Raw genomic sequence first — 57,671 nt, forward strand, 5'->3', positions numbered from 1 at the left:
CTTCAATTTAAAGTTTGATGCTCAATAACTGTCTCTGACATAATTCAAATGAATCTTCAGTGTCACTTATCAAGACTTAATTTTTTGAGTCCGTAGACTTTTAATTTTTCGTCTCGCAAGTGCCCACACAGATTGTCTGTTTCTTCTTTTTAAAGAGCTGACAGCTTTAAGTTAACTTCACAATTTCTTGCTTCAGTTTGCTGTCTCAAAGGCTGCGTATACTACGCTACACCTTTTTATTCGTCAAGATCTTTTTTTAAAAAATTTGATCTTGTTCACCAACTTCATTATCGCCTGCTTTCGCTGACGCCGTGTCAGTGGATGCGCATTATAGGCACTTCTTTTTTTTTGGCAAGTGAAAAATCACACTTAGAATTCCGTTTGTTTTTTATTTGTTCAGCGGCAATATTGATATACTCTAGATAAAGCAAAAATTGTTACTATAAAAATTCGAAAAATCAAAACGTTGCTTCAATATACATATTGTTATATGTTTTGAACCATAAAAACACATAATTTCTATCAAGTATTCGTTTAACTATCATAAATATTAACGATTACCACCAATCAAATATTTTGCTTTATCTTTGAATACTAATTTAATGGTATACGCAACAAGAACACTTATAGTTAATGTACATATTAAAAAGCTAATAGCACCAAGTGATGCTAATTCACCATTATCTGTTTTGATAATGTATCCAAAAGGTGAGTTCAGTAATTGTGCCTCTAAAAGGATTACGATAATTTCATGAACAAAATAGATGGGAAAACTAACATTTGCCATAAAAGAAAAAAACTTAAATGTTTTACTTTCATTATTTTTATGGTTCAAGCTATCCAAAAAATAAAGTGCTAAAATAAATAAAATAATCTTTTGTAATGTATCGTAATAAAGTTTTTCAACACAAAGATGATCAACATAGCGATAAGCAAATGGAATAAAAAAGCATAAACCAAAAAAGAAAATCACCAAAACTAAATTATCTTTAACTAGTTTCATAATTTTTTCATAATTTTGCTTTATCATCATTCCCGTCAAATAAACAGGTCCATAATGCAATAAATTTAGCAATGGCTGAGTATAATCAGGCTTCGTGAACATAACTACCCAGAACATCGAAACTAACCCTACGATAATCAAACTTTTTTTTGACCATTTATATAATAAAGGGCTAATTGCGAAAATAATGATAATCATCGGCATAAACCATAATGGTAAAAGCTGGGTTCCGGTCAACATCATTTTAATGATTGAAGTACTCGAACTTGGTTCCGTTAGCGAAAATATAGGTAAACTGGATAGATATTGGTAATGAAAATATAGGAAACAAAATATCGATACAGAAATATATGGGCAAACTACTGTTTTAAACTTAGATAAATAATACGCTTTTACATTATATTTATAAGTTAAATGCTGAAATAAAAACCCCGCAATTAATACAAAAAATGTTGTGAAATTAAAAGCAAATAAATTTAAAAAAGAAAATAAATAACTATTAGCAATTAAATGGCTATTTTTAAATACACCTAAACAATGGCTAAAAACAATCATAATGATGGCTACGCCACGCAATACATGAATAGAATGAATTTTTTGGGGTTTGACTATTGTCATTTCAGTTATCAAAACATAACAAAGAAAATTTGCTATACATTAGCACAAAATTTCAAGATAAAAACTAGTATTATTTTAGAAAATGCACAAAATATTTCTTGACAAATTTCTGAAAAAATTACAAATATTTATCAAATATAAACACAATTAGTTGTCTAGCTTACTCGCAGCAAAAGAACATAAAGGTATGATTTCACGTTTTTCTTGCTTTAATGTTTTTATCACAAGCTCAAGTAACTTATCTGCTATTCCTTGTCCACGATAATTAGGATCTGTATAAGTATGATTGATGGTTGCTTTATCTTGCCCAATTCGAGTAAACGTCATTTCTGCTATTTCTTGATTATTGTCATTACACACATAGAAACGATCGTTATCTTGCTTATATTGTAATGTCATAAAATTCCTCAATTAGTATGATTTTCATCGAAATTAATTAAATAAGAAAAGAAAAATTTGTTGGAATTTATTAAAAAAATAGTTTTAAACTTATAAAGTGAATAATTGATAAACCAAAATCAAACCATAGTATATCAATTATCCACATCTTATTAGATTATCAATGGAGCAATATTTAGAATAAACGTTTCGCTGTATTGTAAAGATCCATATCAAATGGTCTTTTCATATTATTGATAGCATCAATGATATCATGATGAACCAATTTACCATTTTGAATTCCGACGCAACGTCCAGCATGACCATCAATGAGTAATTCAACCGCATAAGCCCCCATACGTGAACCTAAAATTCGATCATAAGGTACAGGTGAACCACCGCGTTGTACATGGCCTAGGATAGTTGCTCGCGTTTCATGATGTACTGCTGCTTCAATATCTTTTGCTAATTGGTTTACATCACACATATGTTCAGTAACAGTGACAATTGCATGTTTTTTACCTTTAGCAAAACCTAATTTTATCTCTTCAATTAAGTCTTCTTTAGTATAAGAAACTTCAGGAATGATCATAAATTCACAACCGCCAGCTACTGAAGCACTTAATGTCAAATCACCACAATCTCGCCCCATAACCTCAATTACAGAAATTCGGTGATGTGAAGAACAAGTGTCTCTCAATCTATCTATAGATTCAACAACTGTACTTAATGCAGTAAAATAACCAATCGTGTAATCAGTTCCTCGGATATCATTATCAATGGTGCCAGGTAAACCAATACATGGAAAACCTTCTTCAGTTAATCGCATCGCACCCATATATGAACCATCACCACCGATAACCACTAAAGCATCAATTTGATGTTTCTTTAAATTAGCAATCCCTTTTTTTCTAATTTCTTGATCTTTAAATTCAGGAAATCGAGCTGATCCTAAAAATGTTCCACCTCGGGTAATGATATCTGAAACACTAGAACGATCTAACTTGACAATGCGATCTTCACAAAGACCCAAGTAACCATCATAGATACCGAAAACCTCTAAGCCTTCAGTTAACGCAGTTCTCACAACTCCACGAATAGCTGCATTCATCCCTGGCGCATCACCACCACTGGTTAAAATACCTATTTTTTTTATCATAAAAAATAACTCCAATTTATAAACCTTTGGCTATTATAAAGTCATAATAAATAACTAACAATATAAAGTTTAGAAGCTATTTTGAATAGTTTTTCAGCTGATTTGTTTCAAGAGGAACAACAGAAATCGGATCTTGATGGATAATCACTGTTGCTGGAGCAAATTCTTTAGAGATATGTTTTTCGATTGTATCAGCAACTGCATGAGCTTTTATTAATGGCATATCATCATCTAATTCAAGATGTAGTTGTATAAACTTCACCGGGCCTGCTTGCCTAGTTTTCAAATCATGAAAACCACGCACATTTGAATAAGAAGAGACAATTTCACTAATTCTTTGGTTATCACTTTCAGGTAAAGCCTTATCTAATAAGTCTTGAATTGCACTATAGGCTATTTTACAAGCATTATAAAAAATATATAACGCAATAAAGAATGCAAAACAGGCATCAGCATACGTAATACCATACCAGCTTAAAAATAGTGCAATAATAACTGCGATATTCATAAACAAATCTGATGAGTAATGCAACATATCTGCTTGAATCGCTTTACTATTTGTCTGTTTTATCACATGCTTTTGATATAAAACTAATGTGGCAGTCACAACAACCGAAATCATAGATACGATAATACCGAATAAAGGGAACTCTATTGCAGTTGGATGAATAATAGATTTAATACTTGATAATAATAAAATGGTCGCCGAACCAATAATAAAAGCACTTTGTGCTAATGCGGCTAATGATTCAGCTTTTCCATGACCGAAAGTATGATCATCATCAGCAGGTTTTAATGCATAACCGACTAAGAAAAAGTTAAGCCCAGATGCAAGCAAATCAATACTTGAATCCAACAGTGATGCAAATAAACTCATTGAGCCAGTGAACCAGCACGTAATTAATTTAATAATGATAAGGAAAATAGAAATTAAAACTGCACTCAATGTCGCCTTTTTAATTAATTTTTCATACAAATGTGATTTTGACATTTGTTACCTATTTATTGGTAGGATTCTATCCCTTGTGGAAGCACCAATTGCGCAGCTACTTCGGCTGCAATCTTTTTGTCTAATAAAACTTCAATAATTTTTAAAGCAAAATCAATTGAAGTTGCAGGGCCTTGACTAGTAATAACTCTATTTTGAACATCAAAATAAACTCGATCCGATTTCCAGTTTTTAATAGCATCTTTGGTTGATGGATAACCAGTCATATATGCATTCGGGAATAAATTATGATGTTGAAGAACCATCGCTGGGGTTGCACAAATAGCTGCAATAACAACCCCGGCTTGATGAGATTGCTTTAATTTTTCAATTAATTGTTGAGAGTCTCGAAAGTTTTCAGCTCCAACTAATCCACCAGGTAAAATAATCGCATCAAAATGAATATCGCTAACTTCAGAAAACGTTTTTTGAGTTAGGATAGTGACACCGCGAGAACATTGAACTATTTTATCTTCAGTGATACTTGCATAGGTAACTTTAATTCCAGCTCGTGTCAACAAATCAATTGTTGTCACGGCTTCAGTTTCCTCACAGCCATTTGATAAAAAAACTAATGCTTGCTTTGTCATATTACACCCCTTCCTATCAACTAACTGTCTTCACAAAATGTTAAAAATAGAACTATTTAACACGTTCAATGTTAGCGCCTAATTTTCTCAGCTTATTTTCAATATTATCATAACCACGATCGATATGGTAAATACGATCAACAATTGTTGAACCTTCAGCTATACATCCAGCCAAAACTAGACTCGCAGAAGCACGTAAATCAGTTGCCATTACTTGAGTTCCACTAAGTTTCTCAACACCATGAGTAATCAGAGTATTACCTTCGATTTCGCCATGAGCTCCCATACGAATAAGTTCTGGTACATGCATAAAACGATTTTCAAAAATTGTTTCTTTGATAATTCCAGTGCCTTCTGCCACCATGTTTAATAATGAAAATTGGGCTTGCATATCAGTTGGAAAACCTGGGTGAGGTGCAGTATGAATATTAACGGCTTTTGCTCGTTTACCTTGCATATCTAAACAAATCCAATCTTCGCCAGTTTCAATATTGGCTCCCGCTTCCTTCAATTTTGATAATACAGCATCAAGTAAGCTTGGATCAGTTTTACGACAAGTTATTTTGCCGCGTGAAATAGCTGCAGCAACTAAAAATGTTCCAGTTTCAATACGATCAGAAACGACTGAGTGTACACCACCACCAAGACTAGCAACACCTTCAATTTCAATGCGCATAGTACCGGCACCAGTGATTTTAGCGCCTAACATATTTAAAAATTTTGCGGTATCAACTATTTCTGGCTCACACGCAGCATTTTCAATTATCGTTTTACCTTCAGCTAGAGTTGCTGCACACATAATAGTAACTGTCGCACCAACACTAACCTTATCCATTACAATATGAGCGCCTTTTAAACGACCATCAACTGTAGCTTTAACATACCCCTCATCTAAAGTAATTGTCGCACCTAATTGTTGTAGTCCAGTAATATGTAGGTCTACTGGCCTTGCACCTATTGCACATCCACCTGGTAATGAAACTTGCCCTTGACCAAATCGAGCAACAAGAGGACCTAGAGCCCAAATTGAAGCTCGCATCGTTTTTACAAGTTCATAAGGCGCACAATAGTTATCAATCTGACCTGCATCAAGATGAATAGAACCATTCCGTTGATATTTCACGCCTAATTGCTCAAGAAGTTCCAGTGTAGTATCAATATCTTTTAACTTGGGAACATTTTGTAATTCAACTGGTTTTTCAGCCAAAATTGCAGCAAATAAAATAGGTAGCGCCGCATTTTTAGCGCCAGAAATGACAACTTCTCCATTTAAAGAAGTTGGGCCTGTAACGTGAAACTTTTCCATTGTTAACTCTTATTCATTTTAAATGGCGATTATTATAAAAGTTATTCACTAATAGATAAATGAATTTTATCAAAATATGGTGACTATATTTGTCATCACCAATCCATAACAAAATAATTTCAATTATTTATTATCAATAAATAATTTGTTATCCCATACAAAATCAGATAAATATTAAATAAAAAATTCTTAATTTTGTTTTTAAATCAACTAGTAAGAAGTATAAATAGGTTTCAAAAACCCCGTTCCTCAACTTTTTTTACTAAAATTGATTAATTTCCTTATTTTCCTATTCACTACAATTTTATCGAAGTATGGTAAAATAGATAATATTCAATCTTATAAATCAAACAATACAATAATATGGATTACGATATTGCTATCATTGGACTTGGACCTGCAGGTAGTACCCTCGCACGTCTACTTAACCCATCTTTTAAAATTATTGCATTAGATAAAAAGCATCAAGCTGGTAATGAGGGTTTTCATAAACCTTGTGGTGGATTATTAGCAGATGACGCTCAAAAAGCATTTGTGCGACAAAAGTTAAATTTACCTACTGATATATTGACTGATCCACAAATTTTTAGCGTTAAAACGATCGATCTTCAATCCAAACTTATTCGTAATTATCAACGTAGTTATGTTAGTTTTGACCGACATAAATTTGACCTATGGTTAAAATCATTAATTCCCAACACTGTTAATGTTTTACATAACACACTATGTAAAGAAATCAGAAGAGTAATCGATGGATATCAAGTTACTTACATCGATGAAAATAAAATCGAACACAAAATTACGGCTAAATATGTAGTTGGTGCAGATGGCGCTAACTCGATTGTTAGACGAATGCGTTATCCTCATCATTCCATCAGACAATATGTTGCTATTCAACAATGGTTTACTGAAAAACATCAACGTCCTTTTAATACATGTATTTTTGATAATCAATCAACAAATTGTTATGCGTGGAGTATTTCTAAAGATGGATATTTCATTTTTGGTGGTGCTTTCCCCAAAAAAACCGCGAATCAACACTTTGAATCGTTGAAAGAAAAGCTAACAAAGCAAGGGTTTATTTTTGGAGAACCGTTAAAAACTGAAAAATGTCTTGTGGTTTATCCAAATCGCTTCCAAGATTTTTATACAGGCAATGAAAATATCTTTTTAATCGGTGAAGCAGCAGGTTTCATCAGCGCAAGCTCATTAGAAGGTATTAGTTATGCGCTTGATAGCGCAGAGATTTTAAGCAAGATATTAAATAGTGGTATAGCAAAACCAAATAAGCGTTATTATCAAAAAACAATTCCATTACGCTTAAAGCTTTATAGCAAAATTATCAAGGCTAAAATACTGACTACACCATTGTGGCGTAAATTAATTATGAAAAGTAAAATTCAACATATCAAAACAATTTAATTTATAAAAAATGAAATATAACAAGGAAAAGGCATTATGTTTGATGTCAACGATCTAATTCGCTTTAATCATGAATGGTCAGAAAAGATAGCACAGGAAGATCCTGAATTCTTTAAACAGCTCGCGGTTGCGCAAAATCCTAAATTTTTGTGGATCGGTTGTTCCGATAGTCGCGTTCCAGCAGAAAAGCTTATCAAACTAAAACCGGGTGAAATGTTTGTTCATCGGAACGTTGGCAACCAAGTGATTCATACGGATCTAAATTGCCTTTCAGTTGTCCAATACGCAGTTGATGTACTTAAAATCGAAGATATTATTGTTTGTGGTCATTTAGATTGTGGTGGTATCCGTGCCGCAGTTGAAAATCCCGATTTGGGCCTAGTTAATAATTGGCTACTTCATATCCGTGATTTATGGTTTCGCAACAGTTCTTTACTTGGTAAGTTTCCTGCTGATATTAGAATGGATATTTTATGTGAACTCAATGTAATTGAACAAATCTATAATTTAGGGCATTCGACCATTATTCAAGCAGCATGGCAACGTGGTCAAAAGGTTAATTTACATGGTTGGGTTTATGGAATCGATAATGGAAAAATTACAGATTTGCATATTACATCATCAAGTAGTGAAAATCTCGAAATCAACTATCGTGAAGCGATTTCTTATCTGTTAAATCTGCATAAATTACAATAAATTTATTTGAATCGATGGATAATTTGATTACTGCTACCTCGCCATAATAGTTTAGGATCAGCGAGATCTTGTACAAATTTTCCATCAATCAAGACATCAATATATGGCACTACAGATTGCTGTTCATCGGTTAATTCATTAAGTTTATAACCTGTCCATAACCAAATATCTTTATTATCACATTCGGCTTTTACTCGTTTAACTAATTTCAAAATGGTTGGCACATTTTTAGGGTGTAAAGGATCACCACCAGAAAGTGATAATCCTTGGCGTTTTATTTCGGTATCTTGTAAATCTTTAATGATTTGATCTTCAAGTGATTGTGTAAATGGCTTACCAGAGTTTATTCCCCATGTGCTTTTGTTATAGCAGCCAGGACATTGATGTACACAACCTGCTACAAAAAGTGTACAACGAGTCCCTTCGCCATTAACAACATCAACAGGATAATAACGATGATAATTCATAATAACAAAATTAATTTTTTAGCCTATTTGGCCATTATCCAAATGTTTAACTCGACGTTTTACTTCTTCTTGCTTACCGGCATTAAATGGACGAGCATCAGGACTTCCTAAATAACCACAAACACGGCGAGTCACAGAAACTTTTGACGAATCATGGTTACCACAACTAGGGCAAACAAATCCTTTGCTAGTACATGAAAACTCACCGGTATAACCGCATTCATAACATTCGTCAATCGGGGTATTAGTGCCATAATAAGGTACACGAGTGTAGCTGTAATCCCAGACATCCTCTAATGCTTTAACATTATTAATCATGTTAGGATACTCGCCATAACAAATAAATCCGCCACTAGCTACTGCTGGATAAGGTTTTTCAAACTCGATTTTTTCATATGGGTTAACCTTTTTCTCAACATCGAGGTGGAAACTATTCGTATAATAACCTTTATCTGTTACTCCAGGAATAATACCAAATTGAGCTGTATCTAAACGGCAGAATCGGTCACATAAATTTTCACTTGGTGTACTATATAAGCTAAATCCATAGCCTGTTTCTTTCTTCCATTGGTCAACAGCTTTAGCTAAGTGTTCAACTATTGCTATACCTTTTTTGCGTAAAGTTTCACTGTCAAATGGATGGGTTTGGTTTCCGTATAGTGCATTTAGTGTTTCATGTAGACCAATATAACCTAATGAAATTGACGCACGGCCATTTTTAAAGATTTCAGAAACACTATCATCTTCTTTCAATCGAACGCCACACGCCCCTTCCATATATAAAATCGGAGCAACACGTGCTTTTACTCCATCAAGGCGAGCAATACGCGTCATCAATGCTTTTTTACAAAGGTTTAAACGTTTATCTAAAATTTCCCAAAAACGAGCTTCATCACCTTTTGCTTCAATTGCAATACGAGGTAAATTAAGGCTAATTACACCTAAATTGTTACGGCCGTCATGAATTTGTTGTCCGTCTTCTTCATAAACACCTAAAAAGCTTCGGCATCCCATTGGTGTTTTGAATGATCCAGTTACTTCAACAACTTTATCGTAATTTAAAATATCTGGATACATACGTTTGCTAGCACACTCTAATGCCAATTGTTTAATATCATAATTAGCATCACCTTGTTTATGGTTAATACCATCTTTAATAGCAAAAACAAGTTTTGGAAATACTGCTGTTTTATGATTTTTTCCTAACCCTTTTATACGCACTTTTAAAATTGATTCTTGGATAAGTCGTGATTCCCAACTGGTTCCTAAACCAAAACCAAAAGTAACAAAAGGCGTTTGTCCATTTGCAGTATGAAGTGTATTAACTTCATACTCTAAAGATTGAAATGCATCATAACACTCTTTTTGCGTACGGCTTTCTGCATACGCTTCAGGATTTGGAATATCCCACTCTTCTGCAACTTTTTTATGCTTTTGATAACTGATAGTCACAAATTTTGCTAGAATTTCATCAATTCGATTAATGGTTGTACCACCATAAATATGACTAGCGACTTGTGCGATGATTTGAGCGGTTACCGCAGTTGCAGTTGCAATAGATTTAGGTGGCTCAATTTCAGCATTACCCATCTTAAAACCGTTTGTTAACATCCCGTCTAAATCAATTAACATACAGTTGAACATTGGGAAAAATGGCGCATAATCGAGATCATGATAATGAATTTCACCACAATCATGTGCACGAGAAATATCTTTAGGTAACAAATATTGTTTAGCATAATGTCTTGCAACAATACCCGCTAATAGATCTCGTTGAGTTGGAATAACTTTACTATCTTTATTCGCATTTTCGTTCAAAATAGCAACGTTACTTTGTTCTATTAAGCCACGAATATCTTGATTCAAACGGCTACGTTCTTCACGCGCGCGATCACGATCATGTCGGTATTCAATATAAGTTCTTGCCAATTTTTTATAAGGCCCTGACATAAGTTGATTTTCAACGACATTTTGAATTTCATTGATATCAACACTTTCACGATCCATCATTTGATTGGTCACAACGCGAGCAACGGAGGCACAATAGTCTGGGTCATTAACATTGGCCGCAACAGCTGCTCTTATAATAGCGTCTTTAATACGAACCTCATTAAATGCAGTTTGACAGCCATCACGTTTGATTACTACGGGCATATATACTCCTCAATATTCATTAATAGTTAGCGCTTGGCATGAGTTTTATATCAACCTTAATAGTTGTTGTGGCTATTCAAAACTATTGATTTTTTATTAAAATATGGGCCTTTTGATATAAACTCGGATTTTCACATCGCTTTAGAAAACACTATATGTAGTAAATATTAGTAAATTATACACCATATATTGTGTTTTTCTAGTTTATTTAAAAAATAAATTTGCTTGACAAGGCCAACGCTAATAATTGCAAGTCTTTCGATGATTAATTTGAGAAAAATTTGGGTAGATTGGATATAAAAGATGGATAAATTTTGTATGAGTGCAACTGATTTTGCACTCATACATCGAATACAACAACAGATCTTAATCAGAATTAAGATTCAATATTTAACCAATCAGTATGGAACACACCTTCTTTATCGATACGTTTATAGGTATGAGCACCAAAATAGTCTCTCTGAGCCTGAATTAAATTAGCAGGTAGCACAGCTGAACGATAGCTATCATAATATGCTATTGCTGCCGACAAAGTAGGAACAGGAATACCTTGCGAAACCGCTAGACAAATAACATCACGTAATGATTGTTGATAAGCCTCAACCGTTTTACGAAAATATGGTGCTAACAGTAAGTTATCAATATTGTTATTTTCAGTATAAGCATCAGTAATTTTTTGTAAAAATTGCGCTCTAATAATACATCCTGCTCTAAAAATCTTTGCAATTTCACCATAATTTAATTGCCAATTATAATGTTCTGATGCAGCTTTTAACTGTGCAAATCCTTGCGCATAAGAGATAATTTTACCCATATAAAGTGCTTTACGTACTTTTTCAATTAAAGTTTGTTTATCCCCTGTAAAAGCTACTTTTTCCGGCCCTTTAAGCACTTTTGATGCAGCTACTCGCTGATCTTTAATCGCTGAAATATAGCGAGCGAATACAGATTCAGTTATCAAAGATAAAGGCTCACCTAAATCTAATGCACTTTGGCTTGTCCATTTTCCGGTACCCTTATTACCAGCAGCATCAAGGATCATATCGACCAAATAATCGCCATTTTCATCTTTATATTTAAAAATGTCCGCTGTTATCTCAGTTAAATAGCTGTCTAATTCGCCTTTATTCCAATCAGCAAACACATCGGCAAGCTCATCATTTGTTAAACCAACAACATGTTTTAGTACACTATAGCTCTCTGCAATTAATTGCATGTCACCATATTCAATTCCATTGTGCGCCATTTTAACGTAATGTCCTGCTCCATCAGGACCGATATAAGCCACACATGGTTCACCATTCGCTTTAGCCGCTATTTTTTCTAAAATCGGAGCAACTAACTCATACGCCTCTTTTTGACCACCAGGCATAATTGAAGGTCCTTTTAATGCACCTTCTTCACCGCCAGAAACACCTGCTCCTATAAAATTAAAGCCTTCATCGGATAACATTTTATTACGACGAATAGTATCTTCAAAGAAAGCATTACCACCATCAATAATGATATCCCCTTTATCTAATAAAGGTCTCAGCTCATCAATTACGGCATCTGTTCCTTTACCTGCTTGCACCATAATTAATATACGCCGTGGTTTTTCTAATGAGTTAACAAAATCTTCAATACTATAATAAGGAACCAATCGTTTATCAGAATGTTCAGCCATTACTTGTTCTGTCTTATCTTTAGAACGATTATAAATTGATACTGAAAATCCTCGACTTTCGATATTAAGTGCAAGGTTTCGCCCCATAACGGCCATTCCAATAACACCGATTTGCTGTTTAGACATAATTTGGCTCCTTTATTTAATCTCTATAACCTTAACGAGGTTTGGTACTGTTACCTTAACGCTGATTAACAATATAAGTTATATATTGCCATAAAAAAACCGTATCAATACATAATACGGCTTTTTTTCATTATTTTAATTAAAATGCTTTGGAATTAAGCGAATTATGAACGCTTCATCATTTCAAAAAACTCATCATTAGTTTTTGTCATGGCAAGTTTATCAATTAAGAATTCCATTGCATCAATTTCACCCATTGGGTTGAGGATTTTACGCAAAATCCACATTTTTTGTAGTTCATCAGGTGAAGTCATTAGATCTTCTTTACGCGTACCTGAACGATTAAAGTCAATAGCAGGGAATACACGTCGCTCAGCAATTTTACGTGATAAGTGAACTTCCATATTACCGGTACCTTTGAACTCTTCGTAAATGACTTCATCCATTTTAGAACCAGTATCAATTAAAGCAGTAGCAATAATTGTTAAACTACCGCCCTCTTCTACATTACGTGCCGCACCAAAAAAACGTTTAGGGCGATGTAACGCGTTAGCATCAACACCACCAGTCAATACTTTACCTGATGATGGAATAACGGTATTGTACGCACGAGCTAAACGAGTGATTGAGTCTAATAAAATAATGACATCTTTTTTATGTTCAACTAAACGTTTTGCACGCTCAATTACCATTTCAGCGACTTGAACATGTCTTGCTGCTGGTTCGTCAAACGTAGAAGCTACAACTTCGCCTTTAACTAAACGTTGCATTTCAGTAACTTCTTCTGGTCGTTCATCAATCATCAATACGACTAATTCACATTCTGGATGATTTACCGCTAAGCTTTGTGCAATGTTTTGTAATAACATTGTTTTACCCGCTTTTGGCGGAGCAACAATTAAACCACGTTGACCTTTACCAATTGGTGAAGCTAAATCAAGTACTCTTGCGGTAATATCTTCTGTAGAACCATTACCTCGCTCCATACGTAAGCGAGAATTAGGATGTAAAGGAGTTAAATTTTCAAAAAGGATTTTATTGCGAGCGTCTTCAGGTTTATCGTGATTAACTTCATTTACTTTTAATAAAGCAAAATATCTCTCACCTTCTTTCGGCGGTCTAATTTTGCCGGCAATGGTATCACCAGTTCTTAAATTGAATCGTCTAATTTGACTAGGTGAGACATATATATCGTCAGGTCCAGCCAAATAAGAACTATCTGCAGAACGCAAAAATCCAAAACCGTCTTGCAAAATTTCAAGTACACCATCGCCAAAAATATCTTCACCACTTTTAGCGTGTTGTTTTAATATTGCAAAAATAATATCTTGTTTTCTAAGGCGGGCAAGATTCTCAAGCCCCATTTTTTTCTCACCCAGCGCTACAAGCTCGGAAACAGAAGTGTTTTTTAATTCAGTTAAATTCATAGTTTATAAATTCTTGAGGATAAAATTGATATGTTTACAATTACTGCTATTTTTGTATATTTCTTTCATTTACTTATAAAAAATTTTCTTTCTAGCAATATATAAAATTAATTTATTAATCAGCTTTTTCGATGATAATTATGTATTTGGGCATTGAATTTTAACCACTTTATCAAGAAAAACAATGGATTGCTGAAAGGGGTTTATGTAAGAAATTAGCAATTTACACTAAAATTATAGGTATGTCTATACTTAATTGCGATTTTTGGGAATAAAAAATAATAAGCGTAATAAAACGCTTATTATTTATATTTTTTCAATTGATTAAAGCTGTGGATCAATAAATGCTTTAAGTTGTGCTTTTGATAACGCACCTACTTGAGTGGCAACAACTTGACCATTTTTAAAAATTAATAGGGTTGGAATACCTCTAATCCCAAATTTTGGGGCAATATTCGGATTTTGTTCAACATTTAATTTGGCGATAATAATTTTATCAGCATATTCTGGAGCTATTTCTTCCAAAATCGGGGCAACCATTTTACAAGGTCCACACCACTCAGCCCAAAAGTCAACCAATACTGGTTTAGTTGATTCGCTGATTACTTTATCAAATGTAGCTTCAGAAAGTGCAACAATGTTATCACTCATTTAATTATCTCCTAGAAAATTTGTCTAAAAATATATTAGGATATTTTCATACCTACCGCTAGTAATTATTCTAATAGGACATAATTATTAGTGAAGTTGTTGTATTTAGTATGCTACAATTACCGAATTCTGATAATTATATTCTAAACAATAATGATTCAATCATATCTTACAAAAACAACTTTCAATCAATTTCCCTTACACCCATTAGTCATAAAAGCGTTGGAGAAAAAAGGTTTCGTTTACTGTACCCCAATTCAAGAACAAACATTGCCATTTACAACAAAAGGAATTGACATTGCAGGGCAAGGACAAACTGGAACGGGTAAAACGATTGCGTTTTTGGCATCAACATTTAATCATTTATTGAATAATGCTCCATTACCCGATCATAAATCTAATCAACCAAGAGCAGTCATTATTGCTCCAACACGTGAGTTGGTTGTACAAATATATAATGATGCTCAAACTCTCTCAGAAGAAACAGGTATTAAATTAGGACTAGCTTATGGCGGTGATGGTTATGATAAGCAACTAAAGATGCTTTCTGCTGGTGTTGATGTATTAATTGCAACAACAGGAAGACTCATCGATTATGCAAAACAAGATTATATTAATTTAGGTGCAATCCAAGTTGCAGTTCTAGATGAAGCGGATCGTATGTTTGATTTAGGTTTCATCCGTGATATCCGATGGATATTTAGACATATGACATCGCCACAAAATCGTCTTACCATGTTATTTTCAGCGACGTTAACTCATAATGTTCGTGAATTAGCTTTTGAATACATGAACGAACCACAATATGTTGAAGTTGAGCCTGAACAAAAAATTGGTCACAGAATAAAAGAAGAGCTGTTTTTTCCGTCAAACGAAGATAAGTTAGCTCTATTACAAACGCTTATTGAAGAAGAGTGGCCTGACCGTAGCATTGTATTTGCTAATACTAAAGTTGCCTGCGAAAAAATCTGGCGTCATTTAGTTGCAGATGGGCATCGAGTAGGACTACTTACTGGTGATATCGCACAAAAAAAACGTTTATCCATTCTTGATAAATTTACCCAAGGTGATCTTGATATTTTAGTAGCAACAGATGTTGCTGCCCGTGGCTTACATATCCCAAATGTAACCCATGTTTTTAATTATGATCTTCCTGATGATTGTGATGATTATAGACATCGAATAGGTCGTACAGGACGCGCCGGTGCCGAAGGTTATTCAATTTCATTAGCTTGTGAACGTTATTCACAAAACTTACCTGCTATTGAAAAAGCCATTGATCACACTATTCCTGTTAGTCAATATGATCCTCAGGCGTTATTAACTAATTTACCAACACCTAAACCATTCAAAAGACCAACTCGTAGAAAACCATCATAATAAAGATTGTTGGTTAATCCCTAATTAGCATCGAATTTAATACCATCATTAAAAACTAAGTTTAATGATGGTATTTTCCTTATTAAAAGTAATTGATTAAATCAAATCTTGTTTTGTATTCAAGAAATTTTGATAAGCTAATTCAATTTCTTCTTTAGTTTCGGATGATAATGTTCCTACATGTCGATCATGTAGGGCTCCATATAAACCAAACAGAACATTAATTGACAGTTTTGGATTTTTACTTTTTATTCGATAAAAAGTTTCCAAATAACCGACTTCTTTAAATGTTTCTATATCGGTAATATCAGAACTTACCATCAATTTTTCCAAAGAAACCGTCATGTTGGGTAAAGATTTTAAACGACTTTGGTATCTAGCTACTTTTTCGTCTAGATCTTGTTTTGCATGTTCAATGACCATTTTCACTATATCATGCAATTTTTTTCGATCTTGGCGTAACGCATCACTTGCTTTATAGTAATCAAGCAATTTATGTGATCCATCAAATACCAGATCAAGTGGTTGCATACCGAGTTCAACAAACATTGAACGATATTTATCATGGGCTCTCAGATAAACATCATTTTGATCGACCCAAGCAAACATAACTGATTCACTATTAAGACTAAATCCTCCAAAAAATGACCTTAATGAAATGTCTTCAATGCAAGAAAACTCCTGTTTAATATTCACTGCTAATGTTTTAAGCATATAAATTCCCTTTCACTTACCTTTATAAATAACTTTAACTAATATGTTTATGCTAAACTATATTAATTTTATTAATATTAAAACAACTAATTAACATTAATTAATAAATATGGGATCTGTCTTCCATAAATGAATATTTGTTTGATTTGTACTTGATTAATTAAATTTTTTTTGCTCTAAAAAAATTTAAGGTTTTTTTTTGCGGTTAAATATTTGTCAAATCTTAATATTTCTTAAAAAAGAAAAAATGCATTAACATTGTTATTCTGCTGTAATAATTATACAATCATCAATAATTAACTAAATGGTATCTATTATTGTCAACTTCAATCAACATGCTCAAAAACGTTATAATCCCGCTTTTTATGTTTTGTTCATTTGCCGTATCAGCAGATAAATTACCGCTGATTGAAGAATTGACATCCTGTAATCCTGACTTTTTTAATCATGTCTATGAGCATAGAGAAGAGTTAAAAAATCATACTAATGTTGAAATTTTTAATCATAATCAGGCTTATATTCCAGTCGAAAACCGCACAGACACGAATAAAAACTTCATTTATTTCAAAACGCCTATTCAATATAAAAACTTAAAACTCATCGGTTATTATGATAGTGCGATGGATTTGAAAAAAATGGGAAAATATTATTTCTGGGGATTTATCATTGATAATAATATGAATGAGATACGTGAAAGTTTGGACTTTTTAGAGTGGAAAAATATGGAAGATGATCTTCTGTATATTGCCAATCCAAGAATTCGAAATATTACTGATGATATCCAGGTTTGGCATAAAAATACAGGAACAGTAGTTGGTGTAAAAACAATACCTGCTCCAAATACTACCGAAAAGTTATTATTGCTTGAAAAAGGTGATAATATGCAACTCCTTATTTGTTCGATTCAGGGCGTTGTCACCAATAATCTACTTCGGCAAGAACGTCCCGATATTCAAATCGATAAAGTTAAATAGCTGACTCATCCATTTCACCAGTACGTATACGTATTACTTGCTCAACGTTATAAACAAATATTTTTCCATCACCAATTTTACCTGTTTGAGCGGTTTTCATGATAGTCTCAATACATGTTTCTAAAATATCGTCAGCGACAACAAGTTCTATTTTTACTTTTGGTAAAAAATCAACCATATATTCAGCACCACGATAAAGCTCAGTATGCCCTTTTTGGCGACCAAAACCTTTCACTTCAGTAACGGTCATCCCCGTAATTCCTTGATCAGCAAGAGCTTCTCGAATATCATCTAGTTTAAAAGGTTTAATAATTGCTTCAATTTTTTTCATATCTCTTTGCCCTTAATTCGAGATTACCAATTCTTAAATCCAAAAGCAGAAGTAATTGGATATCGTCTACCTTTACCAAAATTACGAGTTGTAATTTTAGGACCTACTGCTGATTGACGTCTTTTATATTCGTTAATATCAACTAATTTAATCACTCGCCTTACAGTTGTTTCATCATAACCTTGCGCAACCAGTTGTTCAACGGAAAAATCGTGTTCAACATAGCCTTTTAATATCCCATCTAAAATATCATATGGAGGCAAACTATCTTCATCTTTTTGATCTGGTGCAAGTTCAGCTGAAGGTGGGCGTGTAATGACTCGTTCAGGAATAACAGGCGATCTACTATTTCGATATTTAGATAACGCAAATACCATGGTTTTAGGTACATCTTTAAGTACATCAAAACCACCAGCCATATCACCGTAAAGTGTTGCATAACCAACCGACATTTCACTTTTATTGCCTGTCGTTAAAACTAATCTACGACGTTTGTTTGAAAGCGCCATTAAAATCACACCGCGGCAACGTGCTTGTAGATTTTCTTCAGTTGTATCTTTTTGTGTACCCATAAACATCGGCGTTAAAGAAGACATAAAAGCATCAAACATCGGTTCAATTGAAATAATATCAAATTCAACACCCAATATTTCAGCCTCTTCTTTTGCATCAGCAATACTAATATCTGCCGTATATCTGAACGGCATCATAACCGCTTGTACTTTATCTTTACCCAAAGCATCAACTGCAATTGCCAATGTTAAAGCGGAATCAATTCCACCAGATAATCCTAATACTGCACCTTGAAAACCATTTTTAGTAATATAATCGCGAGTCGCTAAAACTAATGCATCGTAAACATTTGCTAATGGATCACTTTTAGAATCAACAACTGGTTTATAATTATGTCCAAGATGAAAAATAGAAATTTGTTCTTCAAAAAAGTTGAGCTGATGAACGATATGGCCTTTATCATCACATACAAATGAGCCACCATCAAAAATAAGCTCATCTTGACCACCAATTTGATTCACATAAATAATCGGTAAGCCGGTTCTTAAAGCATGGTGTTTTATAAGTTCTTCGCGATTTTTCTGTTTTTCATAAGCATAAGGTGAAGCATTAATAGAAATAACCAGATCCGCATCCTGAGCGCCAATTCGATCAATAGGCTCACATTGCCAAAGATCTTCACAGATCAATAAACCAATTTTTTTACCTTTAAAATCGATAACACAATTCTGCTCACCAGCACTAAAATAACGTTTTTCATCAAATACATCGTAATTAGGTAACTGCTGTTTATGGTAACACGCTATTTGTTGTCCTTCAGAAAACAATGATAACGCATTATAAACCACTCCATCTTGCCAATGAGGATGACCAACAATAACACTACATTGTTGACTAGCTTGCTTGATAGTCAATAAAGCTTGTTGACAACGAATTTTAAAATCATCGCGATAAATTAAATCTTCTGGAGGATAACCACAAATTGCAAGCTCAGATAAAATAATTAGATCATTAGAGGAATAGTTTTGTATCAGTTCAATGATTTGCTGAGTATTACCTTCAATATCACCTACACGCCAATTTTTTTGTGCTAACACGAAAGATAAAGTCATATAAATTCAACATTACAGAAAAAAATTGCCAATAAGTTTAAATGATTCTAAGTTGCGCTGCCACTTTTTTATCGTTAACATTAAAGATTAAATTGGCATGAACTTATCTGGAAATAATTATGCAAAAGATCCTAAATGTTGCGTTAGATAATCGCAGTTATCCTATCACTATTGGTGAAAACTTACTTAGTCAATTTGAATATTTCAAACTACATAGTGGCCAGAGAGTCCTCATTGCTACAAATGACACTATTGCTCCAATTTATTTACAGCAATTAATTAAAATGCTTGAAGATCATGGGGTCAAAACTGATTTCATTATTGTTCCTGATGGCGAGCAATACAAAACTATCGAAACTTGGAATAAAATCTTGACCGCTTTACTTGCCAACAATCATACTCGCAGTAGCATACTTATTGCACTTGGTGGTGGCGTTATTGGAGATGTGGCAGGTTTTGCAGCTTCCGCATATCAACGTGGCATAAAATTTATACAGGTTCCTACTACTTTATTATCTCAAGTCGATTCTTCCGTTGGTGGTAAAACTGCAATTAATCACCCTCTAGGTAAAAATATGATTGGTGCATTTTATCAGCCGCAATCAGTCGTAATTGATATTAATTGTTTAAAAACTTTACCACAAAGAGAACTTTCAGCAGGTCTAGCTGAAGTGATTAAATATGGCATTATAATGGATTGTGAGTTTTTTAATTGGCTAGAACTACATATAGATGATTTACTTAATTTAGATGTCGATGCATTAAGTTACTGTATTTATCGTTGTTGTGAATTGAAAGCTCAGGTTGTCGCTGCTGATGAAACAGAACAAGATATGCGCGCTATATTAAATCTTGGCCACACCTACGGTCATGCAATTGAAGCTGAACTTGGCTATGGGAATTGGTTACATGGTGAAGCAGTTAGTGTTGGAATGCTAATGGCAGCTCAAACAGCTAAGTTACTTGGCAAATTTACTGATGAAGATTTTGATCGGATTGAAAAGTTATTAATTAAGGCTAAATTGCCAGTAAAAAGACCTACACAGATGCCAAATGAATCTTATATTCCTCACATGTTACGAGATAAGAAAGTTCAATCTGGGCAAATTAGATTAGTTTTACCGACTAAAATAGGTTCTGTTGAAGTCATTGATGTTATTGATAAACAATTAATATTAAAAGCAATATCTTCTATCTAAATCTTATTTATCCTCATTGATATACGAGTACTTGTAATTAATCCAAGTATTCGTACACATTTGTTTCCATTCATTTAAATTAAACCCTTAAAATGTAAACAAATGTTTACGGGTTAATATTGTATTTTATCTAACAATAAGTAAAATTTTAATTTACTATTTCGTAATTTTGTGTTTACATATTAAGTGTTTATGTAATCAATATTTTACATATAAAAAATATGCATGATTTTAACAAGGAAAATAAAATGTTAAAAGACACACTAAATAACGTTCGAATTAGAGATGAGCACATGTTAATTACACCAGAAGAAATTAAGAATCTTTATCCATTATCATCAGAATTAGAAAATCAAATTGCTTCATCTCGTCAAACTATCGTTAATATTTTAGAACGTCGTGACCATCGATTACTTATTGTTTGTGGTCCTTGTTCTATTCACGATACTGAAGCCGCAATTGAATATGCACATAAACTAAAAAAACTATCTGATGAAGTTAAAGATAACTTATTTATCGTTATGCGTGTTTATTTTGAAAAACCAAGAACCACTGTTGGTTGGAAAGGCATGATCAATGACCCACATATGGATAGTTCCTTCGATATTGAACATGGTTTAAAAAAAGCACGTAAATTACTTCTTGATATCACTAAAATCGGGTTACCAATTGCAACTGAAGCATTAGATCCAAATACACCTCAATACATCGGTGATTTAATTAGCTGGTCAGCTATTGGTGCAAGAACCACTGAATCACAAACTCACCGAGAAATGGCGTCAGGATTATCCATGCCAGTTGGCTTTAAAAATGGTACAGATGGTAGTTTAGATGTGGCGATTAATGCAATGAAATCAGCCTCAATGGCACATCGATTTGTAGGTATTAATCAACAAGGGCAAGTTACGGTATTACAAACTTTAGGTAATCCACATGGTCACGTGATCCTAAGAGGAGGAAAAACACCTAACTTTGATGCCGAAAATGTTGCATTATGTGAAGTTCAAATGAACAAGGCTAAATTAGTGCCTAATTTAATGATAGATTGTAGTCACGCCAACTCAAATAAAGATTACCGTAATCAACCAATTGTTGTTGACTCAATTATTGAGCAAATTAAGCAAGGCAACAATTCAATTATTGGTGTCATGATCGAAAGTAATTTATTTGAAGGAAATCAATCATCTGAGCAACCAAAAGAAAACTTTAAGTATGGTGTATCAGTTACTGATGCTTGCATCAATTTTGAAACAACTGAGCAATTATTGCGAAAAATGAACAATGACTTAGCAGATCCTCTAAATAATAGGCAAAAGTAACCGATTAAAGTTTATATTATTTTCATGAAACTAAATCGCCGACAAAAGTCGGCGATTTTTTTATCCAAGTTGCTTGCGTGCATTGCGGAAAATTCGCATCCAAGGACTTTCTTCGCCCCAATTATCAGGATGCCATGAATTGGTTACAGTCCTAAAAACTCGCTCTGGATGTGGCATCATTATAGTTGATCGACCATCACTTGACGTTACAGCTGTAATACCATTTGGTGATCCATTCGGATTTGCAGGGTACTGCTCTGTCGCTTTTCCAAAATGGTCAATATACCTGACTGCCACTAAACCTGAAGCCTCTAAACGAGTTAAATGATCTAAATCTCTAGTTTCAACTTGACCTTCACCATGAGAAACCGCAATAGGCATATGCGAACCAGCCATATCAGTAAAGAGTAATGAAGGACTTGATTGGATTTTGACCAAACTAAAGCGTGCCTCAAAGCGTTCCGATACGTTTCGCACAAAACGAGGCCATAACTCAGCACCTGGTATTAGATCTTTGAGATTTGACATCATTTGGCAGCCATTACATACACCTAATGACAAAGTATCATTACGATGGAAGAATTGCTCAAACTCATGGCGAACTTGTTCATTAAATAAAATAGACTTAGCCCATCCTTCACCTGCACCTAATACATCTCCGTAAGAGAAACCACCACAAGCAACGATGGTATTAAATTGATTCAATGTCACTTGCCCAGATAATAAATCCGTCATATGGACATCAATTGATTCAAATCCAGCTCGAGCAAATGCAGCAGCCATTTCAACATGCGAGTTGACACCCTGTTCACGTAAAATTGCAACTTTAGGCTTCACACCTTTGGCTATATAAGGTGCAGCAATATCTTGTTCTGAATCAAAAGTAAGGTGAACATTTAATCCCGGATCGTCATCATTTTGTTTGGCTTGATGCTCCTGATCAGCACATGCTGGATTATCTCGCAAACGCTGCATTTGCCAAGTGGTTTCTGCCCACCAAGTTCTCATGGTTAATCGAGATTCGCTATATACCACAGCACTGTTATTACGCACAATAAATTGCTGTCCGGCTTTAGCTGAACCTAATTTATAAATCGCATGGGACAGTCCAAAATGCTTAAAGCATGTCATGACTTCGTCTAAATCACTACCACGAATTTGAATAACTGCCCCTAGCTCCTCATTAAATAACGAGGCAATCACATCACTACCGAGAGAATGAATATCAACATCAATACCGCAATGCCCTGCAAATGCCATTTCAGCCAAAGTAACCAATAACCCACCATCTGAGCGATCATGATAAGCCAGTAGATTATTTTGAGCGACTAGCGTTTGTATCGCTTGATAAAAATCAGCTAATTCTTTAGCGTCATGAACATCAGCAGTTCTTTGTCCAAGATGGCGATAAACCTGCGCTAATGCCGTTGCACCTAATGCATGGTGACCTTTAGAGAGATCAACAAACAACAATAGATTATCCTGATCGGTGCAAAGTTGTGGCGTAACCGTTTTACGTACATCTTCAACTCGAGCAAATGCCGAAATCACTAATGATAAAGGTGAAGTTACCGTTTTTTGTTCACCATTTTGTTGCCATGTTGTTTTCATTGACATGGAATCTTTACCAACCGGAATAGCCAGACCCAACGTTGGGCATAGTTCTTCACCAATAGCTTTAACTGCTTGATAAAGACCAGCATCCTCACCCGGATGACCTGCGGCTGCCATCCAGTTAGCCGAAAGCTTAATTCGCTTAATGTCGCCAATGTTTGTCGCCGCAATATTGGTAATTGCTTCACCAACAGCTAATCGTGCTGATGCAGCATAGTTAAGCAAAGCAACAGGGGCACGTTCACCCATTGACATAGCTTCACCATAATAACTATCTAAACTTGCTGTTGTCACTGCACAATCGGCAACAGGTACTTGCCAAGGTCCAACCATCTGATCACGAGCAACCATGCCAGTTACCGAACGGTCACCAATAGTAATTAAAAAGGTTTTTTCGGCTATAACCGGCAAATGCAGAACTCGTTTCACTGCATCATATAAATTGATATCAGATGTAGAAAAATGGTCACCTTCGGCTTGGCTTGACTTTACATCACGTAACATTTTAGGGGTTTTACCAAGTAAAACATCTAAAGGTAAATCTATCGGATTATTATTAAAATGCTCATCATGTAAAACTACTGCTTTATTTATTGTAGCTTCCCCGATAACCGCATAGGGTGCGCGTTCACGTTTACAAAGTTCATCAAATAGCTCAAGGCTTTCCGGATGAATAGCCAGTACATAACGCTCTTGTGATTCATTACACCAAATTTCTAACGGCGACATCCCCGGCTCATCACTTAATATTTTGCGTAATTCAAACTGACCACCACAGCCACCATCACTAACAAGTTCAGGCATAGCATTAGACAAGCCTCCCGCGCCTACATCATGGATAAATAAAATAGGATTTTTATCGCCAAGTTGCCAGCAACGGTCGATGACCTCTTGGCAACGACGTTCCATTTCAGGATTATCACGTTGAACGGAGGCAAAATCGAGATCCGCATCCGATTGCCCAGAAGTCATTGAGGACGCAGCACCACCACCTAAACCAATATTCATAGCTGGTCCGCCTAAAACAATTAGTTTGGAACCAATAGGAAATTCACCTTTCTGGATATGTTCTCGACGGATATTTCCCATACCACCAGCTAACATAATTGGTTTATGATAACCTCTGACCTCTTCGCCATTAAAGCTGTTTACTTTTTCTTCATAAGTACGAAAATAACCTAACAATGCTGGACGACCAAATTCATTATTAAATGCAGCGCCACCTAAAGGTCCATCCATCATAATATCGAAGGCGCTCACTATTCGATCTGGTTTACCAAAATCTTGTTCCCACGGTTGCTCAAAATTAGGAATTCGTAAATTTGAAACGGAAAAACCAACTAAACCTGCTTTGGGTTTGGCGCCTTTTCCTGTCGCACCTTCATCCCGAATCTCACCACCACTACCAGTTGCTGCTCCTGGCCAAGGAGATATCGCAGTTGGGTGATTATGCGTTTCAACCTTCATGAGAATATCTGCATATTCCTGATGAAAATCGTAAGTTCGATTTTCATAATCAGCAAAAAAACGCCCCACTTTTGAGCCATCCATTACCGCAGCATTATCTTTATAAGCGGATGACACATAATCTGGCGTATTTTCAAAGGTGTTTTTTATCATTTTAAACAATGATTTGGGTTGTTTTATACCATCAATCACCCAATCAGCATTGAATATCTTATGGCGACAATGTTCAGAATTCGCTTGACCGAACATATAAAGTTCAATATCTGTAGGATTACGGTTTAATTTTTGGAAACTTTCAACTAAATAGTCAATTTCATCCGGCGCTAAAGCTAAACCTAATTTTACATTAGCCTCTTCTAAAGCATTGCGCCCTTTTCCTAATAAATCAACAATGGTTACTGGTTTGGGCTGTTCAGTCTTAAATAATTGCTGAGCTTGCTCAAAGCTACTTAATACCGTCTCCATCATTCGGTCATGAATTAATGAAAGGAAAGTATTTTGTTGTATTGCCGTTAAGGTGGAACTAACTTGTACATAATAAGCAATTCCACGTTCTATTCGATGGATTTGTGATAGTCCACAATTATGTGCTATATCGGTGGCTTTAGATGACCATGGTGAGATAGTACCTTCGCGAGGGGTAACTAAAAAGAGTATTTTATTTGCTGGATTTTCTATCTTTATCTGCGCACTTTTAGGACCATATTGTAACAGCTTATCCAAGGTTAAACTCTGTTCGGAAGTCAGTTCATCAATCAGATCGATAAAGTGAATATATTGAGCTTCGATATTGACAATGGGGATAGATTGTTCACGACATGAGGATAGAATTTTATTAATACGAAATGTCGATAGAGCAGAAGAACCAGCTAAAATTTTCATGCTAAGTACTCTTTTTAAGCAAAAAAAGGAAAAAAATAGAACAACATTATAAAAGAAAGTAGCTAAAGAGGCTATCTTAAAAATCATTATATGATTTAATAAAAAAAGTTGAGGAGCGGGGTTTTTGAAAGCTTATTTACTCATTTTTACACTAATGTAGCACTTTGATTAACATATAAAAAACCGATTTCTTACAAATCATCTCTTTCATCTATAGGGTTAATTTTGGAGAATTAATACTAGAAGAATTATTTTTAATGCTTATAGCTATAAGATTGCTAAAAGAAGTAAAAAGGTAGAATCATATCTCAACAGCGATGACAATAAAAAACGCCAACTAAAGTTGGCGTTTTTTATTCTATAACTAAGCTTCTCTATGATTAAGCTTCGTTCCAACTATCTCTTAAGCCTACGGTTCGATTAAAGACTAATTTATCTTCTGTCGCATACTTACTATCAAGACAGAAATAACCCTCACGTTCAAATTGATAAGCTTGTTCGGCTTTGGCTTTTTTCAAACTAGGCTCAACAAATCCTTGTTTAATAATTAAAGAATTTGGATTGATAGTTGATAAGAAATCCTCAGCGCTACCAGGATTTGGGGTACTAAATAAGCGATCATAAAGACGAATTTCAGCAGGTTTACCATACTTGGCTGATACCCAATGAATAACGCCTTTAACTTTACGTCCATCTTCAGGATTTTTATTTAATGTTGCCGGATCGTAACTACAATAAATAGTTTGAATATTACCTTCTGCGTCCTTTTTAACACGATCAGCGCGTATCACATAAGCATTACGTAGACGGACTTCTTTACCTAATACTAAACGCTTATAATTTTTATTAGCTTCTTCTCTGAAATCAGCTCGATCAATATAAATCTCGCGTGTAAATGTTACTTCGCGATGACCGAGTTCTGGCCTGTTAGGATGATTTGGCATACTTAAGACTTCATCAAGTGTTTCTGAAAAGTTTTCAATTACCACTTTAACCGGATCAAGTACCGCCATTGCTCGAGGTGCATTTTCGTTGAGATCTTCTCGAATACAGAATTCAAGTGTACTCATTTCAACGGTATTTTCTTGTTTAGTTACCCCGATTCGACGACAAAATTCACGAATTGAAGCTGGGGTATAACCTCGACGGCGTAAACCTGAAACGGTTGGCATACGAGGATCATTCCAACCATCAACAATTTCTTCGGCGACCAATTGTGTTAATTTACGTTTTGAGGTAATAGCATATTCTAGATTTAATCTAGAAAACTCATACTGATGAGGACGAGCTTCAATAGTAATATTATCTAAAACCCAGTCATATAAACGACGGTTATCTTGGAACTCAAGCGTACAAAGTGAATGGGTTATATTTTCAATAGCATCCGAAATACAGTGAGTAAAATCATACATCGGATAGATACACCATTTATTACCAGTTTGGTGATGCTCGGCAAATTTAATACGGTATAAAACTGGATCACGCATAACAATAAAAGGTGAAGCCATGTCGATTTTCGCTCTTAAGCAAGCTTTACCTTCAGCAAATTTACCCTCTTTCATTTGGATAAATAATGCTAAATTTTCCTCTATACTTCGATCACGATAAGGGCTATTTTTACCTGGTTGTGTTAAGGTGCCTCGATACTCTCGAATTTCTTCAGGAGATAGTTCATCTACATAAGCTAATCCTTTATTGATAAGTTCTATGGCATATTCATATAAACGGTCAAAATAGTCAGATGAATAGCAAATCTCACCATCCCATTCGAATCCTAACCAGCGGACATCTTCTTTAATTGATTCAACATATTCAATATCTTCTTTGGCTGGATTGGTATCATCAAACCGTAAATTACATTTACCGTGATAATCTTGGGCAATACCGAAGTTTAAACAGATAGATTTTGCATGACCAATATGTAAATAGCCATTAGGTTCTGGCGGAAAACGAGTATGCGTTGTTTTATATTTTCCCGCAGCAAGATCCGCATCAATAATTTGACGAATAAAGTTATTTGGACGAGTTTCGTTCTCTGTCGGTAAATCACCACTCATAAAAAACCTCTGATTATATATGTTTACTCATAACCAATTTAGAAATGAGATTTATCACTTTTATCACTTCGACCGACGAATATAGCAAATTTTTTGTCTTTTCGAAACGTTAAAACAAGAGATTTCAGTTACCTGAAAAAAATAATTACCCTCAAACGGATAACACTCCTAAATAATTTTAACAATTATTTTAATTTTAACTTCAGTTATTCCTCACCTGATTTTATCGAAACGACAAATCGTGCACCACCTAGTGGGCTAGTAACCACGAATGCTTTACCGTCATGAAATTCTGCCATTAATTTTACATAAGCTAAGCCTAACCCATATCCACCAGTTGATCGTGTACGACTGGTGTCAAGGCGAGCAAAAGGCATAAAAATTTTTTCTCGAGAATCGAAAGGAATGCCTACACCATCATCATCAATTTCCAAAATAACTCGGTTATCTTGTTTGGTTATATTTAATACTGCTTTATGGGCTGCATATTTAAACGCATTAAGTAGCAGATTTTTGACAATAGTTTCTGCCAAATTGATATCAATTTTAGCTTTAGCATCTTGGCTATGGCAAATGAGCTCAAAGCCCTTAGGTTTAAATAGTGCTAATGACTGACAAACTTTTTCACCCCATTGTTTTAACGATACAGTAGTAAAGTTTAATTCAATATTACTTTGCTGCATTTTAAAATAATTCAAACTAGCATTAATGAGGGTTTCAAGTTCATCTATATCATCACTCATTCCTTTTTGTAAATCAGATCTTTCTACTTCGTCTGTAGATTCTTCAAGCATACTTAACTCAAATCGCATTCGTGCAAGAGGGGTTCGTAGTTCATGTGCCATCGCATGTGAAATTGTTTGGTTAGTGCTGACAAGATGCTCAATGTGAGTCCCCATATTATTTAAAACATTGGCTAATGGTTTGAATAACCAACCTTTCACATTTTCCGTTCGAGCCTTCAAATTGCCCTGTCCAAGTTGTTCTGCGGTTTGACGTATGTTGACCAGATCTTTCCATACAGCACTAAACGCGAAATAGATTAATATAAAAAAGATTATGGCACTAAATAATGCCCAAATAATAAGGAAAACGCTCAACGACATGGTATTTGATTCTAATATATCTCGCATTAGAATCGGCCCCAATTGTAATAAATGACCATCATTGAGATTGATATAGACAACTTCGTCATCACCATCATAAGCAAAATCAAGTTTTTCAATTTCTTTTTTTACAGAATGAGATAATTCTGTATTTGCAGGTAATACTTTGATTGGATAACCAAAATATGGTTGTAACTCGTCAACTACTGCTTGCAGTGGACGCTGTTTATTTTCATCAATGTGTTTGCGAATTAAGTTGACTGTTCCTCGTTGTGATTCACGAAAAACGATATGATCATCTGGCATATCAGTTAATGATGAAGGTAGTGAATCAAACACTAATAATGCACCATAGGCGATAATACATTGCAATGAAAGTAAAATAACTAGATAAAAGACGATGCGGCGGTTAAAAAATAGCGGTTTAGCTAATAACTGTCTCAATGGTTTTCCCCTTCGCGCATGAATAAATACCCCTTTCCTCGAACCGTTTTAATTCTTGAAGGATTATCAGGATCATCAAGGAGTTTACGTCTTAACCGAGAAATTCGGGCATCAATTGAACGATCGCTACCGTCAAAATCAATCCCTCTAACTTGGGAAAATATATCGTCTCGAGATAGAATCTTACCTGCGTTATTAGCTAACAACCAGAGTAAGTCAAATTCGGCAGTCGTTAAATCTATTTCATGCCCGTCTAATAACACTTTACGATTTTCACCATCAATCACTAAATTTTCAAAGGCTAAAGTATTATTGTTAAATAAAGCAATTTGCTCTTTTAGGCCTTCTTTTTCTGTTTCATTTTGTTTTCGGCGTAGCAATGCTCGAATCCGAGCTAGTAATAATCGTGGTTCAACCGGTTTAGCTAAATAATCATCAGCGCCTAACTCTAATCCCACGATTTCATCAATATTATCTTCGCTAGCCGTCATTATAAGAATATAGTTACTGAACCATGAACGTATATCTCGACAGATATCAAATCCAGTTTTTTCAGGTAACATTACATCTAAAATAACCAAATCAGGGTTGATTTGTTGTATTTTTTCTTCTGCTCCTTCACCACTATTATGCCAATCTACCCTATATCCTTGACGGATTAGGTAGACTTGTATTAAATTGGCTAATCTTTCATCATCTTCGATAATTAATATGCGTTCACTCATTTCTGATTCTCTTTACCGTAAAGTGGACTTCGAGATGCTTCATTATACAGGCAAATAGAGCCTCGTTACAAAATATATACAAAGAGCCAACAAAGTTAGCTACCACTTTGTGAGAAAATTGTCGCCAATATCTATAACTAGCAATTTTTACTTGGAATATGAATACTTTTTCATCAATTACTAATCATCTTTTTCAACCATCTTACACTCGCTATCACAACCCTATTATTTTGTGTGATTTTGATGGCACAATTAGTGTTAAAGATGTAACTGATACTTTACTTAGTCAGTTCGGCCAAGATGGCTGTGATGAGCTCGAAGAGTTGTGGGTTAGTGGTAAAATTGGTTCTCAAGAGTGTATGAGTAAACAGATTGCCTTAATGGACGCAAGCTTAGAAGAGCTTAATCAAGCATTGGCAAAAATTGAAATTGATTCTAGCTTTAAATCATTCATTAAGTATACCGAAAAAAAACATATACCAGTTCATGTAGTTAGTGATGGTTTAGATTATGCTATCCAATTTGTATTAAAGCGTCATGGTATTGAACATTTACCTATTTATGCTAATAAACTATTGCATGATAATCACAGAAGTTGGCGCCTTGAGTTTCCTTACGCTAATAAGGATTGTATAAAACAAAGTGGTAATTGCAAATGCAATCATGTAAAACAACAGCAACATTTTCCTCAAATATTGTATGTTGGTGATGGTACTTCTGATTTTTGCGTTTCACATCATGTCGATCTGGTTTTTGCTAAAGATAAGCTGATCAATTACTGTGAAAAAAATAACATTAAGCACACTGCTATTGTTAATTTTGCTGATGTAACAGAGGCTTTAAAACAAGCAGAGCAATCACTAATTCCAGTCATGATGGTGAAATAAAGGAACAATAATGAGTACAATTGAAGATTTATCTTATTTTTTACCAGGAAATAAAAATGGCGTGCTATTAATTCATGGTTTAACTGGCACACCAAATGAAATGCGTATTTTAGCCAATGGTTTACATAAAGCAGGATTTACTGTTTATGCAATACAATTGGCAGGTCACTGTGGTACTGAAGCAGATCTATGTAAAACAACTTGGCAAGATTGGTATAAAAGCGTTCAAGATGGCGCTGATTATTTAGCTAAACATGTAGACAACCTTTTTGTCGCAGGTTTATCAATGGGCGCCCTTTTGGCGTTGAAACTTGCTGCAGATCGTCCAAATCAAGTTAAAGGTGTTGGTGTTCTAGCACCTACATTTTATTATGATGGTTGGAGTATGCCATTTTGGGCTAAAAAGTTTTTCTTTTTATTGGTCTATTTTAAAAAACTTGGTATTTTTCAAAAAGTCTCTTTTATTGAAAAACCGCCTTATGGTCTTAAAGATGAGCGTATCCGAGCGGTGGTATCAGAAAGCATGTTAAGTGGCGATGCTGCATCCGCTGGGCTTGCTGGAAATCCATTTCCTGCATTAGCAGAAATGCAATTATTGGCAAAACATGTTCGCCAAGAATTACCAAAAGTTACGTCACCTTGTTTAATTATGCATTCAGGTAATGACGATATTGCCAATATTGAAACTAATGCAAAATTAGTTGAGAAGCATGTTTCTGGTCCAAAACGATTAGTTGTATTAAATGATAGTTATCATTTAATTACTATTGATAGCCAACGCCGTGAAGTAATTAAAGAGTGCGCTTCATTTTTTAATAATCTGGCAGAAGGAACTTAAGCATAATGTCATCCTTAGTTATTTTTCTTTGGGTTAGTAATATTTGTTTTGATACCTTAGGACAAGTTGCTTTTAAATATGCTGCAATATCACCTACCAATAGAGATGGATGGTACTATTGGTTAGATCTCGCCAAAAATCATTGGATTTGGATAGGAATATCATCTTACATTGCCGAATTTTTACTGTGGTTAGCTTTTTTAACTTTAGTTCCACTTTCCCAAGGTGTATTGCTCGCCTCATTTAATATCATTACTATCATGTTAGTAGGTCGGATTCTATTTAAAGAATTACTGACGGTATATCGTGTTATTGGTATGTCTTTAATTACTGCTGGTGTGATCTTTGTGGGGTTATCTTAATATGGCTAAGTTCTATTTAATTGGTTTTACCGTATTATTAATGTTTGATACGATTGCACAATGTAGCTTTAAATTGGCTGCCGAACATGCCCTGCCACTTTCGATGAGCGTTGAATGGATAGTTAGGGTATTTTCCGGTCATTGGATCTATGTATCAATAGCTGGCTACATTTTTACTTTCTTTACTTGGATGACTTTATTAAAAAAAGCGCCTGTAGGACCTGCTTTTGCAGCTTCACATTTTGAAGTTGTTACCGTAATGATTGCTTCAGTTTGGCTATTTAATGAACCTATCACTTTATTTAAGTTAATTGGAACTATATTGATTGTTTCAGGGATTTTGTTTTTAGCACTAGCAGAAAGTAAACTTGCGAAGAAAGATACTCATCATCGTTCTAAATAACTTCAAGATAAGGACTAAAAACCTGGCAAACTATATCAGTTCTTGAATGCTAGTTTTTTAAAGCTTTTAATAATGTTAAATTAAGTTGATGTTGTTCTTGTTGCCAATCATTTAACTTTTCTAATGATATTTCGGGCTGTTTGTCCAGTGAACTTAGTAATCTCTTAAACCAATTTTTAGGCTGCCATATCGATAATTCGCCCGTGATATCACTACCGATAATCCGAGGCTTAATAGATGTAATAGTATCTAATAAATGATAGGTTTGTAATTTTCCTTGATCCCAATTGGTATGAATAACTTCTTCACTTAAGGCATCTTTATCTATCGATAAATATATCGGTTTAGTATTACGGTATTGTTCGGATAGAAACTGAGTAATAAGATCATCTGGCGAATCAAAATAGCGAAAAGCATGACTTAAACCAATTTTCTTAGCCCAAGAGACATTAACATCCATGCTCCAATAAGTCAGTTTTTTATGAAACAATGGTGACCATCTATTTTCCCAAAAATGCCATAAGCCAATATCATGTGATGTAATTCCTAATACATGTACATGGCTAACAAAAGGTAAACTAGCCACATAGCTAACCCATGATCCACAGTGAATGCCAAACAGATAACGCATGTTATCTGGATGGTTGTCGAAAATAACTACTTCAATGGGATTTTCTTCTGTATATTGCTTAGCTAGCTGCTCAATAAGTAATAACGAAATATGGTGGTAATCACCGCTACCCATTAATACCGTACCATAGCTTTCTGGTAATGATTGTTGTAATACCTTTTTAAAGTTTTGGAATTTTTTTGTACTACAACCAAAGCGAATGACATCTTGCCACTGAGTAAAATCAATCGTTTTAGCATTATCAATTTCACCTACACTGTGATCAAAGTTAAGGATAACTAGCGATGTCATGCTACTTTCTCCTTATCAGTTTCGAAATGGCTAATTAATCTACGCAAAACTGCCCTTAATAAAGGATTTCGTATATAAACTAAGTGTTTAGTTAAGGTAAAACTAGCACCTAAAGAAGCTTTAACTTCTGGATCAGTCCAACCTGCAACATAATTACTAAGTTTTTGTTGTAATGCATATTCAAGATTAACAAACCAGCTAACAAAATAGAGGTTTAATTCTCTTGCTTGAGGATAAACCATTCCTATATATTTATCGATTAAAACATTGTTCACTACAAAACAGATGTTATAACCAATTAATTGTCCATTATGATGATAAGTAAAAATACGTCCATTTGAGGATTTGCTTTGCAGTAATTGGGTGAAAAATGGCTTAGTTAATAAATCAAAATGTACTTCACTCTGCTCATATACATTCAGATAAAGTTGATAATATAGATCAAGAGTCGCCTCATTAAAAAAACAATCATCACCAGTTTGTAAGATGTTAATCTCCAATTTTTCACGGGACTTTAGCTTTCTTCTTAAATTTTTACGACGACTGTATGATAGTTTTGCAAAAAAATCATCGATCGACTCAAAATCAATTGGAACCCAAGCTAAAGCTTGTCCTTCAACTTCAATAAACCCCCGTTCTTTTAAGGAACCAATAATCTGTTTAGAATATTGATTATCCTGCTTACTAAGCAGAGGTGAATCGGATGGCAAATCTTTGACAATAACAAATGGATATTTTTTTGTATAAGCTGCCTTAACATTGTCAGCTAATTGATGCGCATCGATTTTATTAGTCAATAAACTATATTCTGAAACGGTTGTACCCACAAAGCATGTTTTTGGTTGTAACCAATGCCGCCATTTTTTATAAAAAGGCAATTTATGAACTTTATGTTTAAAATCATCATCAGCAGTTATGAGCAAATCAAACTTAGCGGAAAAAGCAGGTATACCGTCTTCACTCATCCAGCTAGTAAACTCTCGCGGAGGATGAGAAAGAAAATTGTTGATTAATTCATTAGGTTCTAATTGATTGATATATCGCATAACTTTCTATAAATGATCTGAAATTCCCGCTAATTGATATTAGCGGGATTATTTTGATTTAAGACTTAAAGTTCTTTTTTAGCTCGAGTAATTAATTGATCGAGTAGTTCAATACCTTGATCAATCTCTTGACGAGTAATATGTAATGAAGGAGCAAAAGTGATAACATTTTTGTAATAACCACCAATATCAAGCACTAAGCCCATTTTGTTACCTTTCCAATCAAGATCACCTGACATACCAATATCTACCATTTTATCAACTAATGCTTTGTTAGCTGTAAATCCATCTTCGGTACAAATTTCAGCACGAAGTGCAAGACCTAGGCCATCAACTTCGCCTATTTCTTTATGTTTCTTCTCAAGTGTTTTTAATCCTTCAAGGAAATATGCACCGCTATCCATTACCATTTTTTCGTAATCTGTTTCAGAAGTCATTTTTAATACTTCTAGGCCAACTGCGGTACCTAAAGGATTTGAAGCAAACGTAGAGTGGGTTGAGCCAACTGGGAATACTTCTGGATTGATTAACTCTTCACGAGCCCATAAACCACCTAATGGATTTAAACCATTAGTTAATGCTTTCGCAAATACCACCACATCAGGTTTAACATCAAAATGTTCAATTGACCATAATTTACCAGTACGATAAAAGCCCATTTGAATTTCATCAACAACTAATAAAATACCATATTGATCTAAAACTTTTTTCAGACCTTTAAAGTAATTACGAGGAGGAACAATATAACCACCCGTTGCTTGTAATGGTTCGGCATAAAATGCAGCATATTCTGCTTGTCCGACTTTTGGATCCCATACACCGTGATATTCAGTTTCAAATAAACGTGCAAACTCAGCAACTAAGTGTTCACCATATTCTTCTGCTGTCATTCCTTTTGGACGACGGAACGGATATGGGAATGGTACAAACATTGCACGATCACCAAAATGACCATAACGACGACGGTAACGGTAGCTCGAAGTAATTGAAGATGCACCCAAAGTACGACCATGGTAACCACCTTGAAATGCAAACATCAGGGATTTACCACCAGTAGCATTACGAACGACTTTTAATGAATCTTCAATACATTGTGAACCACCAACATTAAAATGAACTCGTCCTTGGTAACCGAATCGCAGTTCCATACCTTGAGCAATTGTTTTTGCTAATTCGATTTTAGTTGGATGTAAATACTGGCTAGCACATTGCGGTAAAGTATCGATTTGCTTTTTAAGTATGTTATTTAAACGCTCATTAGCATAACCAAAGTTACAAGCAGAGTACCACATTTGTAAATCAAGGAAGGCTTTACCTTCTTTATCATACATGTAACTACCTTCACAACCATCAAAAATCTTTGGTGGTTCAACATAATGCACGGTATCACCAAATGAACAGTATTTTGCTTCATCCGCTAATAACGTTGCATCGTCGGGACGACTATTAATCATTTCTAAAGTTGGTTTACTCATAATTTATCTCACTAATCCATATTCAAATATGACAAAATGTGGCATTATTATCAGAGAAAATGGATTGTAACAATGTACATTTAATGTATAGATTTTGTGACAACAAGCCTTGAGTGACAAAATAACTACAATAATTGTCTTAAATCATATCAGTATGAGTGGTTATCAAAATGAAAAAATTAAGCTGCATAATCTCACTATTATCAATGTTTCCTTTAGGGTATACTCATATTGCGTCAGCAGATCCTACTTCATTAGGCGTCGGTTTGGGTTGGTCTAACTCACCATATAAAAATTATAGTTCAAGTTACTATCCGGTTCCTCATATTGATTATGATAATGGCTATTTTTTTATTGATGATCTATCAGCTGGTATTTACGCTTTTAACAACGATAATCAAAGTTTATCATTTGGCGTTCGTTATCTTGCTAATGAATTTAAACCTCATGATTCTGACAATCATAAGTTAAGACAACTTAATAGTCGTCATTCCACTGTGTTAGCTGAAATTGATTATGATATCACCACTAATTGGGGTATTTTTTCAAGTAGTATTGGCGCTGATATGCTCAATAATAGTAATGGAATCTTAGTTAATGCCGACTATACTGTTCCTTATATACAAGGTAATTTAATTATTGCACCTACTATTGGTATAAACTGGGCTGATGGTAAACATAATGACTATTATTATGGTGTATCTCATAAAGAATCTTCACGTTCAGGATTACGCTATTTCAATGCAGATAGTTCTTTTACACCTTACTTTGAAATCGGTGCGCAATATTCTTTAACAGATAATATCGCTACTTTTGGCGGAATTCATATTGATAAACTGACTGGTGATGCAGCTGACAGCCCTATAGTTGATGATAGTACGATAACATCCATTTATATGGGCTTATCTTATAAATTTTAATACTTTTATTAAATCTTATTAATAATACTTTATTTTCTGTGAAAATCTTATTTTAATTAAATAATTTTCATGAATTAATTTTTGGAAAAATTACACTATGCTTTGGTTTAAAAACGCAATTATCTATCAACTTAATAATGATAATTTACTGGATAAACAGACTATTGAAAATGCACTCAAATCTGCTTTATTTTCTCCTTGTGGTAATTTAGATACCACCAAAATGGGTTGGGTATCCCCTTACGATGATAACAATTTGGATGATTTTATTATTGATATGCAAGGGCATTTATTATTAAAAATAAAGAAAGAAACTAAAATTTTACCTGCACCCGTCATCAAACAAGCCTTAAATGAGAAGATTGACAAGCAAGAGAAGGCATTAAGCCGTAAACTTAGTAAAAATGAAAAAGCGACATTAAAAGATGAAGTGATGATCGATTTAATGCCTAGAGCATTTAGCAAATATAACTATTATTGGTTATGGATCGACATTGAAAATAAAAGGATTATTATCGATTGCAGTAGTTTTAAACTTGCTGAAGATATTCTAGCGATTTTACGGAAAGAACTTGGAGCATTAGCATTAACGCCTCTTTCCATCGAAAAACCGCTTGAAAAGATTATGACAACTTGGGTTAGAGAAAAACTTAGTTTTCCTCCTTTTATATTGGGTGATGAAGCAGAAATAAAAGATCCACTTGAGGGTAATGGGATTATCAGTTGTAAAAATCAAGATATTACAAGTGATGAAATGTTAGTTCATTTAGATTCTGGTAAATGGGTCACCAAACTTAAAATCATCGATGAACGTGGAATCAATTTTATTATTAATCCTGACTTAACATTGAAAAGAATTAAATTTGATTCTGTTATTTTAGATGAAAATGAAGATATTGGATCTGATGAATTTGATAAACGTTTAGAAGCTGATTTCTATATTATGGCTAACACATTATCAAACTCAATTAACGATTTATATATTATTATAAATAAGATTGTTTAATTTTTTTACAATATATTATCAATTATTCTAGATCCGAATAATAATTGTGCTATAATACGTAATAGATTATGTGTAACATAATTGGTCATTAAGTATAAAACACCGTAAAAATTAAGTAAAATTAAACAATAAAAGCAAATTAAACAACGTCTATTACAACAAATAAGTTGAGGCAAAAAAATGAAAAAAACAACTCTAGCTCTAGCAATGGCTGTTGCAAGTTTAACCGCTACTGCCGCTAATGCTGCATATGAAGACAATACTTTTTATGTAGGTGCTAAATTAGGTTGGTCAGAACTTTATAATTTAGACGCAAATAAAGTTCGTGGTTATGATAAAGATGAAGCTGGTATTAAAACTTCTAATAGAAGTAATGTTGCTGGCGGTGCTTTCCTTGGTTTCCAAGCTAATCCTTACTTAGCTTTTGAATTAGGTTATGATTGGTTAGGTTCTGCAAAATATAAAAGAACTTATCTTGGTGATCATTCTAACGCTGGTAATAGTAAAGTTTCAGCACAAGGCGTTTCTTTAACGGGTAAATTAAGTTACCCACTATCATTCATTTCTGACGATTTAGATATTTATGGTCGTGCTGGTGGAATGGTAACTATTGCTAAATGGAAAAATAGTGGTGATATCAAAGAAGCCTACGGCAGTGGTGGAACAAAAACTGATTTATCACCAGTTTATGCTTTAGGTCTTGATTATCGTCTTAACGAAGATTTCTCTACTCGTTTAGAATACCAATATGTTCAACATATTCATACTAAAACTCACGCATCTCCAGATGCAGGAACTGTAAGCTTAGGTATTACTTACCGTTTAGGTTCTCCATCTGTTGCAGCTCCAGTTGAAATCAAAACTGAAGTAAATCGTTATGTTTTAAATGAAGATGTGTTATTTGCTTATGCAAAATCTGATTTAAAAGCAGAAGGTCGTCAAGCACTTGATAATTTATTAACTACTCTTGTTAAAATTAACCCAACTCAAAGTGCTATCGTAGTAATTGGTCACACTGACCGTATCGGTTCAGATAGCTATAACCAAAAACTATCAGAACGTCGTGCACACACTGTATTGAACTATTTAGTTCAAAAAGGTGTTCCAGCTGAAATCATCACTTCACGCGGTATGGGTAAAGCACAACCAGTTACTGGTAATAAATGTAATGCACTTCGTGGCGCTGACTTGAAAGCATGTTTAGCACCAGATCGTCGTGTTGAAATTGAAGTCAAAGCACGTAACGTGCAAGAGGTCCAAGTAATTGATCAAACAAAATAGTTTTTGTTATTAATTACACCTTTGAACCCAGCTTCGGCTGGGTTTTTTCATTTATATGTTAATAATTAAATTATATATTGCTTGAACCCTACAAATTATCCACAAAAAAGATTATAATCATTCCAGTATTGTTAGTATCCCAATTAAAGGAGTAGCCATGTCTACCTCGATTTGGCAAGATTGTCTTTCTCAATTACAAGAAGCGCTTCCTACAACAGAATTCAACTTATGGATTCGACCGTTACAAGTGGAAATGGTTGAGAATAAACTTTATATTTATGCTCCAAACAGATTTGTATTAGATTGGGTTAAGAATAAATATTTAACGACTATTTCGCAATTATTAAATAATTTACTGGGTAATGATTCACTAAAATTATATTTGGAAGTTGGTTCAACTTTATCTGTAGAAAAAAAATCTAAAATTAATAAATCTGATGTTGTACCTTCTTGGAAAACAACAAAAGAGAATAATAATAATCACACTTACTATTCAGGTATTAATCATAAGCATACTTTCAACAGCTTTGTTGAAGGTAAATCTAATCAACTTGCTGTTGCAGCAGCTAAACAAGTAGCTGAAAATCCAGGAAAAGCTTACAACCCTCTTTTTTTATATGGCTCAACAGGTTTAGGAAAAACTCACTTGTTACATGCTGTTGGTAATGAAATTATGGCAGGTAAAGCTAACGCTAAAGTTGTTTATATGCATTCAGAACGCTTTGTTCAAGACATGGTCAAAGCTTTACAAAATAATGCTATTGAAGAGTTTAAAAACTATTATCGATCTGTTGACGCTCTCCTTATTGATGATATTCAATTTTTTGCAAATAAAGAGCGTTCACAAGAAGAGTTTTTCCATACATTTAATTCATTGTTAGAAGGCAACCAACAAATTATCCTAACCTCGGATCGTTATCCTAAAGAAATTGATGGTGTAGAAGATCGTTTGAAGTCAAGGTTTGGTTGGGGATTAACCATCGCTATAGAACCACCAGAACTTGAAACTCGAGTGGCTATTTTGATGAAAAAAGCAGACGAAAACAAAATAAAATTACCTGAAGAGGTCGCTTTTTTCATTGCTAAACGACTACGATCAAACGTACGAGAATTAGAAGGTGCACTTAATCGAGTTATAGCCAATGCTAATTTTACAGGCAAATCTATCACCATTGATTTTGTCAAAGATGCTTTAAAAGATTTACTTGCCTTACAAGAAAAATTGATTACTATTGAAAATATTCAAAAAACAGTTGCTGAATATTATAAAATTAAAGTTTCTGACTTATTATCTAAACGCCGTTCTCGTTCTGTCGCAAGACCAAGACAAGTAGCAATGGCGTTAGCGAAAGAGCTAACCAACAAAAGCCTTCCAGAAATAGGTGATGGTTTTGGTGGAAGAGATCATACAACAGTATTACATGCATGTCGGAAGATCGCAGAGTTAAAAGAAGAAAGCAATGACATTAAAGAGGATTATTCCAATTTAATTCGAACATTATCAACTTAAAAAAGAATTAACACTATGAAATTTATTATAGATCGTGAAAAACTTATCAAACCATTGCAACTTGTTAGTGCACCATTAGGTAGCCGACCTACCCTCCCCATTTTAGGTAATTTATTATTGCAGGTGAGTGAAAACACGCTATCCATGACGGGAACAGATCTAGAAATTGAAATGATTTCTCATATTCCCCTAACAGAGCCTAGTGAAGCGGGTGCTACAACTGTTCCAGCTAGAAAGTTTCTTGATATCTGTCGAAATCTTCCTAGTGATGCTCAAATATCGATAAGCGTTGACGATAATCGATTGATTATTCAGTCAGGTCGAAGTAAATTTTCTTTATCTACACTACCTGCATCAGATTTTCCTAATCTAGAAAATTGGCAAAGTGATGTTGAACTTTCTATACCTCAAAAGACTATCAAACGACTTATAGACGCAGTTCAATTCTCAATGGCTAACCAAGATGTAAGATATTATTTAAATGGTATGCTATTTGAAATTGAAGATGGTCTATTAAAAACCGTTGCAACTGATGGTCATCGATTAGCTGTGTGTGCTCAACCTGTTGGTCATGAGATCTCTGAATCCTGTTCAGTCATTTTACCAAGAAAAGGCGTAATTGAACTGGCAAAACTAGTTGGTGATAATGATGAGCTAGTTAATATGCAAATTGGTAACAATAATTTACGTATTAGTCTTGGCGATTTTACTTTTACTTCAAAACTAATTGATGGAAAATTTCCTGATTATAAACGTGTAATGCCTCGTAATCCTGATAAACCACTTGAAGTATCATGTGAAGAACTAAGAAATGCTTTATCTCGTGTTGCGATTCTTTCAAATGAAAAATTTCGCGGCATAAGATTATATGTACATAGCAATCAGATTAAAATTACTGCAAACAATCCTGAACAAGAAGAAGCAGAAGAAGTTATTGATGTAAAATACGAATCTCAAGAGCTTGAAATTGGTTTTAATGTAACGTATTTATTGGACATATTAAACACATTAAAATGCGATAGCGTCCAATTATTATTAACCGATGCAACATCAAGTGTGCAAATTGAAGATATCAACAACCAATCTGCAACTTATGTTGTTATGCCAATGCGCTTATAATTAACGATCATTTAAACTTCCGGCCTCGGCCGGAAACTTTACCGACATGACACTTTCTCAAATCAAAATTTATCACTTTCGAAATATTGATTATGCTGAATTATCATTATCCAAACATTTTAATTATATAGTTGGTGATAATGGTAGCGGAAAAACCAGCCTCCTCGAGGCGATTTATATGCTCGGACATGGTCGAGCTTTTAGACATATTCAATCCAATCGAATAATACAACATGAAAAACCAGAGTTAGTATTATTTAGTCAAATTGAATCTGCACAAAAAACTCGAACAATAGGTTTATCAAAAACACGCCATAACGATAATACGATAAAAATTGATGGTGACGAAGGGTTTCGGTTGACGGATTTAGCTAAATTATTACCAATTCAACTTATTACGCCTGAAGGATTTGATCTACTTACCGGAGGACCAAAATATCGCCGTGCTTTTATAGACTGGGGGTGTTTTCATCACTATCCTGAATTTGTATCACTTTGGAATAACTTAAAACGCCTTTTTAAACAGCGTAATGCATTATTAAAACAGTCATCAAACTATAATCAATTATTACCTTGGGATAAAGAGTTAGCACCGATTGCAGAAAAAATCAGCCAGATTAGGGCTAGTTATAGCCAAAATATATTTCCTCAAATTATGCAAACGTGTCATGATTTTCTACCAGAATATCAACTTAATTGCCAATATTATCAGGGCTGGGAGCATGGAATCAGTTATTCAGATATATTATATAGACAATTTGAAAGAGATAAGTTCATTAATTATACTTCGCTAGGTCCTCATAAAGCAGATTTAAAATTACGAATAGATAATATTCCTGTTGAAGATTTATTATCTCGGGGACAATTAAAATTACTCATGTGTGCATTACGTTTGTCTCAAGGTGAATATTTCTCAGAAACAACGGGCCAATCCTGTATTTACTTAATTGATGACTTTGCTTCAGAGCTTGATAAAAATAAACGTAACTTATTAGCAAAACGATTAAAATCAGCACAATCTCAAGTTTTCATTACAGCGGTTAATCAAGAGCAAATTAGCCATATGATCGATGAAAATGATAAGATTTTTCACATAAATTCTGGTATAATTTCTTAAATATACAAAATGATATAAATAATCAAATAAGTCGAGAAATCCATGTCTAACTCTTATGATTCTTCCAGCATTAAAGTACTTAAAGGACTTGATGCTGTCCGAAAACGCCCAGGTATGTATATTGGTGATACTGATGATGGAACAGGGCTTCACCATATGGTTTTTGAAGTGGTAGATAATGCCATTGATGAAGCATTAGCTGGTTATTGTCACCATATTGAAGTTACAATCCATCCTGATAATTCCGTTTCTGTACGAGATGATGGTCGAGGTATACCTACTGGTATCCATGAAGAAGAAGGTATTTCCGCAGCAGAAGTTATTATGACTGTTTTGCATGCCGGTGGTAAATTTGATGATAATTCATACAAAGTGTCTGGTGGTTTACATGGTGTTGGTGTTTCAGTCGTCAATGCTTTATCAGATAAGTTAGAATTAGTGATTTATCGTGAAGGTAAAATACATAAACAAATTTATCATTTAGGCGTTCCTGAAGAACCGCTAAAAATCATTGGTGAAACAACTGAATCAGGTACGTATGTTCGTTTTTGGCCAAGTCCAGAAACTTTTTCTAACATTGAATTTGTGTATGATCATCTGGCAAAAAGATTACGCGAACTATCATTCTTAAATTCAGGTGTTTCAATCAAACTCACCGATGAACGTACAGGTAAAAGTGAACATTACCATTATGAAGGTGGTATTCAAGCTTTCGTAGAATATCTAAATAAAAATAAAAACCCAATTCATCCAAAGATTTTTTATTTTAGTACTGAGAAAGATAATATTGGTGTCGAAGTTGCACTACAATGGAATGACGGTTACCAAGAAAATATCTATTGTTTTACAAATAACATTCCTCAACGTGATGGTGGTACTCACTTGGCTGGCTTCCGTGGCGCTATGACACGTACATTAAATAACTACATGGAAACCGAAGGCTATAGCAAAAAAGCAAAAATTAGTGCTACAGGTGATGATGCTCGAGAAGGGTTAATTGCTGTTGTATCAGTAAAAGTGCCTGATCCTAAATTCTCATCACAAACTAAAGATAAATTGGTGTCATCTGAAGTTAAATCAGCAGTTGAGTCTGTAATGGGCGAAAAACTAGCTGAATATTTACTTGAAAATCCTTCAGATGCAAAAATTGTAGTAGGTAAAATTATCGATGCAGCGAGAGCTCGTGAGGCAGCAAGAAAAGCTCGCGAAATGACACGTCGTAAAGGCGCTTTAGATTTAGGTGGTTTGCCTGGAAAACTTGCTGATTGCCAAGAAAAAGATCCCGCTTTATCTGAACTATACCTAGTGGAAGGGGACTCTGCAGGTGGCTCTGCAAAACAAGGACGAAATCGTAGAAACCAAGCAATTTTACCGTTAAAAGGTAAAATTCTAAATGTTGAAAAAGCTCGTTTTGACAAAATGCTTTCTTCACAAGAAGTAGCAACGTTAATTACTGCTTTAGGTTGTGGCATTGGCCGTGATGAATATAATCCAGATAAAATGCGTTACCATAGCATTATTATTATGACCGATGCCGATGTTGATGGATCGCATATTAGAACATTATTGCTAACATTCTTCTACCGTCAAATGCCTGAGATCATTGAACGAGGTTATGTCTATATTGCTCAACCACCACTATATAAGGTCAAAAAAGGGAAACAAGAGCAATATATTAAAGATGACGATGCAATGACTCAATTCCAAATCGCTTTGGCATTAGAAGATGCATCATTACATGTTAATGACCATGCTCCAGCTTTAGCTGGCGAAGCTTTAGAAAAATTAATTGCCGAATATCAGAAAGTCGAAAAATTAATTACTAAAATGGAACGTCGCTACCCTAAAGCCTTATTATCAGAATTAGTTTATCAGGAAGTATTAGATGAAAATATCTTGAAAGATCAACACAAAGCTGAAAATTGGGCAAAATCTATTGTTGAAAAACTATCTAATAAAGAACAACACGGTAGTACCTACCTTTATAGTGCGGATTACAACGAAAAAGCAGAATTGTATATACCTGTTATTAAAGTAAGAACACATGGTGTGGATACTAATTATGCGTTAGATCAAGTGTTTATTCATAGTAATGAATATCGAAATATCTGCCATTTAGGATCACAATTGAAAGATTTACTTGAGGAAAGCGCATTTATACAACGTGGTGAGAGAAAACAACCAGTTAGCTCATTTGAAGATGCAGTTGATTGGTTAATTCGTGAATCTCGTCGTGGATTAACTATCCAACGTTATAAAGGTTTAGGTGAAATGAACCCAGAACAATTATGGGAAACAACCATGGATCCAACAAGCCGAAGAATGTTACAAGTAACCATTAAAGATGCCATTGAAGCAGATCAATTGTTTACTACATTAATGGGTGATGAGGTTGAACCTCGTAGATTATTCATTGAAGAAAATGCCTTGAAAGCAGCTAATTTGGATTTCTAATTAATTATCTAATAAAAAACCAGACATTGTGTCTGGTTTTTTTTTGCAAATTTATTAAAAATTAAAAAGTAATTTTATGCGATAAATTACCATCTATTAACTTTAATTACTGACAAACAGGCCTATTGATTTTTAAGTCTGAAACAGCTTTATTCATCTGCCTAATCATATCTTTAGGACTTTGTGCAATATACACTTTGCCACCTGTCGCATTTGCGATACAGTCTATTTTATGTTCACCTGCAATATCTACTATATTTATCTTCAAACGAGGTTTTTGGGTAGCTATATGATTAGCAAGAGTACAAATATTTGCACGCGTACAATTATCCTCACCATCACTAATTATAAGAATATAATCATCACGTTTTACACCGTCAAGCATTTGGCTGGCTTTTTCTAATCCGCTATAAAGTGGTGTTCCTCCACCACCAGCAGCACTTGGTGTTAATCTATTAATTTTACTTTTCAAAGCACCTCTACTTGAATAATTATAAAAAGGCGTAGTATCGGCTACTGGGCAACCATTAAGGGCCACCAATGAAATATTAATATTTTGCTGTATTTTATCAATACTTGTTAATGCAACTTTTTTACTGGTTGATAAACGAGTTGGTAAACGCGTCATTCGTTTGTCATAATCTATTTTATCTTGCTGAGACATACCTCTCGGATAACCATAACTTAAATAATTGAAATATTGCCCGACTTCCATTGGTGATTCAGCTAAAGTTACAGTCATCGATAATGAATTATCGAATATTAATGCCATTTTAGATGGATTACTATTTTTGGCTAATTCTTCTTTAGTAATACAGTTTGGTGGATTTTTTACTTTTGGCTTTGGTTCAGGTTTAGGTTCAGGCTTAGGCTCAGGATTAGTAATCGGATCTGGAACCGGTTTTGGTTTAACAACAGGTTGAGTTTCAGGAGCTTTAGGCTCTTGTTTTACTTCAGGCTTAGACTCAGGATTAGTAATCGGATCTGAAACCGGTTTTGGTTTAACAACAGGTTGGGGTTCAGGAAAGTTAAGTTCTTGCTTTACTTCAGGCTCTGGTTGAGGCTTAATAACTGGTTCTTTTGGTTGTTCAACAGTTGGCTCTACTTTTTTTTCTTCCTTGACAGTTATAGGCTCGACGTTTTTAGATTCTTTAAAAGGATTAAAAAAGTACCATACTAATCCTAAAGCTGCTAATAAAAGTAAGGCTAAAATCAAAGTATACCACCATTTCCAGAAAGGTTTTGGTACTATTACTGGAGCAATTGGTAGTTCGATAGGTTCAAATGTATCGACAATAACCGGCTCATTATTGATTACATAAATATTATTCTTTAGGTTTTTAATTCTCAGTAACCATGAAGAAACTAGAGTTTTTTGTTCATTAGTTAAAGAAATTAATTTTACTGCTGTTTCAATATCATTGATTCTAGTAGCTAGAGTTTGTTTAATTTCAGATTTATGAGATTCGTCAATTATGTCATTAAGTAAGGTGGGTTGCCCTTCAAGATTTGTATACCAACCTATATATTGATTGCCTTCAATTAATTTTGGTGTAGCAAAAATTGAATATGTTCTAGCGGTTAGATGTGGTTTAAGTATTGAAAGTAAAGAACCATACTGTTCCAGTAACTGCATCTTGTTTAAATTACTTTGTTCAAAAGCTATGCGAGTTATTCTTTGCATTTCTTAACTTAATCCTCATCATTAGCCGGTAATTTGAAAAATTACTCGGTATTTTATTCGCAAATAGGCTTACTAATATTCATATTTGAAACTGCATTATTCATTTGATTAATAAGCTCTGTTGGACTTTTAGCTATATAAACATTTCCCCCCGTTCTTTTTGCAACACAATCTATTTTATGTTGCCCAGCTATATCAACAATATTTATTTTTAAACGTGGTTTTTCTGCTGCAATTTTAGTAGCAAGGGTACAAATATTAGCACGAGTACAATTATCCTCACCATCGCTGATAATTAAAATATAATCATCACGATTAACGCCATCAAGGAGTTTACTCGCCTGTTTAACACCACTGTATAATGGTGTTGCACTGTTATAGTCTAAAGGACGCAATCGTTTAATTTTATTTTTTAGTTTTTCTCTATTTTGATAAGAATAAAATGGTGTTGTTTGTGCTGCCGGACAGCTTGTTAATGTCACAAGTGAAATATCGATATTTTGTTGTATTTTATCAATACTTGTTACTGCAACTTCTTTGCTTTTTGATAAACGATTAGGTAAACGGGTCATCCGCTTTTCATAAGCTTCAGCTTCTTTCCGAGTCATTGAATAAAAATTAGCTTTTAAAAACTTATTAATACTTGCTTGTGACTCCATTAAAGTAATTGTCATGGAAGCTGAATTATCGAAAATCAAAACCATTTTAGGTGCGTCTTTATTATTGAGCACTTCTTCTTTAGGTACACAATCTTTTGCTTTTTCTACTGGTGCAGGTGCAGGTTCAGGAATAGGTTCAGGAACCGGTTCTGGTTTAACTTTAACATCTTCTGGTACCGATTTTATTTCAGGCTCTTTTGGTGGTTCAACTATTGGAGTTGGTTCCGTTTTATGTTCTTCTACATTTTGAGCAATTATTTGCTCAGGTATTTTTTCTTTTCCATATGGACAGAAGAAGTACCAAAGTAAACCAAGCAATCCAATTAAAAATAAGGCAAGCAACAAGAAATACCACCACCGCCAAAATGATTTTGGTGGAACTACTGGTGGTGTTATAGGAGATTTAGGTAAAATAGGTTCTTCAAAAGTATTAACTATAACCGGATCATCGTTGATAACATAAATTGTATTACCCAAACTTTTAATTCTCGGCAACCAGGTTGATATTAAAGTTTGTTCTTCGATTGTTAATGACATCGTTTTAATCGCTAATTCAATGTCATTAATCCGAGTATATAGCGTTTTTTCAATCTGCTTTTTATGTTCCTCGTTTTCAATATTACTAAGTAAGACAGGTTGACCTTCAAGATTACTATACCAACCAACATATTGATTATTATCAATTAACTTAGGAATACCTAAAATTGAAAACGTCCGCTCTGTTAAATTTCTTTTTAACAATGCTAACAAAGAATTATATTGTTCTAACAAAGACGCTTTATTAGGATCACCATTATCAAATATAATTCTTGTTATTCGCTGCATTGTTTCTTTATTTCCCTATGTTCAACAAATTTTTTAGTTAATCAATATCAAATCATTGTTAAATATTTAACGCTTTTTGTAATCTTTGAAGCTTTTTATTTAACTTATCTAACTCAACTTGTTTTTCAATGTCAGATGCATTTGAATTATTAACTTTATTCATCTGCTGTTCAATGTCTTTAACTTGAGCTTGAAGATCATTACGATTTTTAGCTTTTGCTTTGACCTCATTGGTTAACTGAGTTAACTCAGTTTTTAATTTTTGTAATTGAGCTTGTTTTTGTTTAACACTCAGTGATGTAGAGTTTTTCTGTCTCTCAATAGTTGCGTAAATTTCTCTAAACTGCGCATTAGCTCTTTTCTCGTTTTCTAATATTTGTTCTTTCTTATCAATACGAGCTTGATAATTACCAGAATAATTACAGCTAATTTTGTCCAAAATACCAATGTTTGTATTGGTTGGATCGCACTGTTCTGGCGTTGTTGAACAACCACTCAAAAAAACGAGCGAGCTTAGTAATAAAATATGTGAAATCTTTTTCATATTAGCTTACCTTCACTGCTGAGCGTTGCTGAGTAACAAGGTTGACTTGCTTTTCAAGCACAGCAATTTGTTTATGTAATTGGTTAATTTGTTTATCAAGTTTTGAAACGTTTACGCCTGATCGTCGTTCTTGAGCAGAAATTGATATCCAATCTCTTTCAACTTTTTTCATACGAGATAATTTATCTGTTAAATAAGCAATGTTAGCATCAATTTGAGTTAAATCACGTTTAGCTTCGGTTTTATTCACTGTTTGTGACTTAATTTGATTATTTAATGTTTTAAGTGTTGCTAAATTTTTATCTAATACAGTTTTAGCTGTTTCTGTTACAGCTTGAACTTCATAAGTATTTTGCTGAACATCTTGAATATAAACATCAAGTCGCATTTCGGCATCAGCGTATTCTGCACGTTTAGTATCAAGATAGTAATTTGCACCCATCATTACACCACAACCCACTGCAGCTGACGCAATACAAGTACCTGCTTTACCACCTAATAAAAAACATCCAACACCAGCTACACCTGCACCTACAGCGCAAGACTGCCATGCTGATTTACTAAAGAACTTAGCACTATTACTTTTAGTTAAGGTAGGATCTACACCTTTAGTTCTTGCCCCACCCGAATTCTGACAACCAGTTAAAACCATTGAGATACATAAGGTTATCGTTACTATTAGTTTATTCATTATTTTTTCCCTTTTATTTCATTACATGTTTGAAGCCAAGTGGAACGCTCGATCTTCCCTGATTCAATATATTGATTAATATGTTTGAAATAGAGTTTTAAATAATCACTCATATTAGCCTTACCACTATTTTCTAAAATAAATTGTGTGGGTTTAGATTGATTATTAATCGTGTCTATTTCATAATTTGTAGCAGTATTTACAATCGTATCAGAATAATATTTTAGTATAAAATCACGCGCCTTTTTAGATTCATCTAAGACATTTTTTAAATTATTTAATTTCACTTTCGAGCACATATTTTCATCATCTAAAGAATCTATTTCGTTTGGATCACAGATTTCTTCAGTCATTGTTTCATACAGATTATTATTATATTCAAATTTATCATTCAAATCTGATACATTAGCACAGAGGAAAGCACCTAATTGTAGTGCTGATTGAATCGAGCGGTCTCTTTGTTCATCTCGCGCTTGATTAGCGCTGCGTAATAAGGCATTTAGTTGATTCAATTCCTTTTTAGTTTTTTCATCATCAACTTGTTTAGTGATTTTTTCAAGTTCATTGACAACATTCTCATTCTTCGAAATGCCAGCACCATTACCTAATTCGTTCCATTCTTGATCGAGCTGTTTTACCAGATCATTCGACTGAATAACTTCACTTGTATAAACTAAACGAAAACCAACATCTTTGCTTTTATATGCACTTTGAGCATCATAATAAGGTTTTTCCGTTCTAATAGCTGTTGTCATTGAGGATTCAGGGGTTAAATAACTGCCTCCTCGAACAATCATACCGCCTTGTTGTCCATGGTAACGATCAAGCTTATTCATACGGAATGAATCAAACATCATTTCACTTGCATTACCCAAAATATCATAGATATCAAGAGGGTTAGGTTCTAATCGCCCAATAAGCTGCAATTTACCATTTGCTGATTTAGCACCTGAGAACCAAGCATAATTTTCTAAGTTATTAGTCATAGGAAATCTTGATTCTCTAAATTCCGATTCCGTAACTTTAGACCCACCTCGTGCTGCATATTCCCATTCAGTATTACTGGGTAATCGAACATAACCTTTAGGTACATCAATTGATTTAACTGTAGATTGATTAAGTAACCATCGATTATATTTATCAGTAAAAGCAACGGCATCAAACCAACTAACTTCAGTAATTGGGAAAATAAGATTAGGTTTAGCGGTTGGACAAGTATCATTCATAACAGCTTGATATTGAAGTGCAGTAATTTCATATTTACCAATAAGAAAATACCTTTCCTTACCAGCATCGGAAAAACTACCAGATATATAATTAGGAGTCGCATACTCAGCAAAACCTAATTCTTTATTATTACTACCTAAAACAATTTTGACATCATCTAGTAGTTTACGTGTTGGTGTAAAAACTTTTTTCATCACCAAACTGCCTTCACATGGCATAGGTAAAATAACGTCATCATTTGAAGGTTTGGGATTATAAAATTTACTATCCCATGGTTCAGCATAACTTATACTCGAAATTAAACCTAATCCAATTGCCAAGAAAACTGGTCTAAAATTACGCTTCGCGTAGGCTTTCTGCTGGTTGAATACTAATAGCACCTCGTCCTCCTATCGCAACAACAACAAATGATATAAATAACGTTAATACAAATGCGATAATAAAATGATAAAATTGTAATTGACTTACAATTGGTTGTGAAACTAAATTTTTACCTAAGACCAGATTAAATGTACAATTCCCTAATAAAAAAAGTACACATGAAACAATAAAAGCTAAACAACTTAATGCCATCGCTTGAGTAAGCAAATAAAACATCACTTCCTTAGACTTAAATCCGATAAGTCTCATAAAAGCAATATCTTTACGCTTTCGCTCAATATTAGATAAAAATGAACCACTAAAGGATAATATACAACCAAAAATTGCGGTAATAGCAATCACGCTGAAAATAAAACTAAGTACTTTATCAATTGCTTGCATATTTTCAATTGCATTTGCTTGTGTTCGAGTTTCTATATTTTTTTCACGTAATTTCAATGATAAAGGCGCAACATTATCAAGAGAATTGGCATAAATTCGCGCTCTGGCAAATGAATCAGGATAAGTAGAATTAGCCAAACCGGTTCCGTTTGAAAAAATTTCACTTTGAAAACCGTCGTAAAAATGTTCCATTTCAATTAAAAGATCTAAACTTACAAAACCGGCCGCACGGCCATAATAAGCTTCAGGTATAATGCCAATAACCTCCAATTCCGTTATACCTTTTTCAAGTTTTCCATCCAGCTGCCTTGTGATTACCATTTTTACTCGGCTTCCTATTTTTGCTTGCATTTTTTCAGCAGCTAGAGCGCTCAATAAAACTTGATTTTCTTGACTAATAAATGGCATATTTTGGGTTATCGGATCACCTTTTGCTGTTGGAAGAACTTCAACATTATTAACAAAATGTCCAGAATCTTTAAACATATCTGCTTGGGTATTCAATGAACGTGTAAGAGGAATAACAAATGCAGTTTCAGGTTGGTTTTTAATCCAATCAAACATTGACTGATCAAATTGTAAATTACCAACAATTTTTACTTCTAAATTTTGTGGATCATTAAGTAATTGATGGCGTAGCTGTGCAACAACACCATATTTTAAACTAAACAAAAGTAACAAGGGTGTAATAACTGATATTATTGAGGCAATAATACAAAATGATACTTTCTTGTCATACCATAGATCGGCCAATGATAATCGAGAAATAAACCGCCACTTTGATGTTACTTTATCCATATTTTACACCTTACTTTATAACGGACGGTAAAAATTCTGACGATTGCATAGATGTTAATTTTGCCGATAAAGTGAACAACCCTTTATTTTCAATTCGTTGCCAATCATGTGTAACAATCATTGCAGCAATATTATCTTGTTGAGCTTGTTCTATTATTAAATCAAATAACAAATTTGCATTATAAGGATCAAGAGCAGAGGTTGGCTCGTCAGCTAATAATAACGCGGGTTTATGAATAATAGATCGAATAAAAGATGCCCGTTGCCTTTCACCTATAGATAGTTGTTTCGGATATTTATTCAATAAATGAGCAATATTAAGTTTATCAACCAAATAGTCAAATCGATTAGAATCAACAGGTTTTCGCAATACTTTAGCTGATAACAAAATATTATTTTTAATATTTAAAAATGGAAGTAATCCACCAGTTTGTAACATAAAACCCAAATATTGCGCTCGGATATTAGCTAATTGATTAATATTATTCTGATGAATCACATTAGCAATGTCATAAGTTTCATTATCAACCATAAGATTATAACAATCGACTTCATCTGGCTTAAGAATCAAGCCTATCATCTCAAGTAAAGTACTTTTACCGCAACCACTATCACCTTTAATGACAACCACTTGCCCTGCTTTCATCGAAAGCTCAGGTAAACAAACCTTAAAAAAAGATTTACCGATCGGTCTAGAAATCACCAAATTATTTATAGTTAACATATTTTATGGCAACATTTCTAATGGAATCGGGTAAACGTTTTCTCTAGGGTCACTACCTTCAGATAGTGATATCCAACGATCAACATCAGCATTACATTTTTGGTAATAACGCACTTTACTATTTAGATTACGTATGAATTTTTCTTGTTCAATCCCACTCATACTTTTCCATGTCTCTTGATCAAGACTAGTTACATCACTTTTATACGGAATATTATCTAAATATTCACCTAATAGTCCTAAATCAGCAATTTTTGTGACTGAATCTGATTTTAATTTACTTGGATCTTGCCCCATCGCAGCAGCAACAGAACGTAATTGTGAGAACATATCATCGGCAGAAATTAACCCATCATTAGCAGCATTAGCGATTTTAGTTACAATATCGCTTAAATCACTTAATTGTGATTTAGTTAGTAAAATTCTAGGTTCTGCTGTTGGAATTGTCGGTTTAACAAAGTCTTTATCAGCTATCCAGGCTTTAAAAACTGACGGAGCCTTAGTGCCGTTAGTATCACCTAAATAAGCTAGCTGCATTGCTTTACCTAATAGTAAAGCATCTTTTAACATATTAGAGTCATTATCATCTTTGGCATTAAGGGCATTACCAACTGAAGACTCACCTTTATAGGCTAATTTAACTTGCTCTGATAATGCTTGAGCTAATGAATCTACTTTTTTACCAAACTCATTTACATCGCCAGCATTAACAGGATAATAAAGTGATTTATGAATAAAATCGTTATAGGTCAAATCAGAATATTGCTTTTCGGCCACTTGATGATCTTTTTCACCACTTGGCGTTTTTAAATGTAAAGCATAAATTGCAACACCTTTATGCTGTGCTTCAAGTCGTAATTGAGCAGCATCCATACCTGTACTTGAAAGCTTATCATCGCCAGGAATAGCGCTTGCATCAGTAATTAGAATCATATATCGAGCGCCAAAATTATTCCAATTAATATCATTTAACGCTTGTGCAACACCCGCGTAAGAGTCCTCAGCAAAATAAGTTGTTGAGACCGTGGCTTGTTTAAGAGAAGCACTAAGTTTTTTGAATTCTTCCTTATTTTTTACTTGATTTGGATCTACAAATATCTTACTGACAAACTCCAATTTATCCGAAGCTTTTAAGCTTGAACGAAAAGATACCAATCCAAATTTAACCTGATCTTGTAACTGTTCTTTTTCAATACGCTGATAAACTCGTTCAACAGCCTCTTTTGTTCTCGATATATAAGGATCCATCGAAATCGTTGAATCAATAACAAACACAATTGCAGCTTTAAATGGAGCAACTTGGTTAGTATTATCATCCGAAGATGAGGTAGATGGTTTATTATTACTTTTAACCACCGCTTGTTGTTTACTAACTGAAGCCACCTCTAAAATTCGTTCATAAAAACCTTGCCCATTCATTACCTCCTCACCTTGTAAAATCGGTAATAAATAAAAATTATTCTTGAAATCAACAAATTCCTTAGGTTCTTGAGCCAGAATCTGTGGTTCGGCTTTATTCTCTTTTAGTGCGTCTCGAATGGGTTTTAATAACGTTTCAGGATTATCCGCATCAACAATTGAGGATAATGAGGCTTTATCTTTAAAAAATAACAGAGGGTCACGATCAACTGGATTTGTGAACACTAAAGTCAATTGCATATTCCACTCAACCGCACATGAATTATTAATCCAACCAACTGTATTGCCGTAAGAATCTGGACCAACATTCAACCATTCTTGATTATTCTCATTTTTACGTTCATAGACATAATAACGAGAAAACGCAGGTACTGATTGGCCTTTAGCATCATTAATATTCTTCTTCAATTCACACATCGGAGTACTAAGAACTCGCTGATAAAGTGTTGTTTTACCTGCTTGCTTTAATGGTTCTAAAGCTGACGTAACTAAAGGTAAACAAGTAAGACTAAATCCGATAATCAATATTGAAATTAATGTTTTTTTCATACCTGCACCTTATTATTTTTGCAATTCAGCTAGGCGTTCTTTAGCTAAAACGTTATTAGGATCATTATTCAATGATGTTTCATACCAATAAATTGCGGTACCTTTATCAATTTTAAAGCACTGATTATCTTGATAAAATTTTTCATCATATTCTTTAGCATAAAGTAAAGCAATTTTAGCATTCAGCAAAGACTGATTAGCATATAAACGCTGAGCGATATTACATTTATTTGCTTGTTTTGCTTGATTTATTATCTCAATTATTGTGTCCGTATCAGGTTTTGACTGTAAACACTGTTGAATAAAAAATAAATCATTACTGTTTGCATTTGTAACGTCACACTGACTATTCATTGTCGCAGTCAAAGGACTCTTATCTTTTGAAAAGAAGAAATACCATGCCGCTACACTTAGACCAGCTAAAACTAATAATGTGATAAAAATTAGGATAATTATTCCCTTTTTACTTTTTGATTTAACTGGTTGTGGAGTAGAAACTTCTTCTGGTGTAATCGCAGGTTCAGGCTCAGGAGCTGCTTCTATTTCAACTTCAGGCTCGGCAATTACCTGATTTTCTTCTTCAGCAACAGGCAATTCAGTTTGAGGAATATCAGATTCTGAAGGTGCTTTAGAATCTGATTCAGTAAAATTCGAAACAATCTCATCAGGCTCAATTTTATCTTCTTCTATAGCATCAGATTGTTGAGTATTTAGAGCAGATGATGGAAATACTGTTTCACCAATATTAACAACACCACTATCGATATAACTTTCATTTTGCTTATCACGGATCTGAATAAGAAATCTAACACGGTTTTCTTGAGACAATAATGAGTCAACTAACCACTCATCAACTTGGCCAGTTAATTGCTCATTATCTACCGACATATTAGTTAATGTATGCCAATTTTTTTCTGGTCCCCACTGATTAAGACCTGATAAATAATAACCATCCTGATTACGTTGAATAAGCATATCAATATCGGCACTACCATTCCATTTTTGTGCCAAAAATTTAGCAATACCTGGCTTGTAGCCTTCTAATTCAATTTTTAATGCCATGATATCCTCTATTTCACAATTATAATGTTATCAATATGGATTGATAAATCTTTCATAATAGAAGGTAGTTTAAGCTACCTTTTTTATAATTATTAAATGATAACCATCTAATATAATCACAACATATTATTTTATTTGCGATTGTTTAAAGATAGTTAAAACCTCACCAAGTTGAGAATTTTGTTCTTGACTAATTTCACGCCCAGCGTGATGCCCGACATTTTCTTGTGCCAGCACCGCAAATGCAATAAACCAATCAAATATAGCAAACTGAGAATAATTTTTAGTCTTATCATCAAGCACTGGAAGTGGATGAGATAATTGACTTGAAAATTGGCTCAATGGTGAAGAAAATATAGGTTTACCTTGATTAACACGGCTTGTCGGTATTTCATTTGCTTGCCCTTGAATAAACCCAAGCCAAGCAATAAAGTCGGTCAAAAAGAGATGAATAGAGCTAATTTGTCGAGACTCAAGATCATCACGTTTACTTCCCATATTTTCGATATCTAAAATTTTCTGCGTTAAACTTGCTTCAAGTTTTAAACGGTTAGCGGCAGTTATTAATTCTTCAACAATAAAAGAGAGTGATTTTTGCTCAAGTCCAAAAAATTGTAATATATGTTTATCTAATACAATATTTCTTAAATGCTCCAACCATGCAGTAAATACGTTTTTCGCAAATTTTGATTCAGTAGGTAAACTAGCAACAGCTTTAGGTTTTAGAGGAGAGCTAGAATCGGGGAACAGCTCAAATTCAGTGTTTAAACCAAAATCGTTTGAAGAATTATCTAATATATCATCACTACCTGTACTGCTAACTTCATTATTTATATGGCTTGAATGATAAAGGGCTCGAATAGTTTGATCTGGCAATTCTAAAACTTTAAGTAGTTCGC

48 protein-coding genes (1 of these 48 running past the window's edge) are annotated in these 57,671 nt (G+C 34.1%); 17 read left to right on the plus strand and 31 right to left on the minus strand.

The window, feature by feature from the left end; genetic code table 11:
• Nucleotides 1-550: 550 nt before the first annotated feature.
• From J3U23_RS09120 to murA, 6 genes are all read right to left on the minus strand, one after another.
• The gene (locus J3U23_RS09120; protein WP_267339076.1) at nt 551-1,621 is read right to left on the minus strand and encodes an acyltransferase; all 1,071 of its coding nucleotides are present in this window, start codon (nt 1,619-1,621) and stop codon (nt 551-553) included.
• A 147-nt stretch (nt 1,622-1,768) separates the two neighbouring features.
• Nucleotides 1,769-2,020: a GNAT family N-acetyltransferase gene (locus J3U23_RS09125; RefSeq protein ID WP_065734913.1), complete on the minus strand. Its 252-nt coding sequence runs from the start codon at nt 2,018-2,020 to the stop codon at nt 1,769-1,771.
• A 175-nt stretch (nt 2,021-2,195) separates the two neighbouring features.
• Nucleotides 2,196-3,158, minus strand: a complete 963-nt coding sequence (gene pfkA, locus J3U23_RS09130) for a 6-phosphofructokinase (RefSeq protein WP_065562788.1) — start codon at nt 3,156-3,158, stop codon at nt 2,196-2,198.
• Between the two features lie 76 nt (nt 3,159-3,234).
• Entirely contained in the window at nt 3,235-4,149 is a 915-nt protein-coding gene (locus tag J3U23_RS09135) for a cation diffusion facilitator family transporter (RefSeq protein ID WP_267339077.1), read from the minus strand.
• An 11-nt stretch (nt 4,150-4,160) separates the two neighbouring features.
• Nucleotides 4,161-4,736, minus strand: coding sequence for a DJ-1 family glyoxalase III (locus J3U23_RS09140; protein ID WP_267339079.1), 576 nt, complete (start codon nt 4,734-4,736; stop codon nt 4,161-4,163).
• Nucleotides 4,737-4,788: 52 nt separating this feature from the next.
• The gene (murA, locus tag J3U23_RS09145; RefSeq protein WP_065734915.1) at nt 4,789-6,042 is read right to left on the minus strand and encodes a UDP-N-acetylglucosamine 1-carboxyvinyltransferase; all 1,254 of its coding nucleotides are present in this window, start codon (nt 6,040-6,042) and stop codon (nt 4,789-4,791) included.
• Nucleotides 6,043-6,405: 363 nt separating this feature from the next.
• On the opposite strand from murA, the gene J3U23_RS09150 reads away from it, so the two are divergent.
• Together J3U23_RS09150 and can are read left to right on the plus strand one after the other, a co-directional pair.
• Nucleotides 6,406-7,464, plus strand: coding sequence for an FAD-binding protein (locus J3U23_RS09150; RefSeq protein ID WP_267339080.1), 1,059 nt, complete (start codon nt 6,406-6,408; stop codon nt 7,462-7,464).
• Between the two features lie 36 nt (nt 7,465-7,500).
• Complete coding sequence (gene can / locus J3U23_RS09155; protein WP_065562862.1) at nt 7,501-8,160, plus strand: carbonate dehydratase; 660 nt, start codon at nt 7,501-7,503, stop codon at nt 8,158-8,160.
• Nucleotides 8,161-8,162: 2 nt separating this feature from the next.
• On the opposite strand, the gene nrdG is transcribed toward can, so the two are convergent.
• The 5 genes from nrdG to trxA form a co-directional block, all read right to left on the minus strand.
• Nucleotides 8,163-8,627 carry an anaerobic ribonucleoside-triphosphate reductase-activating protein gene (gene nrdG / locus J3U23_RS09160; protein WP_065562863.1) on the minus strand — a complete coding sequence of 155 codons (465 nt, stop codon included), beginning with the start codon at nt 8,625-8,627 and terminating at the stop codon, nt 8,163-8,165.
• A gap of 18 nt (nt 8,628-8,645) precedes the next feature.
• Complete coding sequence (nrdD, locus tag J3U23_RS09165) at nt 8,646-10,781, minus strand: anaerobic ribonucleoside-triphosphate reductase (RefSeq protein ID WP_267339081.1); 2,136 nt, start codon at nt 10,779-10,781, stop codon at nt 8,646-8,648.
• A gap of 376 nt (nt 10,782-11,157) precedes the next feature.
• Complete coding sequence (gene gndA / locus J3U23_RS09170; protein WP_267339082.1) at nt 11,158-12,573, minus strand: NADP-dependent phosphogluconate dehydrogenase; 1,416 nt, start codon at nt 12,571-12,573, stop codon at nt 11,158-11,160.
• A gap of 164 nt (nt 12,574-12,737) precedes the next feature.
• Nucleotides 12,738-14,000 (minus strand): transcription termination factor Rho, encoded by a 1,263-nt coding sequence (gene rho / locus J3U23_RS09175; RefSeq protein WP_034883026.1) that lies wholly within the window; start codon nt 13,998-14,000, stop codon nt 12,738-12,740.
• A 324-nt stretch (nt 14,001-14,324) separates the two neighbouring features.
• The gene (gene trxA, locus J3U23_RS09180) at nt 14,325-14,651 is read right to left on the minus strand and encodes a thioredoxin TrxA (RefSeq protein WP_065734920.1); all 327 of its coding nucleotides are present in this window, start codon (nt 14,649-14,651) and stop codon (nt 14,325-14,327) included.
• 153 nt (nt 14,652-14,804) lie between these two features.
• Between trxA and rhlB the strand changes: the two genes are divergently transcribed.
• Nucleotides 14,805-16,031 carry an ATP-dependent RNA helicase RhlB gene (gene rhlB / locus J3U23_RS09185; protein ID WP_065734921.1) on the plus strand — a complete coding sequence of 409 codons (1,227 nt, stop codon included), beginning with the start codon at nt 14,805-14,807 and terminating at the stop codon, nt 16,029-16,031.
• Nucleotides 16,032-16,127: 96 nt separating this feature from the next.
• On the opposite strand, the gene J3U23_RS09190 is transcribed toward rhlB, so the two are convergent.
• Complete coding sequence (locus J3U23_RS09190; RefSeq protein WP_065734922.1) at nt 16,128-16,745, minus strand: TfoX/Sxy family protein; 618 nt, start codon at nt 16,743-16,745, stop codon at nt 16,128-16,130.
• A 365-nt stretch (nt 16,746-17,110) separates the two neighbouring features.
• On the opposite strand from J3U23_RS09190, the gene J3U23_RS09195 reads away from it, so the two are divergent.
• Nucleotides 17,111-17,719, plus strand: a complete 609-nt coding sequence (locus tag J3U23_RS09195; protein WP_141677504.1) for a hypothetical protein — start codon at nt 17,111-17,113, stop codon at nt 17,717-17,719.
• On the opposite strand, the gene glnB is transcribed toward J3U23_RS09195, so the two are convergent.
• Together glnB and J3U23_RS09205 are read right to left on the minus strand one after the other, a co-directional pair.
• Entirely contained in the window at nt 17,712-18,050 is a 339-nt protein-coding gene (glnB, locus tag J3U23_RS09200) for a nitrogen regulatory protein P-II (protein ID WP_034883030.1), read from the minus strand. The genes J3U23_RS09195 and glnB overlap by 8 nt on opposite strands.
• Before the next feature lie 23 nt (nt 18,051-18,073).
• The gene (locus tag J3U23_RS09205) at nt 18,074-19,681 is read right to left on the minus strand and encodes an NAD+ synthase (protein ID WP_416380114.1); all 1,608 of its coding nucleotides are present in this window, start codon (nt 19,679-19,681) and stop codon (nt 18,074-18,076) included.
• 113 nt (nt 19,682-19,794) lie between these two features.
• Between J3U23_RS09205 and aroB the strand changes: the two genes are divergently transcribed.
• Entirely contained in the window at nt 19,795-20,874 is a 1,080-nt protein-coding gene (aroB, locus tag J3U23_RS09210) for a 3-dehydroquinate synthase (protein ID WP_267339084.1), read from the plus strand.
• 248 nt (nt 20,875-21,122) lie between these two features.
• On the plus strand, nt 21,123-22,193 hold the full coding sequence (locus J3U23_RS09215) for a 3-deoxy-7-phosphoheptulonate synthase (RefSeq protein ID WP_267339085.1): 1,071 nt from the start codon (nt 21,123-21,125) through the stop codon (nt 22,191-22,193).
• A gap of 60 nt (nt 22,194-22,253) precedes the next feature.
• Here the strand turns inward: J3U23_RS09215 and purL are convergent, their stop codons facing one another.
• The 4 genes from purL to J3U23_RS09235 form a co-directional block, all read right to left on the minus strand.
• The gene (purL, locus tag J3U23_RS09220) at nt 22,254-26,156 is read right to left on the minus strand and encodes a phosphoribosylformylglycinamidine synthase (protein ID WP_267339086.1); all 3,903 of its coding nucleotides are present in this window, start codon (nt 26,154-26,156) and stop codon (nt 22,254-22,256) included.
• Between the two features lie 380 nt (nt 26,157-26,536).
• On the minus strand, nt 26,537-28,213 hold the full coding sequence (gene glnS / locus J3U23_RS09225) for a glutamine--tRNA ligase (protein ID WP_267339087.1): 1,677 nt from the start codon (nt 28,211-28,213) through the stop codon (nt 26,537-26,539).
• Nucleotides 28,214-28,419: 206 nt separating this feature from the next.
• Nucleotides 28,420-29,763: an ATP-binding protein gene (locus J3U23_RS09230; RefSeq protein ID WP_220225261.1), complete on the minus strand. Its 1,344-nt coding sequence runs from the start codon at nt 29,761-29,763 to the stop codon at nt 28,420-28,422.
• Nucleotides 29,760-30,488 carry a winged helix-turn-helix domain-containing protein gene (locus J3U23_RS09235; RefSeq protein WP_065734928.1) on the minus strand — a complete coding sequence of 243 codons (729 nt, stop codon included), beginning with the start codon at nt 30,486-30,488 and terminating at the stop codon, nt 29,760-29,762. The genes J3U23_RS09230 and J3U23_RS09235 overlap by 4 nt, the downstream gene beginning before the upstream one ends.
• 158 nt (nt 30,489-30,646) lie before the next feature.
• Here J3U23_RS09235 and J3U23_RS09240 point away from each other — a divergent pair, with 158 nt between their 5' ends.
• From J3U23_RS09240 to J3U23_RS09255, 4 genes are read left to right on the plus strand one after another with little or no spacing between them, the layout of a single operon-like run.
• On the plus strand, nt 30,647-31,375 hold the full coding sequence (locus tag J3U23_RS09240) for an MtnX-like HAD-IB family phosphatase (protein WP_065562877.1): 729 nt from the start codon (nt 30,647-30,649) through the stop codon (nt 31,373-31,375).
• A 10-nt stretch (nt 31,376-31,385) separates the two neighbouring features.
• Nucleotides 31,386-32,213, plus strand: a complete 828-nt coding sequence (locus J3U23_RS09245) for an alpha/beta hydrolase (RefSeq protein WP_065562878.1) — start codon at nt 31,386-31,388, stop codon at nt 32,211-32,213.
• 5 nt (nt 32,214-32,218) lie between these two features.
• Nucleotides 32,219-32,575 carry an EamA family transporter gene (locus J3U23_RS09250; RefSeq protein ID WP_065562879.1) on the plus strand — a complete coding sequence of 119 codons (357 nt, stop codon included), beginning with the start codon at nt 32,219-32,221 and terminating at the stop codon, nt 32,573-32,575.
• A 1-nt stretch (nt 32,576) separates the two neighbouring features.
• Nucleotides 32,577-32,978 (plus strand): DMT family transporter, encoded by a 402-nt coding sequence (locus tag J3U23_RS09255; RefSeq protein WP_267339090.1) that lies wholly within the window; start codon nt 32,577-32,579, stop codon nt 32,976-32,978.
• 49 nt (nt 32,979-33,027) lie between these two features.
• Here the strand turns inward: J3U23_RS09255 and J3U23_RS09260 are convergent, their stop codons facing one another.
• The 3 genes from J3U23_RS09260 to J3U23_RS09270 form a co-directional block, all read right to left on the minus strand.
• Complete coding sequence (locus tag J3U23_RS09260) at nt 33,028-33,900, minus strand: arginase family protein (RefSeq protein WP_267339091.1); 873 nt, start codon at nt 33,898-33,900, stop codon at nt 33,028-33,030.
• Nucleotides 33,897-34,946 (minus strand): GNAT family N-acetyltransferase, encoded by a 1,050-nt coding sequence (locus tag J3U23_RS09265; protein WP_267337365.1) that lies wholly within the window; start codon nt 34,944-34,946, stop codon nt 33,897-33,899. The genes J3U23_RS09260 and J3U23_RS09265 overlap by 4 nt, the downstream gene beginning before the upstream one ends.
• A gap of 65 nt (nt 34,947-35,011) precedes the next feature.
• Complete coding sequence (locus J3U23_RS09270; protein WP_267339092.1) at nt 35,012-36,421, minus strand: aspartate aminotransferase family protein; 1,410 nt, start codon at nt 36,419-36,421, stop codon at nt 35,012-35,014.
• A gap of 170 nt (nt 36,422-36,591) precedes the next feature.
• Between J3U23_RS09270 and J3U23_RS09275 the strand changes: the two genes are divergently transcribed.
• The 7 genes from J3U23_RS09275 to gyrB all read left to right on the plus strand — a co-directional run bounded on the left by J3U23_RS09275 (nt 36,592) and on the right by gyrB (nt 45,828).
• Nucleotides 36,592-37,341, plus strand: a complete 750-nt coding sequence (locus J3U23_RS09275) for a MipA/OmpV family protein (RefSeq protein WP_267339093.1) — start codon at nt 36,592-36,594, stop codon at nt 37,339-37,341.
• A 97-nt stretch (nt 37,342-37,438) separates the two neighbouring features.
• A complete protein-coding gene (locus J3U23_RS09280) occupies nt 37,439-38,347 on the plus strand; it encodes a recombination-associated protein RdgC (protein WP_267339094.1) in 909 nt (302 codons plus the stop codon).
• A gap of 180 nt (nt 38,348-38,527) precedes the next feature.
• Nucleotides 38,528-39,628: a porin OmpA gene (ompA, locus tag J3U23_RS09285; protein WP_267339095.1), complete on the plus strand. Its 1,101-nt coding sequence runs from the start codon at nt 38,528-38,530 to the stop codon at nt 39,626-39,628.
• A 157-nt stretch (nt 39,629-39,785) separates the two neighbouring features.
• On the plus strand, nt 39,786-41,138 hold the full coding sequence (gene dnaA / locus J3U23_RS09290) for a chromosomal replication initiator protein DnaA (protein WP_065562885.1): 1,353 nt from the start codon (nt 39,786-39,788) through the stop codon (nt 41,136-41,138).
• A gap of 15 nt (nt 41,139-41,153) precedes the next feature.
• Nucleotides 41,154-42,257, plus strand: a complete 1,104-nt coding sequence (gene dnaN, locus J3U23_RS09295; protein WP_065734935.1) for a DNA polymerase III subunit beta — start codon at nt 41,154-41,156, stop codon at nt 42,255-42,257.
• Nucleotides 42,258-42,303: 46 nt separating this feature from the next.
• Complete coding sequence (gene recF, locus J3U23_RS09300) at nt 42,304-43,374, plus strand: DNA replication/repair protein RecF (RefSeq protein ID WP_065562887.1); 1,071 nt, start codon at nt 42,304-42,306, stop codon at nt 43,372-43,374.
• Between the two features lie 42 nt (nt 43,375-43,416).
• A complete protein-coding gene (gene gyrB / locus J3U23_RS09305; protein ID WP_220225268.1) occupies nt 43,417-45,828 on the plus strand; it encodes a DNA topoisomerase (ATP-hydrolyzing) subunit B in 2,412 nt (803 codons plus the stop codon).
• Nucleotides 45,829-45,934: 106 nt separating this feature from the next.
• Here the strand turns inward: gyrB and J3U23_RS09310 are convergent, their stop codons facing one another.
• The 10 genes from J3U23_RS09310 to J3U23_RS09355 all read right to left on the minus strand — a co-directional run.
• A complete protein-coding gene (locus J3U23_RS09310) occupies nt 45,935-47,512 on the minus strand; it encodes a VWA domain-containing protein (RefSeq protein ID WP_267339097.1) in 1,578 nt (525 codons plus the stop codon).
• Nucleotides 47,513-47,565: 53 nt separating this feature from the next.
• Entirely contained in the window at nt 47,566-48,996 is a 1,431-nt protein-coding gene (locus tag J3U23_RS09315) for a VWA domain-containing protein (RefSeq protein WP_267339099.1), read from the minus strand.
• A 58-nt stretch (nt 48,997-49,054) separates the two neighbouring features.
• On the minus strand, nt 49,055-49,540 hold the full coding sequence (locus J3U23_RS09320; RefSeq protein WP_267339101.1) for a hypothetical protein: 486 nt from the start codon (nt 49,538-49,540) through the stop codon (nt 49,055-49,057).
• A gap of 1 nt (nt 49,541) precedes the next feature.
• Nucleotides 49,542-50,231: a hypothetical protein gene (locus J3U23_RS09325; RefSeq protein WP_065562892.1), complete on the minus strand. Its 690-nt coding sequence runs from the start codon at nt 50,229-50,231 to the stop codon at nt 49,542-49,544.
• A complete protein-coding gene (locus J3U23_RS09330) occupies nt 50,231-51,838 on the minus strand; it encodes an SUMF1/EgtB/PvdO family nonheme iron enzyme (protein WP_267330573.1) in 1,608 nt (535 codons plus the stop codon). Before J3U23_RS09330 ends, J3U23_RS09325 begins: the two co-directional genes overlap by 1 nt.
• Nucleotides 51,795-53,018, minus strand: coding sequence for an ABC transporter permease (locus tag J3U23_RS09335; protein WP_267339103.1), 1,224 nt, complete (start codon nt 53,016-53,018; stop codon nt 51,795-51,797). Before J3U23_RS09335 ends, J3U23_RS09330 begins: the two co-directional genes overlap by 44 nt.
• A 10-nt stretch (nt 53,019-53,028) precedes the next feature.
• On the minus strand, nt 53,029-53,742 hold the full coding sequence (locus J3U23_RS09340) for an ABC transporter ATP-binding protein (RefSeq protein WP_267330571.1): 714 nt from the start codon (nt 53,740-53,742) through the stop codon (nt 53,029-53,031).
• 3 nt (nt 53,743-53,745) lie between these two features.
• Nucleotides 53,746-55,710 carry a vWA domain-containing protein gene (locus tag J3U23_RS09345; RefSeq protein WP_267339105.1) on the minus strand — a complete coding sequence of 655 codons (1,965 nt, stop codon included), beginning with the start codon at nt 55,708-55,710 and terminating at the stop codon, nt 53,746-53,748.
• A 12-nt stretch (nt 55,711-55,722) separates the two neighbouring features.
• A complete protein-coding gene (locus tag J3U23_RS09350) occupies nt 55,723-56,772 on the minus strand; it encodes a hypothetical protein (RefSeq protein ID WP_267339107.1) in 1,050 nt (349 codons plus the stop codon).
• Nucleotides 56,773-56,898: 126 nt separating this feature from the next.
• Nucleotides 56,899-57,671, minus strand: the 3' end of a protein-coding gene (locus J3U23_RS09355; protein WP_267339108.1) for a putative virulence factor. Its footprint extends 1,900 nt past the window's final position; the window shows 773 of its 2,673 coding nt (coding positions 1,901-2,673); its start codon lies beyond the right edge, outside the window; its stop codon occupies nt 56,899-56,901.

The sequence above is a fragment of the Gilliamella sp. B3367 genome, assembly GCF_026536825.1.
Taxonomy (GTDB): Bacteria; Pseudomonadota; Gammaproteobacteria; order Enterobacterales; family Orbaceae; genus Gilliamella; species Gilliamella apicola_E.

What these genes read in the sequence shown, in the direction of transcription:
- J3U23_RS09260 (WP_267339091.1), bottom strand. Translation starts at nt 33,900, where the DNA reads ATGACATCGCTAGTTATCCTTAACTTTGATCACAGTGTAGGTGAAATT.
- J3U23_RS09255 (WP_267339090.1), top strand. Translation starts at nt 32,577, where the DNA reads ATGGCTAAGTTCTATTTAATTGGTTTTACCGTATTATTAATGTTTGAT.
- ompA (WP_267339095.1), top strand. Translation starts at nt 38,528, where the DNA reads ATGAAAAAAACAACTCTAGCTCTAGCAATGGCTGTTGCAAGTTTAACC.
- J3U23_RS09280 (WP_267339094.1), top strand. Translation starts at nt 37,439, where the DNA reads ATGCTTTGGTTTAAAAACGCAATTATCTATCAACTTAATAATGATAAT.
- J3U23_RS09315 (WP_267339099.1), bottom strand. Translation starts at nt 48,996, where the DNA reads ATGCAGCGAATAACAAGAATTATATTTGATAATGGTGATCCTAATAAA.
- J3U23_RS09250 (WP_065562879.1), top strand. Translation starts at nt 32,219, where the DNA reads ATGTCATCCTTAGTTATTTTTCTTTGGGTTAGTAATATTTGTTTTGAT.
- J3U23_RS09275 (WP_267339093.1), top strand. Translation starts at nt 36,592, where the DNA reads ATGAAAAAATTAAGCTGCATAATCTCACTATTATCAATGTTTCCTTTA.
- aroB (WP_267339084.1), top strand. Translation starts at nt 19,795, where the DNA reads ATGCAAAAGATCCTAAATGTTGCGTTAGATAATCGCAGTTATCCTATC.
- J3U23_RS09135 (WP_267339077.1), bottom strand. Translation starts at nt 4,149, where the DNA reads ATGTCAAAATCACATTTGTATGAAAAATTAATTAAAAAGGCGACATTG.
- purL (WP_267339086.1), bottom strand. Translation starts at nt 26,156, where the DNA reads ATGAAAATTTTAGCTGGTTCTTCTGCTCTATCGACATTTCGTATTAAT.
- recF (WP_065562887.1), top strand. Translation starts at nt 42,304, where the DNA reads ATGACACTTTCTCAAATCAAAATTTATCACTTTCGAAATATTGATTAT.
- glnB (WP_034883030.1), bottom strand. Translation starts at nt 18,050, where the DNA reads ATGAAAAAAATTGAAGCAATTATTAAACCTTTTAAACTAGATGATATT.
- gndA (WP_267339082.1), bottom strand. Translation starts at nt 12,573, where the DNA reads ATGTCTAAACAGCAAATCGGTGTTATTGGAATGGCCGTTATGGGGCGA.
- J3U23_RS09235 (WP_065734928.1), bottom strand. Translation starts at nt 30,488, where the DNA reads ATGAGTGAACGCATATTAATTATCGAAGATGATGAAAGATTAGCCAAT.
- can (WP_065562862.1), top strand. Translation starts at nt 7,501, where the DNA reads ATGTTTGATGTCAACGATCTAATTCGCTTTAATCATGAATGGTCAGAA.
- pfkA (WP_065562788.1), bottom strand. Translation starts at nt 3,158, where the DNA reads ATGATAAAAAAAATAGGTATTTTAACCAGTGGTGGTGATGCGCCAGGG.
- nrdG (WP_065562863.1), bottom strand. Translation starts at nt 8,627, where the DNA reads ATGAATTATCATCGTTATTATCCTGTTGATGTTGTTAATGGCGAAGGG.
- J3U23_RS09345 (WP_267339105.1), bottom strand. Translation starts at nt 55,710, where the DNA reads ATGAAAAAAACATTAATTTCAATATTGATTATCGGATTTAGTCTTACT.
- trxA (WP_065734920.1), bottom strand. Translation starts at nt 14,651, where the DNA reads ATGAGTGATAACATTGTTGCACTTTCTGAAGCTACATTTGATAAAGTA.
- J3U23_RS09150 (WP_267339080.1), top strand. Translation starts at nt 6,406, where the DNA reads ATGGATTACGATATTGCTATCATTGGACTTGGACCTGCAGGTAGTACC.
- J3U23_RS09265 (WP_267337365.1), bottom strand. Translation starts at nt 34,946, where the DNA reads ATGCGATATATCAATCAATTAGAACCTAATGAATTAATCAACAATTTT.
- J3U23_RS09270 (WP_267339092.1), bottom strand. Translation starts at nt 36,421, where the DNA reads ATGAGTAAACCAACTTTAGAAATGATTAATAGTCGTCCCGACGATGCA.
- rho (WP_034883026.1), bottom strand. Translation starts at nt 14,000, where the DNA reads ATGAATTTAACTGAATTAAAAAACACTTCTGTTTCCGAGCTTGTAGCG.
- nrdD (WP_267339081.1), bottom strand. Translation starts at nt 10,781, where the DNA reads ATGCCCGTAGTAATCAAACGTGATGGCTGTCAAACTGCATTTAATGAG.
- J3U23_RS09240 (WP_065562877.1), top strand. Translation starts at nt 30,647, where the DNA reads ATGAATACTTTTTCATCAATTACTAATCATCTTTTTCAACCATCTTAC.
- J3U23_RS09190 (WP_065734922.1), bottom strand. Translation starts at nt 16,745, where the DNA reads ATGCTTAAAACATTAGCAGTGAATATTAAACAGGAGTTTTCTTGCATT.
- gyrB (WP_220225268.1), top strand. Translation starts at nt 43,417, where the DNA reads ATGTCTAACTCTTATGATTCTTCCAGCATTAAAGTACTTAAAGGACTT.
- J3U23_RS09140 (WP_267339079.1), bottom strand. Translation starts at nt 4,736, where the DNA reads ATGACAAAGCAAGCATTAGTTTTTTTATCAAATGGCTGTGAGGAAACT.
- J3U23_RS09350 (WP_267339107.1), bottom strand. Translation starts at nt 56,772, where the DNA reads ATGGCATTAAAAATTGAATTAGAAGGCTACAAGCCAGGTATTGCTAAA.
- J3U23_RS09245 (WP_065562878.1), top strand. Translation starts at nt 31,386, where the DNA reads ATGAGTACAATTGAAGATTTATCTTATTTTTTACCAGGAAATAAAAAT.
- rhlB (WP_065734921.1), top strand. Translation starts at nt 14,805, where the DNA reads ATGATTCAATCATATCTTACAAAAACAACTTTCAATCAATTTCCCTTA.
- J3U23_RS09195 (WP_141677504.1), top strand. Translation starts at nt 17,111, where the DNA reads ATGTTTTGTTCATTTGCCGTATCAGCAGATAAATTACCGCTGATTGAA.
- dnaN (WP_065734935.1), top strand. Translation starts at nt 41,154, where the DNA reads ATGAAATTTATTATAGATCGTGAAAAACTTATCAAACCATTGCAACTT.
- J3U23_RS09320 (WP_267339101.1), bottom strand. Translation starts at nt 49,540, where the DNA reads ATGAAAAAGATTTCACATATTTTATTACTAAGCTCGCTCGTTTTTTTG.
- J3U23_RS09215 (WP_267339085.1), top strand. Translation starts at nt 21,123, where the DNA reads ATGTTAAAAGACACACTAAATAACGTTCGAATTAGAGATGAGCACATG.
- glnS (WP_267339087.1), bottom strand. Translation starts at nt 28,213, where the DNA reads ATGAGTGGTGATTTACCGACAGAGAACGAAACTCGTCCAAATAACTTT.
- J3U23_RS09325 (WP_065562892.1), bottom strand. Translation starts at nt 50,231, where the DNA reads ATGAATAAACTAATAGTAACGATAACCTTATGTATCTCAATGGTTTTA.
- J3U23_RS09340 (WP_267330571.1), bottom strand. Translation starts at nt 53,742, where the DNA reads ATGTTAACTATAAATAATTTGGTGATTTCTAGACCGATCGGTAAATCT.
- dnaA (WP_065562885.1), top strand. Translation starts at nt 39,786, where the DNA reads ATGTCTACCTCGATTTGGCAAGATTGTCTTTCTCAATTACAAGAAGCG.
- murA (WP_065734915.1), bottom strand. Translation starts at nt 6,042, where the DNA reads ATGGAAAAGTTTCACGTTACAGGCCCAACTTCTTTAAATGGAGAAGTT.
- J3U23_RS09335 (WP_267339103.1), bottom strand. Translation starts at nt 53,018, where the DNA reads ATGGATAAAGTAACATCAAAGTGGCGGTTTATTTCTCGATTATCATTG.
- J3U23_RS09120 (WP_267339076.1), bottom strand. Translation starts at nt 1,621, where the DNA reads ATGACAATAGTCAAACCCCAAAAAATTCATTCTATTCATGTATTGCGT.
- J3U23_RS09125 (WP_065734913.1), bottom strand. Translation starts at nt 2,020, where the DNA reads ATGACATTACAATATAAGCAAGATAACGATCGTTTCTATGTGTGTAAT.
- J3U23_RS09310 (WP_267339097.1), bottom strand. Translation starts at nt 47,512, where the DNA reads ATGCAAAGAATAACTCGCATAGCTTTTGAACAAAGTAATTTAAACAAG.